The following is a 49660-nucleotide window of genomic DNA, read 5'->3' as shown; positions in this document are numbered from 1 at the left end:
TAAATCCCCAATAAGGCGCCACCATCTTTCGTGGGAATCATTTTCTCCAATTCATCCAATCCTTTACCGCCTAAGATTAATTGGGAAAGCTCTTTCCCGTCTTTATCCAATCGTGTGATAAAGACATCTTTGGAACCGTAACCCTTCGAAGAATTTTGGATATTCCCGGCTACAAAGAATCCTAGATCAGTGGTTTGAATCACCGCGCGGGCCTCTTCATCGGAAGTACTGCCCAAAGTCTTTTGCCATAATTCATCGCCGGATTCATTGATTCTGATCAGCCAGATATCGGAACCTCCTTTCAGATCATCTTTTTTGTCTAAGCCTTTCCCGGAATAGGAAGTACCGGCCAGTAAAAAACCACCCTCCTGGGTGCTGACTGTGGATGATAAATAATCGTGGTTTTGACCGGAAAAGTATTTTTCCCAAACCTGTTCGCCTTGCTGGTTGAGTTTCACCAAATGGAAATCGTAGCCGTTGTTTTGTCGTTTGTTGCTCTGAATTGAGCTTCCGGTGATCAGGTATTGCTGATCAATCGTAGTGGTGACCTGGCTTAAGAAATCCTGGGTACTGGATTTAATGTCTTTTTGCCAAACCACTTCCTGAGCAGACAGTACTGATGCAGCACATAAGAGTAATGCGCTCATGTAGAGTTTTTTCATTCTCAAGTAATTTGTCGAGTTAGTATTAGTTTTCGTTTTCACAAATTTAACTTTTTTTATTACATATCAACCGTCTATTATAATTTACTTTGAATATTACTAACGTTTTACTGCTTTTGATAACAAAAACACAATTACAACAGATCAACAAAAAGACCACTCTTCCGAATGGTCTTTTTGTTGATTGTTAAATAACTTATTTTATTGATAGATGACAACATCATCTTTTTTAATCTGATAGCTTTTTTTATAAGGAACTAAAACGTAAGTTTCTTTGATGTGACTTCCGCTTTTCCAGATTTTAGCCTTCCCTTCCTTATCGAGAATAATACTCTTTGCCATTCCGTCCGGAATGAAAACTTCAGCCCGTTTCATATCTTTACTAAAAATTACCGCTGTCATTGAAGAAGAGCTTTTATCCGGGCTCACTTCTTTTAATTTGATTTTCTGCTCAAAAACTCTCACACAATTATTTCTGATTTGTGAATAGGTATAACCTGCAGAGCCTTTACAGCCATGAACATCTCTATCACCTCCGAGGATAGGAGCAGCCTGTTGGGCAATAGCTAAAGAACCCAGGAACATCGCGCAAAATAAAATTGTTTTTTTCATATTTAAATTATTAAGGTTTTCAGTGGAGTATAAGTATTTTGCAATAAAGATATTAATTTCATTCCTAGTTTACAAAAAACATGACTTTCAGGGAAGCTGAACCTCAAGGCTAGCGTAAGATTTTAAAAATCCCTCATCGCGCACAAAAAAGGCCACTCTTCCGAGTGGCCTCTGTTTTTTTGAAAATTGATATTACTGGTAAATGACTACGTTATCCTTTTTAAGCTGATAGCCGCTTTTTTTTGAAAGGAACCAATACATAACCATCTTTTTTCCATGCCTTAGCTTTTCCTGCTCTGTTTAGAATTACGCTTCCGCCTTCCGCATCTTTCACGAAAACTTCAGCTTTTTTCATGTCTTTGCTGAAGATAACGGCAGCCATATAGTCTCCATTAGTAGCAACTTCTTTTAACTTTATTTTCTGTTCAAAAGTTCTTACACAGTCTTTTTTAATCTGCGAATACGTATACCCTGCTGAACCAATACATCCGTGTGCATCTTTATCACCACCTAATACCGGCGTTTTTTGTGCAAATACTAAAGTCCCAAGGAACATTGCGCTAAGTAAAATTGTTTTTTTCATGTTGTTTTGTATTATTTTAATAACTGCTGATGTATTATTAAAAATCGTGCCAAAGCAACATAAAACACATTCCTGTGAATAACTTTCTTTCAGAATCTACTTTGTCCAGGTGATTTTGGAGTGTTTAACATCATCAGAATTGGTACCGATCATGATATCAAACTCACCTGATTCCCAGTCAAATTTCAAATCTCCATTATAGAATTTTAGGTTTTCAGGCGTAATATCAAAAGTTACTTTTTTAGATTCTCCCTTCTTTAAAAATATTTTCTGGAATCCTTTTAATTCTTTTACGGGTCTTGTAATCGTTCCTACAAGGTCCCTGATATACAACTGTACGACTTCAGCTCCGTCATAGTTCCCGTTATTAGTCAATGTTACCGATGCCTGGATGGTTTGATTTCCTTTTGGATTTGTATTCGAAACCGTCATGTCCGAATAATTGAATTTGGTATAACTCAGTCCATACCCGAATGGATACAACGGTGTATTACACTCATCCATATAATTGGAACGGAATCTCTGGTATTCGCACTTATCTACCAGTTTCTGATCCAGCGGACGGCCTGTATTTTTTGCATTATAATAAATAGGAACCTGTCCAAGGCTTCTTGGGAAAGTCATCGGAAGCTTTCCTGATGGGTTTACTTTTCCAAAGAGAACGTCTGAGATTGCATTTCCGGCTTCAGAACCCGGGAACCAGGCATTTACAATCGCGTCAGGTGTATCTTTCACATTTGTTAATGCTAGCGGACGGCCTGTGAAAAGTACCATAGCTATTGGTTTTCCTGTTTTCTTCAGTTCATTCAGCAAATCAACCTGGGATTGCGGAATGGTAATTTCACTTCTTGAAGAGGATTCTCCGCTCATCTCTGCGGATTCTCCGATTGCCAGAACAATAACGTCAGCTTTATTGGCTACCTCAACGGCTTCTTTTAATAATTCTTCTTTTGAGCGGTTATCTCTATCTGTTTTTTTACCATGGGCAGCGTAGATTTCTTCTAATTTTGCATCATAGTCGATATTGGCTCCTTTTGCAGAGATGAATTTAACTTCTTTACCATAATTAGCCTGTAGTCCTTGCATTAAATTCACAGAAACCGCGTGCTTGGTAGCAACACTCCAGGTTCCGCCCATATTCATTGAATTGTTTACCAAGGGGCCGATTACAGCAACTGTTCCGGATTTTTTTAATGGTAGCACCTGGTTTTCATTTTTCATCAAGACCATAGATTGCGCTGCCACATTTCTGGCTATATTGCGGTTTTCCATATTATAAACCTCTTTGGCAGCCAGCTTTGCATCTCCATGTTTATATGGATTATCAAATAAACCTAAATCATATTTTGCCTCAAGAATTCTTCTTGTCGCCATATCGATTTCAGCTTGCGTAACTTTTCCTTCAGATAAAGATTTTTTTAATGTGGTTAAAAAGCCTTCACCTACCATATCCATATCAATTCCTGCTTTTAAAGCCAATGCAGATACTTGCTGAATATCTCCCATTCCATGGTCAACCATTTCATTGATCCCGGTATAGTCGGTTACCACAAAGCCTTTAAATTTCCACTGATTTCTCAGTACTTCAGTCTGAAGCCATCTGTTTCCTGTTGCAGGAACACCGTCCACTTCGTTAAAAGAAGCCATAACGGAAGCTACTCCTGCATCAACTGCAGCTTTATAAGGGGGAAAATACTCGTTGAACATTCTTATATGACTCATGTCCACGGTATTATAATCTTTCCCGGATTCCCCGGCACCGTATAAGGCAAAATGCTTTACACAAGCCAGAATATTTGTTCCGTTGGCCAAATCTTTCCCCTGGTATCCATACACCATATTTTTAGCGATCTCGCTCCCCAGATACGGGTCTTCACCTGAACCTTCGGAAACTCTTCCCCATCGTGGTTCACGGGAAATATCAACCATCGGCGAGAAAGTCCAGTTGATTCCGTCAGATGCCGCTTCTCTCGCTGCTACTTTTGCTGACTGCTGAACCAGATTCATATCCCACGAAGAGGCTAATCCCAAAGGAATCGGGAAAGTAGTTTCATATCCGTGAATAACATCCATTCCAAAAATCATGGGGATTTTAAGACGGCTTTTTTCAACGGCTACTTTTTGAACGGCTTTGATTTTGTCTGCTCCTTTAATATTGAACAATCCGCCTACCAATCCTTGCTCTACTTTCTTTCCAATATCTGAGCTTTGGGCCATTCCTGTAGTAAAATCTCCGGAAGTCGGCAGGTTGAGCTGTCCGATCTTTTCGTCTAGTGTCATTTTAGATAAAAGATTATCTACAAAAGCTTTCTTTTTTGCCTGATATTGGGCTGTCTGATAAGACTGTACGGGTTTATCTACCATTTCCTGAGCGGAAAATACCGGTGACAGGGCTAAGGCAGCGAGTACGATTAGTTTTTTCATAAATCTAACTTCTTATTGTTCTATTTTAATCAACGCCATAGCGTTATTTATTTCTAATGAGTGTCTATTTGACTTATTTATTATTGTCTCCAAAAAAGACAATATTCAAAAGTAAGGAAAATAATTTTTATTCTTCCACAATTCAGGATATTGATTTTCCGGATTGAAGGACCATTAATTTTTCTTAATGACTATTTCTTTTTCGAAAGCATCCATTCATAAAGCTTAGGATCTGAATATGCAGAATCCCAGGAATTATGGTTATCATTCGGGAAAATAGTCAATTCTGCATCAGGATTAACAGGATGGAGTTTCTGATAAAATTTAAAAGCATTTTCCGGTAATACAATATCATCCATCCCTCCATGGTACATTTTAATATTCAAATTTTTATATTGTTGAATATTAGCGGTCATCACCTGATCGGTTGGTGCACAAACGGATGCTACGGCAGCAAACATTTCCGGATGTTCCATGGCAAGCTTCAAAGTGCCCCAGCCTCCCATGGATAGGCCTGTAAGGTAAATCCTGGAAGCATCAATTTTATATTTTTTCTGAATTTCTTTAATTAAATTATATACAGTAACCGTATCCCACCAGGTTTCTGCAGGGCATTGCGGAGCAAGTATTGCTACGGGTTCTTTTATCAGGCTTTTATAGGTAAAGGGACTGTGTGCTTTTACCAGATCCAGGTTGTTGCCTCGTTCTCCCGACCCGTGCAAAAAAACGATCAAAGGAACATTTGTTTTGGTTTTTTGAGGATAATCGAGAATGTAGGACATTTTTTCGGTCCTTTTTATTTCTTTATTGAGCTCAGCTTTTATTTCCTGTCCATTTAATTGTAATGAAATTGGCAGCAGTAAAAATGAGATATACTTTAATTTAAATTTCATACTGTATTTAGGTTTTGGCTAAAGCCATTGAATATTTTATAATGTAATTAAACGGGCTAAGCCGGTTTCTATTGAATGTGATCTGTTTTTAAAGACTATCCCGACCTTCTATTTGATTCCGTATTTAGAGGATTGGAAACTTAATTTTTTCAATCCCTGCTGAATTTCCGGGGCATTCATAAATAGTTTCCAAAGAAATCCTGTTCTGTAATTTTCAATCATCGGCGCTATGGTTCCCTGATCGATAGCCAGATATCTTGGGGTAAACCAATTGTTGTAATGGATGGAAGTAGCGTCATAAGGTCCCGCAGTGCCTATAAATTCCGGTTTTTGAGTATAGATAAACCGTAAGAAATCCATAGATTCTTTAGGAGTATAAGGGAAACTGCTTAAGGCGGCAGTAGGTGTTATCACTCCGTTATCATTAGCAGGCATGTGAGCTGTATATCCTGTGCTTCCGTCGTTATTTCTGGTATACCCTGCCGTTAATCCCCAGTAATTTTTCCCGTAGCCTTTCCATTGTTTTGGATTTTCAACACAATATTTATAATCGATAAGGGTTTGATTTTTATTGACATCAAAGTAGTTGTTAACCAATTTATCTGAAAGTCCTGTCGGATCAAGTCCGATATATGAATATTGAGCCCAGAATAAGGGTCCTCCATATTCTTCGGCATAATTGTGTTTAACGTATAAAGGCAGTCCGTATTTCTTTTTGTCTGTAAGATAGCTTCCGTTTCTCGTCCATCCTTTATAATAGGTTTCCGCATCGATAGGATATGTTGGTGAGGATGCTGCCATGATATAGGTGATCAAGCATTCGTTGTAGCCTTCAAGCGGAAAATTCATTTCCCACTGGTATTCAGGCGACCAATGCCAGTACAGTACTTTTTCACCACCTTTGGTGTACCAGTTCCATTGAATACCTTTCCATAGCATATCACATTTACTGGCCAATACCTGTTCATCGGGACTTCCATTTTTAAAATATTCACGAACCATGAGAATTCCTGAAGCCAGGAATGCTGTTTCCACCAAATCGCCTCCGTTATCCTTTTTACCAAAGGGGACTGTTTTTCCGGTTTCACCGTTAATCCAGTGTGACCAGGCTCCTTTATACCGATCTGCCTTTGCCAGAAAACTCATGATGTGGGAAAGTCTCCTTACAGCTTCCTCTCTTGAAATAAATCCCCGGTCTACCCCCACAAGAATTGTTGCCAGTCCAAATCCGGAACCTCCGGTAGTGATCACATGTTTATCATTATCGGGATACACATTATCTTCATGATAACGTTCCCGCCCCATAAAAGAGTTTGGCTCAGCATAATCCCAGAAATACTTCAAAGCATCTTTCTGCACTTTGTCCATAAGCTGTTCGTCTGTCATTGAACTTTTAATGGTTGTATTTTGAGCTGTTTCGTGATTGGCTAATTGGTTATTTTTACAGGAATAGGTAAAAAATAAAGCTGTTACGGCGATGGAGAAAAGGGTCTTTTTCATCGGTACAATTGTTTACAGGTTTATAAAAGTAGAGGAGAATTTTCACTCTCCTCTAGCTTACGGTTATATGTTAATATCCTGGGTTTTGTTGGGATAATCCTCCGGCTTCCATGATGAAGTCCTGAGGTAACGGGAACAGTTCATGTTTCCCTACTTTGAAGACTTTCCCACCGTCAGCAGCCATAGCTGCTTCTGCCTGTCCTGTTCTTACCAGATCAAACCATCTGTCATGTTCGAATGCCAGTTCCAGTCTTCTTTCTTTCCAGATTGCTGTTCTTACATCTGCCTGGCTGGTTGCTGTGGTAGCTGGTACTTTGGCTCTCTGTCTTACCTGATTCAGGAAAGGAACAGCTGCAGAAGTTTGCCCCAGCTCATTCATCGCTTCGGCTTTGATGAGCAGAATTTCTGCATATCGCAAATAGCGGATATTTACATCCGTTGAAGCCTGGTCTCTGTAATTAGATGAATAAGCTTTATAGTTGTAAAATTTATTTTCGGTATTAGGGCCGACATAGTATCCGTCGTATAAGGTCATATCTCGGTGGATAATGGTAGCGTCTCTTCTGGTGTCTGTTGCTGAATAGGCATCATACAGGCTTTGAGTTGGAGTCGCAAAGCCCCAGCCCCAACCGGTAGTTCCTCTTGCACCTTGTACCTGGCTGTATTGCTGAATTGCTCTTCCCGCAGTTCCTCCGCTACCATTTATTTCGAATATAGATTCTGCATTATTTTCTCCTGAAACTTTATAAATATCCTGGAAATTTTCTGTCAGGGAATACCCCGTCACCTTATTACATTCATCAATTGCGAGCTGCCATTTCTTCTGGTAAAGATAGACTTTAGCTAATAAAGCATGAGCTGCTCCTACGGAAGCTCTGCCCACATTATTTCCTGTATATGCTGATTTTTCGGGTAATATTTCGATAGCTTCCTTCAGATCTTTTTCAATAAAAGCGTAAATATCTTCTTTTGACCTTCTGGTAAGAGCCATTATTTTATCTGCTTCAACACCTGTTACTGAAACATGATCTACTAAAGGAACTCCTCCAAATGATTTCACCAAAGTAAAATACATGAATGCTCTTAGAAATTTAGCTTCACCGGCGAGTCTTGCACGCAATTCAGGGTTGGCTTTATCCAGCAAGGGAAGATATTTCAATGCCTGATTACATCTGTTGATTCCCTGGTAATTGGAGGCAAATAATTCTTTGAATGAGGGTGTCGCTGCTGTGAAATTCAGAGCGTCCAGAATATCTTTATCTGATCCGGAATCACTTGAGCTTGATCCTTTGTCGGCGTCATCTGAAACAATGGAGGTCACACCAATCCAGGCAAATGTACTCATATTCCAGTCTAAAAACTTAGCATAGATAGCGGTCACTAAACTATTAGCACCTTCATCATTATTATATATTTCACCAAGTGCGGCTTCCGGGATTGCTTCTGTAGGCGACACATCGATGAAGTCATTACTACAACTCTGGTTTACAGCTCCTAAAATCAGGAATGCAGCTGCTATGATATATTTCTTATTCATTTTTTTAAAAGTTTAGATTAACACCAAATACAAAAGATCTTAAGGTAGGATAAGCATCAAGTTCGATACCTGCTCTTTTATACGGATCTCCTTCTGCGGTAGTATCTGTAGGGTTATATCCTGATAATTCTGATGAGTATCCTGAATATTTCTGGAATACAAAAGGATTAATTGCACTTACATAGAGTTTAATCGATTTCATGTAATCCGTTACATTTTTAAATGTATATCCTACTGAAATATTATTAATTCTGAAGAAATCTCCGTCTTCAAGATAGAATGTTGATGCTACCGGAATACTTGAAGGATTTACAGGATTGGCAGCATTTCTGTTGTTTGGTGTCCAGAAATTATTAGCTACCGAAGCTTCCACATTCTCTCCACCGTTTCTCTGAGCCTTTTTACCATTGTATACTTTGAAGCCGAAAGCCCCATACCCATTAAGGGCAAAATCCCAGTTTTTGTATGACATTGAAACGTTTACTCCCAGAGTAGATTTTGGGATATAGGAATCGAAAAAGCGTTTGTCTTTTGCATCTATAGTTCCGTCACCATTTAAATCTTTGAACTTAAGTTCTCCTTTATCATTATAACCATCTGCTTCGTATAAATAGAAACTTCCCAAAGCATACCCTACTGCGGAAGGATTGAATAGTTTTGTATCTATTCCGTTGCCCAGGTTTCCTCCTACTATTTGAGAAACGGGCTTAGAAGTATCCATGCTGGCAAGTTTATTCTTGTTGTATGAATAATTGGCCCCTACGGAATAAGAGAAATCTTCTCCTACTTTATCAGCCCAATTTAAGCCAACTTCAAAACCTTTATTCACAACACTTCCCATGTGAGAGTAGTTTAACTCAGAAATACCTGTAGCCATATAGGGTACAACACCTAAAATAAGATTTTTTGTCTTTCTGTTATAAATGTCAAAAGTACCCGTTAATCTGTTGTTCAGGACACCAAAATCCAGTCCCAAAGAAGATTCTTCCGTAACCTCCCAGCCTAAATCCGGATCATAGCCTTTATTTACAGTAACTCCGTTGCTTACAGGAGAGCTTCCAAATCCATAATTATAAGAAGACCCAAGTGACAATGGTAAATAGTTCAGTGGTACGGTTTGGTTACCAATCTTACCCCATCCTCCTCTAAGCTTCAGCATATCAAAGAATCCGTCCTGCATAAAGCTCTCCTGAGAGATGATCCATCCTGCACCAAATGATGGAAATGTTCCCCATCTCTGTCCGGCGGCAAATTGTGAAGAACCGTCTCGTCTGATTGTTGCGCTTAACAGATAACGGTTCATGAATTTATACTGAAGCCTACCGAAGTAAGAGATCGTAGTATTTCTGTTTCCTTTTATCGATTCAAGGGCCTTTGTATCACCTTCACTGAATAAGTTTCCGTAGTAATCTACTCCGCTAAGATTCCAGTAATCCTCCGAAACAGGAACGTTTTTTCTATTGATAATGAGTGTTTCCAGGCCACTTTTTACAGAGGCTTCTGTACCGGCAACCAATTCAATATCATGCTCTCCTACTTTTTTAGTATATGTCAGGTAGTTATTAAGTAACCAGTTTGAATAATTTTGGCTTTTATTTGTCAACCTTGTGAGTGGAGAGGTTGCAGAATACTGACTTTCTGTTCTCATCGGATCACTATCCAACCAGAATCTTCTTGAATCGACAAAATTATATGATTTATAATTACCATATTCTCCACTAAACTGGGAGGTAAATTTTAAATCTTTAAAAATATCAATATCTAATTTTAAACCTCCTTGTAATAAGAAATTTTTTGCTCTCTGATTGTCATGAGCAAGTTTCATTACAGGATTTCCCACATCATTAAACCTTCCTCCCACATAACCGATATTGCCGGTAGATTTATCAAAAATTGGCTGACCATATTTTCCATTAGGATAATAAACAGGAACTAATGAAGATTGTTTATAAGCACTTGTAAATGCTCCGAATGATTTAGGAGTTTCATTTGTAAATGTGGCACTTAAAGTTTGTGCTAATCTTATTCCCTTGGTAATTCTGAACTCGTTATTGGTTCTTATCGTAGTTCTGTTATAGTTTGTTCCTTTGAGGATCGACTGCTCATCATAATTTCCCAAACTTAAAAAGTATTTTGCTGATTCTGAAGAACCGGAAATGGATAGATTATGTTGGTTATAAATACCTGTTCTGGTAATTTCTTTAAACCAGTCGGTATTGTATGGCTGATCCGGGTTCAGGTAGTCACTTTTAGCCCCTGCATTATTATAATTGGCAAACTCAGAACCACTGGCCATTTTTATCGTTTTCAGAGGATTTCTTATTCCAACCAGACCATCATAGGAAACGCTTAATTTTCCTCTTCCTGATTTAGTCGTAATGATGATTACCCCATTGGCAGCTCTGTTACCATAGATCGCCAATGCTGCAGCATCTTTCAGTACATCATAGGTCAGGATATCATTTGAGTTAATATTGTTTATGTTATCCGTAAACATTCCGTCAACAACATATAATGGAGTTCTTCCTCCCAATACCGTACCCAGACCTCTGATCATTACTGTAGGGGTAGAACCTGGCGCATCCGATGCAATTACCTGCACCCCTGCCGCTTTCCCCTGAATAGCTTGTGAAGCATTTAATACTTTTGTTTTCGTTACTTCTTCTGCGCTGATAGAGCTGATAGAAGTGGTATTATCTACTTTCTTGCGACTCCCGTATCCGATCATGACCACTTCGTCAATTTTCTGAACTTTAGCTGAGTCTGACGTAACCTGCGCATCCACGTTCATCCCGAAGTACAATACGGCGATGAGACAAGAATACTTTAAATTACTTTGTTTCATATAGTTTCAATTTTATTCGTACAATCAAATTCGGTCAATGCCCTGTTTAAGACAAAATCAATTTCTCAAAAAAAGACATTAGCCAAAAATATAAAAAATATTGAACCATGTTAAAACATCATAAAAATTTAAAAAAATTCACATTTAAACATACAAAACATGAAAACAAACTAAATTTTATGATTTTATATTAAAAATTATTATCAATTTACCATCATATCAGTAACGTTAAAATAGCGTTTTATTAAAAAAAAATCACCAAATACAGCCTTTGAATTAATATTTTGTTAAATAAAGAATAGTATTTACCTTTGGTGCAGTTTTTGAAAAAAGCAATTAAAAGATCAATGAAAAAATATATCGTTGCAGCCGCTCTTATTATCGGAACCGGTGCAGTAATCACCACCACCGTACAGTCATGTACTACTATTGCCACTTCGGACATGGGGCTATCTATCATCAAGAGAATGCTGCTCAACGGTATTGATAAAGGCGTAGGCGTCTACACCAATAAAGAGGCTTTTCTTCAAAATAATATGGTAGACAGGGCACTTCCTAAGCAATTGAGAGAAATCAATTCTATGCTGGAAAAGGTCGCACCATCGATTGTTGCCAAAGAAAGAGATTATATTGCTCAGGCAGCAGCGTATACTGTCAATACGTCAAAACCAATCCTGCAGGGCGCTGTGAACAGCTTAAATGCACAGGATGTTACAAGGATCATCCAGGGAACCACTGCCACACAGATTTTAAAAGAAAAAACATCCGGGCAACTGATCGCAGCTATTGCGCCAAAGGTAGATGAGAAACTGAATGAATTTGGAATCGTAAAGACGATCAATACGGCTTTATCCGGAAGTAATTTTCTGGGGAATCTTCTGGGTGGGAATACCAACACGGTCAACGCAGGCGGACTGAGCCAATTGGCTTCTGAACAGCTTGTTGCCGGCCTTTTCAATATTATCGAAGATTATGAACAGCAGAACTCCAAAGCACTGCTTGGCCCATTTGGAAAATAGGAAAATTTTCGTTATATTTATATTATATTAATAATTGCAGATGGATATATTACAAGGAAATCAACACGCAAATCCAGAAGATTTTTATAAGTCTTTGAGCGAGAAACTGGAAGATCATCATGATTTTCCTGAGGATTATTTATTCAAGTTTATCATTCCTACCGACGAGACAAAACTTACTGAAATTTACAAAGTTTTTGATGGTGTCAAATTTACATTAGGAAACCGCGAAAGCAAAAATGGAAAATACACAGCCTGCAATATCAGTGCATTCGTTTTAGATGCCAATCAGGTGGTGAATATTTATAAAGAAGTAGCAAAAATAGAAGGCGTTATTCTATTGTAAAAAACTAAAGGCTGTCAGCAATGGCAGTCTTTTATTTTGCGCTGTACTTGTTGAAACTGACAGACTAAAATTCATACCTTTTGTCATCGAACAAGTTTCAGATAAAAAATCAATCGACCGGTTCAGGAACTGAACCGGTCGATTGATTTGTATATTATTTTTCAATAAAGAACTTTACATTTTCAATGGGTCTTCCCAGCATGGCTACTGAACCTTTTACAATAATCGGCCTCTGTATCAGCGAAGGGTTTTCAGATAAAATTTTTATCCATTCTTCCTCGGAATAATTTTTATCCGCATAATTTTCCAGGTACAGTTTATCGGTCTTCCGGATGATATGAAAAACGCTTTGATTGAGCTTTTTCAGAACTGTTTTAATTTCGAGTATACTAAGCGGATCTTCAATAATATTGATGATTTCAAAAGTCACCCCGTTCTCATCCAGATACTCAAGCACGGCATTTGATTTCGAACAGTTTCCGTTATGTAAAACCTTAACTACCATTTTTATTATTTAAAAATTAAACTTGTATAAGACAAATGTACCAAGAAATTGACTGATCTTGTCTTAATCTTCTGATAAATCTTTGTTAAAACAAACCATGCAATTCTGCTTCAATCTTCTCCAGGATAAGACCGAAATCTTCGGGTTTTTCAACAAAGTCAAGATCGTCAACTTCGATAACAAGAAGTTTTCCTTCTGTATAATTTGAGATCCATTTCTCGTATTTCTGGTTCAGCTTTGAAAGGTACTCAATACTGATAGACGCTTCGTATTCACGACCTCTTTTATAGATTTTCTTTACAAGATTCGGAACGTCTGATTTCAGGTAAATCAATAAGTCCGGTGCTGAAACAAAAGACTTCATCAAATTAAAAACCGATGAATAATTGTTGAAATCTCTGTCAGAAAGGAGATTCATATCATTTAAGTTTTCTGCAAAAATATGGGCATCTTCATAAATAGTACGATCCTGAATAATATTTTTACCGCTTTCTCTGATCTCCTTCACCTGACGGAATCTGCTTCCCAGGAAATATACCTGCAGGGCAAAACTCCATTTGCTCATATCTGAATAAAAGTCTTCCAGATAAGGGTTATGATCTACGTCCTCAAATTGTGCATCCCATCCGTAATGCTTGGAAAGCATCGTCGTTAAAGTTGTTTTTCCCGCCCCGATGTTTCCTGTAACCGCAATGTGCATATTCTTTTCCTTGTATTTACTGATTATTTGATCAATTTTTCTACAGCTTCAGTCTGAACTTCAGAAACATCTTCTATCAATTTTCCTAAGGTATTTTCTGAAGATGGCCCTTTCACCTCTGTCTCAACGGTTTTTTCTACTGCTTTATCCAAAGGTTTTTCTGTAGATTGCTGCGGAGTTTCCGGTTGAGGTGCCGGTTCATTTGACTGTTTGTGTTTCTTTACTTTTTCAAGGCTGTAAAGATAGAGTTTGTTACCCTTGATTTCAAAATAAGAAAGGATGTTTTTATCCACAATTTGCGCATCCTCATCTTCAAAAAGACTTGTCATTCCTTTTTCAGGAATATATTGCAAAATCGAATTTCCGGTGATCACAAGAATGGTATCATTTTCTCTCCGGAAACGTTTCCCATTGCTAACCGGGGTTTCAAAGAGCTTTTCGAATTTAAGATTATAGATTCTGATATGGTTTCTGGTGAGAATGTAGACTTTATTTTCATACACGAGAAGATCCGTCAAATCTTCAAAACTGATATCAAAAGGATACGAGTTGATCGTGGTATCATTTCTGAAATTATATTGTATGAGTCTCTTTGTACTGTCGTCCAGCAGCCATAACTGCTGTAAATCTTCCACATACGCCATTCTTATAAATCCAAATTTCTGTTTAAAATCGATTCTCTGGATTTCATTCATATTCTGATCTACAAATTTCATTTCCTGGGCATTTTCAGAAAACAAAGGAACGTTCAACGGATTTTGTACTGTCTGAACTTTATAAGGGACGGTAAGCATCATTTTCCCGATTTGTTTGCCTAGAGAATCATATTTGGTAAAACTGAAATCTTTATTCTTATAGATGTACAGGCTTCCATAGTCATCGGCTAGCATATCTTTGGCTTCCTTTAATTTAAGGGTATCCAAAGGGAGTACTTTCTGCGCTGAAAACGGGCAGAAAATAAAAAAACATAGTAAATATAATAATCTCAAATTGTCTGTTGTTAGATAAAAATATTCTGTGAGAACTCTCAGCAATTTACATACTTTTATTTGAAAAATAGCGCTCCCATGGAACGCTATTTTTATCTGTAAATTATGATGATCATTATTTTATCTGAACTTCATAGATCTTTGGCCAGTTCTTCCCTGTTACCAGCATATTTTCACCTTTAAAAGCAATTCCGTTCAGGACATCATCGCTTCCTTTGGTATTTTGTTTTGCTATTTCTGTAAAATCAAAAGTTCCTACCACTTCCCCGTTTTCCGGATTGATCTTCAGGATGATCGGTTTTTGCCATACATTGGCATAGATGAATCCGTTGTGATATTCCAGTTCGTTCAGCTGATCGTAAGCCTGTGAGCTTCCTGCAACGGCTATATATTTGATCAGTTTTGAAGGGTTATTTACATCCAGGAAATATAATAACTTACTTCCGTCGGAGGCAATCAGGTTTTTCCCGTCATAAGTCAAGCCCCAGCCTTCACCCAGCACATTTGGATATGCAAATTCTGAAAGCAGTTTTAGGGAGCTTTTATCATAAATATATCCTTTTTTACTTTGCCATGTCAGCTGATATACTTTATCACCAACGATGGTACTTCCCTCGGAAAAATCTTCCGGTGCCTGCTTGGTGGAAGCTAACGGAGTTGTAGTACCCAATGTGTATTTTAGGACCTGGGAAGATCCGTTCTGGCCATCACTTTCATAAATAGTATTTCCTTCTATCTGAAAGCCCTGCACGAAATTTTTAGGGTCATGCGGATATTCAGCTACAATCTGGTAAGCCAGATTTTTTTCAGGATTTTTTGCAAATACATTGATGGTAGCATCCTGATTAAGCACTTCACCTCCCTTCGTCTTGATATTGAATGTTACTGCGTTATCTCCCAATGTAAAAAATTTGGGATCAATCGTTAAATCCGTTGTTTCCTTATCTCCAAAGCTGATGGTTACGCTTTCTGCATTTTCCGTTACCTCTTTTGGAAGCTGTAATTTATCTCCAAAATGATATCCTTTTGCTTCCATTGAATTATTATAAGTATTCAATGTATTAAGAATTTCTTTATCCTTATTACAAGATGCCAGTAATAAAATCGCTGCGAAACCTGCTATTATACTTTTTTTCATTGACTTTCTAAATATTTCCCCAAAAATAGCAAATTTTATTCCGTATTGCCAACATTATCCACAGGTTGGCCAAATTGCAGGATATATCCGTTGTTATCATAGATGGCAAATTCTCTCATTTTCCATTCAAAAGTTTCAATTTCGTAGCAGATTCTAGCTTTTGTTTTAAGGTCTTCCCACAAATCATCTACCTGGTCTACATTAAAATAAAACGAACCTGTAAACCCACTCTCCCGGAAATCTTCTTCTTTATCAGGTTGTGATACCATAATATACACGTCATCTTTACGAAGTGAAGCCCATTGCCACTCATCATTTCTGGCTAACAACTCAAAGCCGAGAACAAGCATGTAAAAACTTATGGTTTCATCAAGATTTTCTGTCCAAAGTAATGGACGAAGTCCTGTAAATTTCATGATTGCTGCAATTCAAAAGTTTTCCGCCGGATTTTCATATTCAATGAAACCCATGTTTCCTTGCCAATCTTCGCTTCACTCTTAACGTTGGGATCGAAAGTGAAACCTACCTTTTTATAGCATTCAATAGCACCGGTATTCCAGTCGTATACGTTAAGCTCTGCTGTCTCTTTATCAAAATGCGAGAAGCCATAGTTCAGAAGTTCCTGCATTATTTTCTTTCCATACCCTTTTCCTCTGTTGTTTTCATCCCAGATCAGAATTCTTCCCAGCAGGAATGTTTCTTCTTTTAAAAACATCTGGGCATGACCAATGGTATTACCGTTTGTTTTATCGATGATTTTAAACAATCTTCTCTTTTCATTCAGTAAATCAGCTTCCAATTGATGATCAGTTAGAGGAAAATGATATGCCGGCCCTGCAAACTGAAGCAGCATCCTTTCATCTTTGATCTTTGAAATCAATGTCTGAGCATCTTCTATCCTAAAAGGTTGTAGCTCTATCATATTTTATTTTTCTAAATATCCTTTTAAATTTTTCCCCAAAATGGTGTTCCACCCTTCAGTAAAGCTTTCTCTTGAAAAATTATCTCCCAATCCTTTAAAATTTTCAATTCCTTCATGAGTCAGCCTGACTAAAGTTTCATCCTTTTCAGGAATAAGCTCCCAGGTCACTGTCGTTTTCACGCTTGAATAATCCGGATAAGACCAGGTATGTTTTAATTTTTGGTTGGGAAGTATGTCCAGAATTTCACCCTGGTGATGGTATTTATTTTCTCCTCCGGGTTCAAAAAAATTAAATATTTGTCCAGCTTCAGCTACAAAATCCGGAATATCAAAATACCAGAATTTCATCTCATTTTTATCGGTAAGAGCTTTCCAGACCTTGTCAACGGGAGCCTCTATTTCATATTGTACGATGATCGGTGTATTCATACTTTAAAGTTTTTAACAGAACGTAGGATTATTTAAATACAAAAATCACAAAAGAAGCTGCTAACAAAGTATTTACCATTAACATTCTTACTGTTTAAAGAACACTTACGTTTGAAAATATTCAATTCTTACTTTGTGATCTTATGCAAGTTAACCTTAATTTCAGACTTAGCCTACATCCTTTTGTGACTTTTATGTTGTATAACGTTTCAGCTATTATCCGTGAGAGAATCCGGTAATCTTCGCTTCGTCAAAATCCAGCTGCATCTCGATAGCCCTCATCACATGATCATCAAATATTTTCTCCCTTTTCATTCTATGCAGCTCGTTTCTCTGAGCCTGGATAATCTGTCTTTGAACATCCTTGTTCTCATTGATAGCAGTTACATAATCTCCGGTGGATGCCATACACTGGGCCTTATCTGCCATCAGCATCATTTCGTTTTCCAGCTTATGTTTTTGATGACGTACCAGACTGTTTCTTTCAGTGAGTTCAGAAAAATCATGATCAAGTTTATGTAAGGCCGTTTCTTTCAGTTTACGCATCAGGATCACTTCCTGTTTTTCTTCCGGCAGCTCACTTCCTGCGTCTTTTATTTTTAACAATTTGAGGATCGGACTTAATAATAATCCCTGACCGACCAGTGTAATCAATATGATAACAAAAGTTACGAATAAAATAATATTTCGGTGCGGAAAAGCCTCTCCATTAGGCAAAAATGCGGGAATTGACAATGCTGCGGCCAAAGAGACCACCCCCCGCATTGCAGCAAAACTAATGACAAAAGGCTCGCGCCAATCGGGCTTAGGAACTTTTAACCTCAGTTCTTTTGAACAAATTCTCGGAAAGTACATCAATGCATAGCTGTATAGTATCCTGGTTCCGATAATAGCTCCTCCAATGACAACACTATAAAAAATACCTTCTGAAATGGTATAATCTTTCATCGCTTCAACGACCACCGGAAGTTCAAGACCGATCAGGATAAAAATGATCGTGTTCATGAGGAAAATCAATACACTCCATACATTTCCGGACTGAATTCTTGAAGTATGGCTCAGATAACAATGTGAGTTGTAAGACATCAGCAATCCGCCTGCTACGACCGCCAATACTCCTGAAAAGTGAAAATGCTCCGCTCCCACATACATAATGTAGGGAACGATCAGGGTAATCACCGTATCTATATTTGAATTGGAAGGTATGATTTTTAATAATGCACCAAAAAGGAAGCCTACAGCAGCGCCCACAGCGACTCCTCCCACAGCCATCATAAAGAAATCCTGTATAGCATCTCTCCAGATAAACTGCCCTGAAATCACTGCTGCCAAAGCAAACTTAAATACAATTAAACTGGAAGCATCATTAATAAGACTTTCTCCTTCTAAAATGCTGGTAATCTTTTTGGGAATTTTCATATGCTTCAATACGGAGGTCGCAGCTACGGCATCGGGAGGAGAATTCACTCCACCTAAAAGAAATCCCATGGCTACGGTAAGCCCCGGAATAATGGAAGATGAAAGGTAGGCAACGACTATTGAAGTGAGAAATACTAGTCCAAAGGCCATAGAAAAAATCTGCTTTCGCCATTTATGAAAGTCCTGCCAGGAAGTAAACCAGGCGGCTTCAAATAAAATAGGAGGTAAAAAAATAAGAAAAACAAGGTCCGGTTCTATTTCTATAGTAGGTATTCCCGGAACAAAGCTTATCAAAAGGCCTGCAATCACAAGAAAAATCGGGTAAGCAACCCGTAATTTCTGTCCGATCATCACTAATATCATCACAGACAGAAGTACTGCAATGGATATTATAACATAGCTGTGAATCATTTTTTATTATTTTTTTTAAGTAATATTTTTAAATACAATTCCCGCAGATGACCGGCACCAACTTTGAATCTACGGGACTGGGGTTAAAGAACGATATTATTCTTAGGTGCAATAGCCGGTGGAAGATCTGATTCATCCAGCATATCCCGCATATCAATTTCGATGGTACGACTGATCTGTGTGATGGGAACATCATTGGGACTTCCTTCAAAAGGGTTTACAGAAGCCTCTCCTACACTGTCTAACGTATGAAAACACCAGGTTACCAATAAAGAAAACGGAATATTAAACCACACCGTCCAGCCTTCAAGGGCCGTTCCGTCGCCCAGTTTATCGAGCTCTTTTATTAATCCGAACGGTACGAAAAGAATAAACAGCAACAAAAGATATGTCGTAATTGAAGAAAAGTTCCTTGGATAAGGAAAGTTTTTGATTCTTTCGGCTTTTCCCTGATCATCCGTGAATTTTACCAGTTGCTGGTTAATTTGTGTCCACTGAAAGTCGTTGATTTCCCCCTTTTTATAAGCTTCAGACAATTCTTTGCTTTGGCATGCCATAAGCTGTGTTGCCCTGTTTTTTTTGCTTATAATATATTGAAGCTCATCTTCCGGCAGATATTTTTTCAATTCGTCTTCTAGCTTGGTAAGCCTTTCCGGAATCTCGTACTTTTTTGAATATTCGTCGAATTGTGCCGTTCCCATATTTTCCCAGGCTCTCGGTTCTCTGAGCTGAAAGCGAAGTGCGGTAAGCCATGCGTAGTGACGCAGAAACATCTCTTTTACTTTCACTGGATTGGTACCCACCAAAGCATCCCTGAGAATATATCCAAAGCTGCGGCTGTCATTGATAATAGAACCGTAAATCTGCCTTGCTTCCCAAAGCCTGCTGTAACTGGCATTATTCTTAAATCCGACGATGAAAGCCACAGCTGTCCCCAGAATAGCAATCGGCTGCCAGGGGATAGATAAAAATTTCCATCCTAGGCAGTACAATATCGTAGGAATTGCCGAAAATACTGTTAAAACGTAAATACTTCGCCTGGTCCATTTCATGAACTCACGCGCCCCAAATCTTTTTCCTGAATGCATATGTGTCTGTTTTTTATTTTTTTGTTATGATTAGTCTCTCATGATACAAAATAACGGTTTTCAATCTCATCAGGGCATTCAGCAGAAACGGTCATTTTAGTTTTTGGTAAATGGGATATTGTTATAGAAGCCAATCTGAATCTGTCCCCTGTTTTTATTTTCCTGTAGTTGATTCATATATCCGGCTTCAATCCTCATATTTTTATTGATAACATAGCCTAAAGCTCCGTAGACCCTGTTTCTGTCGAAAACCGGGCTGTTGAAATGCAGAAAAATCTCATTATATACTGAAGCATACAGGGTTTTAGGCAGCATTTCTTTTTGGGTAATAGGAATAGTCAGTCCCAACATATAACGGAATCTCATTCTAAAATCGTCTTCGAGAAAACGTTCTTCCAACCGGTAGCGATGCTGAAGGTTAAAACGTCCGAATTTCTGTTTGGTAATAAACTGCTGGAAAATCCTGTGCTCAACATTTTCTTTTTTCTCCCCGTTCACATAAGGCTGACTCAATATAAAACCATATCCCAATAAAACATTGTTATTATTTTCTGTCAGGTCATATCCTATCCCGGTACGAATTAACAGCTGCTCCAGATCTCCGACTGCATCAAAATTCCTGTACTGGATTTCGTTATGCCAGTTGAGCTTTTTACTGATCTTATTATTTCCAAAATACATATACCAGGCACCCAGATCACTCTTTTGTGCCCATGCGGATATTGATCCTAAGCTTACGAGTGTAAAAGCCAACTTCGTGAAAATCTTTCTCATGTTCATTTATTACTATTATCTATCGTTTTAAACAAAATTAATATTTTAAATCAATAATAACAAACAATATTTTGTCATGCAACTATCGTAAACGGGAAATTAACTTGTTTCAAATCTGATACTTTTATAAAATCCAGAGGAATATCTTAGATTTCTAAATTCCTTTATGTTTTGGTAAACTGCTTTTTCGTTTTTTTTAAACGCTGTTATTTCAAGGATAAATTTTATCTTTTTATTTCTTTATAAATAATTGCTTAAGGCATGTATTTTAAAGTCTGAATTGTCCAAATCAATTAACAAAAAAAACCAACAGAATAGCTGCGGGTTTTTATATCAATTTTATTTCAGATAGAACACGTTTAGGGATGTTGTTGCATTTTCGCAGGATCATCATAATTTATCATCCAGTTGATCCCGAATTTATCAGAAAACATTCCGAAATAGGCACCCCAGAAAGTATCTGCCATTGGCATGGTAACCTGTCCTCCTTCAGAAAGGCCACGGAACAGTTTATCTGCTTCTTCTTTTGAATCTGCATTCACGGAGATCGAAAAGTTATTTCCCGCTTTAAACTGAGAGGCCCATTCTCCTCCGGTATCGCTTCCCATCAATATAGTTTCTTTGGAAATCGGAAGGGCCACATGCATGATTTTATCTTTATCTTCTTCAGGTGTTTCTTTACCTTCTGCGGGAGGCATTTCTCCAAAAGTTCCGATATAAGGGTACTCGCCACCGAAAACTGATTTATAGAAGTCGAACGCTTCCCTGCAGTTTCCGTTAAATATTAAATAAACGTTTACTGATGCCATGATTGTTTTTATTTAGTTAAAGTTTTAATAAGCTCTTCAGTTCTTTACTATCGATGTTGATCAATTAAGATCATATTACCATCAGGATCCTTCAGATAGATATGTTCAGGACCTGAAGTTGTTTCATCAGCTTCTTTTTCAATCTCAATCCCCCCTTCTTTTAAGCGCTTCTGAATCTCACGTACATCTTCAAACGATTCAAGGTTCTGGGCATTTTCGTCCCATCCGGGATTAAAGGTCAGCATATTACCATCAAACATAGCCTGGAACAGACCTATCACGGTACTGCCATTTTTCATGATCAGATAATTGTGTTCCATATTTCCTCCCATGGCTGAAAAACCAAGTTTTTCATAGAAATCTTTAGATTTTTGAAGGTCTTTCACACTTAAGCTTAATGAGAATACTCCTAGTTTCATATATTGATGTTAAAGTTAAGGTTTTATTGGTTTTTCAGATTTGTTTTAAAATCCATAGTGCCATCATAACTTTTCCAGTCTCCTGTAAATTCGATGTACTGGCCTTCTATTTTTTCGGTTTTCCTGTTCCATTTGAAATTATAGACGAATTTCCCTTTAAAAAGTCCGGAGTGCTTGCCTTTATTTTCCTCTGCCAGCTCATATTCCCCGAATATTGTCCCCTGTCTTTTGGAATCTTTATATTTTGAAATGGTCAGTTTTCCTTCAAATTTTGCATAATTGGTATCCACAAGAGAATATCCTGAAACAAAATACTCCTGATCGTTCTTTTTGTTCTGTTCTGAAGTATTGATTTTAAGTTTCAGTTCCTGGCCGTTTTTTCCGATAGTTCCTGTATAAGGTTTACTGCCGTTAAGCCAGACACTTGAGATATCCGGCATTTGGTTTTGTCCAAAAACAAAATTAGCCGCAAAGAGGAATAGTAATAAAAATTTTTTCATAGGTGTTGTTTTTAAACGCCAAATTGTGACAAATGGTGGTTCAGGTGTTTTGCGAACATATTATTCCATTCCTGAGCATTTAATTTTCCAAAAGAAAACGATTCTTTCCCATCAAAAGCTTCTGCTCCCAACTGCTGAGTTTTTTGGATAAAACCAATGAGCCTGGTTTTTTCTTCTTGAAAATTTTTTCTACCGGTTATCAAAAACTGCGGAGCGGTAGGGGAATCTCTGGGATAAGCCTTCTCACCCACTACTTTAGGTTTTACAAAAGTTTTCAGAATAAATTTAGCAATCGCGCCCGGTTTCTTGTGCTTTTCCGGCTCATACACCATCTCATAAGTTATGCTGCAGTGCGCCAGCATCTGATCAACGGTCATTTTCCCCCACAATCCGTGAGTATCTTCCACTAATTTATTGATTCTATCGATGTAATTCTGAGCATCTTTTGCGTCAAATACATTTTCCATATTATTTCTATTTTACCAGAAACAAATATATCAGTTTTTTCTTTTGATTTGATCAATGATTGAATATTTCGTTGTAAACCGATGCGATAACTTACCGTTACGAATTGTAATCGGGACGGGAGGATTTTGTTGTGGTATTCAGGATGCCAGATCCGGATTCTATTGTTTAAAACTATCGAATATGATTATTCAAGCTCTTTAGGGGAACGCTGCTCTGCAATCTCCCGGGGAACAGCTTTTTTAAAAATGAACCACAGTTTGATCTTTAACGCGATCCATCCTAAAACAGCATAGATGATCAATAGAATACTTAAATGTTTCAGGTAAGGAAAAGTAAGTTCTACAGAACCTTTTTGAATTAATAAAATTTTAAAGGCCTGCAAAAAGGGAGTCAAAGGAATAATATTAGCAATAAACTGTACAAATGCAGGCATTGCACTTAAAGGCCATGTAAAACCACTGATGATAAAGGCCGGCGAAGCAATCACCATCAGGATCTGCGTCGCCTTTAAGGCATCCGGGATCAGTATACTGATGAATACTCCGAGGAATGAAACAGAGCCTACAAAAACGGCGGTCAGCAATATGAAATTGAGTATTCCTTCCGGCATCGGAACCCTGAAAATCATATGCATAAAGTAGTAAATACTTACAATCAAAATCGAGAATACCCAGATAGGAATGACTTTAATCAACATGGTCGGGAAAGCCCACCTCTTCATTTTAAGGTATTCTTTCACAAATGATCCTCTTTCAAATTCTGCAGCAAAACTCACGGCCATAGCCAGTAAAATTACCTGTTGCAGAACGACTGCCAGCATGGCCGGCCACATAAAGATCAGATAGTTTCCGGTAGTATTAAAAAGGGTTATATAATTGGCCTTGAAAGGTTCGTATTGTGTTGCCGCTTTTACTGCCGGCATTCCAGCCTTTTGTAAAGCCTTGATGGAAGCTCCGGCGGAAAAAGTTCCGATGGTAAGCTGAAGGGCTTTCGAAGCAAAATTAGCCGTCAAGACATTTCCTGTATTGATGTAGACATTCAGTTCAGGATATTTTTTCTGAAGCATATCTCCTTCGAAACGGGAAGGAATAATAACAACAGCAGCAGCTTCATGCCTGATCACCTCATCTTTAATACTCAAAGGCTCCTGCAGGTATTTAATAATTTTAATGCTTTTATTATCATCCAGCATTTCTGTCAATTGATTGGACAAGGGCGTATTATCCCGATCCACAACCAGTACAGGTGTATTTTCAACTTTTCCGCTTTTGTAAACGAACCCAAGCAAGGTTGCATAGAAAATAGGGGCCACAAAGAACACAGTCCTTAGGGTAGAATTGCCGATAAAAAGCTTGAATTCGCGGGCCAGAAGGCGGAAAAATTCTTTCATCTGTTTTTTTTATTTCAGGATAACATTAGCATTGACTAAAATACTTTTAGCCTTATTCATATCTTTAGGTTTCACTTTGATCTCGTAGATCGCGTCCTGCAGCTGGTAGTCTGGATATGCAGTGGTAATATCAGCATATTTTGTCAGCTGCTTGATGTAGACAATATTTCCTGTCAGTTCTTCTTTATTGTAAACAATCTGCATGCTGACTTCCTGTCCTTTTTTATATTTTGAAATTGCACTTTCAGGAATGGTAAATCTGAAGTAAGTACTTTCAGGGATATATCCGTTGAATAACGCAAAACCTGCTGTTGCGAGTTCTCCTGTATTTAGACTGATGGTTTCAATTTCCATGTCATTGGTAGCAATGATATATCTTTCAGAATAGGCTACATTAGCTTCCTGTAAGGCTCCTTTAGCCTGTGAAGCCTGCCCTGCTGCCATTTCCACTTTTTCGAAACGGGTTCCTCTTTTCACATCATCCAATTCTGCTACTACGGCATCATACTGCGCTTTTGCCCCCTGAAGTTTTGCGTATACCTCATCATGTGCCTGTGGAGACATCAGACTGTCGCGGAACATATTGTTGGCTCTGCGATAAGATTTCTGGGCAAATTCATACTGCTCTTTCAATCCTTTATATTTGGCATTAAGTTGTCTCAACTGATCTGCCGTGGCTCCGTTTTTAGCCATTTGCTCCTGCGCAGTCGCCGCATTTACAGCTCCCTGAGCCTGTGCTATTTTTGCAGAAACTTCCGGAACGTCGAGCTGTGCAAGAGTATCTCCTTTTTTTACGGTCTGCCCTTCCGAGACATATATTTTCAGAATTCTCCCGGTCACTTTCGGAGCAAAAGAGATCACGTCTTTTTTGGTTTTTCCTTCAGTCTCCCTGAGTTTTTCATTTTTCTGACCGCAGCTTCCCAGCATAAAGAGAACGGCAAAGATTAAAGATATATTTTTATGCATCATTTCAATTTTTAAGGGATTAAATAAAATTTGGTGATATCCAGCTCCTGGGTAGATCTCATCAGTTCTATTCCCGCTCTTCTCTGGTTAAAAATCGCATTCTGGTATTCGAGTTCAACTGCTTCCAGATCATTTTCTGCGTCGATCAACTGTGAAGATTTGCTCATTCCGTATCTGAATTCCTTTTCAGCTTGTACGAGCGCATTTTTTGCCAGTTCTTTTTCTTTAGCTTTCAAGGTAATCTGGGCAGTTGCGATATCATAATTCGTCTGATTGTTGGCAAGGTTCAGCGTTAATTTTTTCAAAGCATCTTCCTTCTGATTCAACAGGACTTCTTTTCCCACTTTAGCTGTTTCCTCTGCATGTTTTCCTTCTTTTCCGTCAAAAATCTCCCATTTAAAACCAACACCAGCGGTAATCAGGGGTAATATATTGACATTATTAGGACTCCAGTCCAGTTTTTTTCCTTCATATCCAAGAAGTGGTACGGCCGGGATGATGTTTTCAGAGCTTTTGATTCTGTTTCCGTACAGTCCGATATAATAGGCAGATGCCAGGAGCTGCACTTTAGGAATCATCCATGTTTTTTCTGCTTTTATTTTGTAATCGGCGGCACTGATCCCGTGTTCGAGTGCTCTGATCTCAGCTCTCTGGTCGATTCCTTTTTCTGCTGCCAATAATTCCACAGGTGATAAGACAGGATCTATCATTCTGAGACGTTCCCTGTTGATTCCGGTTAAAATATAAAGCTGGGTAAGAAGAAGTTCTTTTTTCCCTTCATATTCTACAACTTTTGCGTTCAAAGTAGCCTGAGCCAATTCAATTTTTTTGTGATCATAAGGAGTGATCAAGCCGTATCCCAAGGCTTTGTCGGCTGTCTTCTTGTTGATATCAAGTCTTTTTTTGCTTTCATCAAGCACTTTTTTAGACTGATGAATGAGTGCGAGTTGATCATAGGCTTTAGAAATACTGGCGACTACTTCATCCCTGGTTTTTTCCAGCATGATATCTTCGGATTTTTTCTTTTCTTCAACTGCTTTTTTCAGGTATTTAACTTTCCCTCCGGAATACAGGAGCATTTTGGCATCTGCCTTGGCAACACCGGAAAATCCTGATACATTGAAGTTATTATTAAAAGCGCCTTCAGGGATGTTGATAAAGGGAGCGAGATTAATTTCAGAGGAAGTCAATCTTGCAGTTCCGTTCATGTAGCCTACTTTACCGCTTAATTCCAGGGTAGGAAGGAAAATATCTTTCAGCTTATGTTCGTCAAGATCAGTAAGTTTATTCTGGGTAATCTGCATTTTGAGATTAGAATCTCTAACCATTGCACTATCAAGCAGTTCTTTAAAATCCGGCGCAGACTGAGCCCAGCCCAACACAGGAAAAGCAAAAAAACTAAACGTAAAAATCAATAAATTGTTTTTCATGGTTTATGTTTATAACAAATATAATGCAAAAATGTTTACATTTTCACAGATCAGCAATTGAATTGAATGAATTTAAAATTGGTTTAAAATAAGTTTAACCATAATCCATTATTTATCATTACCGTAGCAAAACTGTTTAGTTTTAATTTAAGGAATGTTTTAAATTAAAAAATTTCAGATTTTGTTTTGATTTATAGCTTCTACCGGCAGCAATTTCTTTTACTTTATCAGAATTTAAAACGAAAAGAACTCCGAGGTATTGTCGGAGTTCTTTATTATTGATATGAAGTATGCTTCTTGTATACTTCTTCATTTAATGGCTACATGCAGGTGATTTTACTTCTGAACGGCTTTTTTCATGGCATTGTCCGGACGTAAAATTCTGTAACGAACTTCAACATCTTTAGGAACGTAAAATACAAGTGGTAATTTGCTATTGTATCCTACAACTTCCGGTTTCAGTGTTACAAACTTCTTTGTTGGTTTCTGTCCCGGGCATCCCATTAAGGTTCCCGCCGTCTCACCGTTAGATTCCACTTCGTAATAGTTGTATCCCCATCCCTGAAGATCCTTGCTTTTCATGATTCCCATTAAGAAATAGTTGTTACAATCTACCGTTTTTTCAATTCCGGCAAAAACCTCGACTTTTAAATCTCTTTCGTTTTTTTCTATCGGAAGCTGAATATATACCTGTTTAAATCCTTCTTTAGCTTTGGGGAACATTTCAATCTGCAGTTTTTCAAACTTTTCAGCTTTCTTTTGAGCGAAAGCATTTACCCCTGCCATTAATATCAATCCTGTAATTAAAGTTTTTGAAAATTTCATTTTATTTGGTTTACAATTTTAATTACTTCCCTATAGCCAAAAATCATTCCAAAATCTGAACACCGCTTCCTTTTGTGTGAGCATTCATCTGTGGTGCATAGTAATTCTGCATAGTGGTAATTCCATTAGAGAATTTCCCTGAGGCATTCGCTACGACATCATACTCAAATACATATTTCCCTTTCGGCATATACTGAATATAGAAATTGGTAGAAGCGTCTTTTGCCGACTGATAATAGCCCAGGTTATTTTTCCATTGATATCCGGATAACGCATCAAGAGGTTCAAATCCTGCCGCACGCATATCTTTAATATGAATAAACTCCATAGGTCTGTCGGTATTCAAAATCATTCTTACCGTTACTTTATCCCCTACTTTCAGTGGTGTTTCCGGTGAAATTTTCTGCAGTTCTTCTCCGTTTACTGTTTTTATTTTTTTGTAAAGCTCTTTGGTTACAGCAATATAATTTTCAGAAGATTTGATTTTATCCAGATCTTCATAATACTGCCAGAACAATCCTCCCTGAACAATACCAGGGCCTGGTTTGGTAACCGTAACAGTTCCCAGGTTCTTGTCTATCACATCAGTTTTCAGAGTAGATTTTACATACCCTGTAGCCTGGGTTTGAGGGGTCAGTTCTTTTCCTCCCCAAACGATAGTTGCTTTATCACTTTCTGCGCCCGTCCATGATTTTCCGGAATTCAGGATCGTAAAGATTACTTCTGAAGTTCCTCTTGAGCTTCCCCATGAATTCACTTCTTTCTGAGTCACCAGCCAGATTTTCATATCTTCTATAAAGTTCTGGTCGTTTGGTTTAAGCTTATTAAATGCTTCCAAAGCTCCTGCATGATTCACTACTTTTGAGCTGAACCATCCCCAGTCATTCAGATTCTGTTTCCAGTATACTCCTTGTGTTTTGGTATCGGTAGAAGTTTCTTTCAGGTAGGCCATCAGTTTATCTGAAACATCTTTTATTCCATAATCGTTCATCAGCAATGCTGCACGATGCAATCCGAAGAATGTAAAATCCGTTATTTTAGCTGTTTTGGCTTTTTGTTTTACCAAGGTTTTCAATGTAGCTCCTTTACCTTTCAAAGGGTATTGTTTTTCCCAATAATTACGGGTATCAAGGAAATCAAGCACCCAATTGTTCCAGATATTTTTATCTTTCACCTCCCAGTATTTGTCAATTTCGTTATCAACATACTGAATAAGTCTGGTTACTAATTCTTTCTGATCTGAACTTTGATACTCTTTCACGTTATCTTTTAACCAGGTGTTTATTTTACCGAGATTCTTAAGGATATATAATGAAGTTCCGTAAGAACTCGGGTATCCAGCATACCATGAGAAACCACCGTCCGGATTCTGCAATTTTTTAAAGTCATCCCAGTCCTGATTGATTGAATTTTTCATCGTGTTGGCATCAAACAATAATGCCAGTTTTTGCATCTGCTCATCCTCGTTCTTACTTTGCAGTATCCAAGGGGTTTCTTCCAGCAATACCTGTTTCAGTTCCTGATTTTTCTCTAGATTTGAATTCAGCAGTCCTTTATTCTGATATTCTTCAAAAATGGTTTTCATTTTTGGATTGGCTTTAAATACTTCCGAAGCGAGTACATCAGCAAACCATTTATTAAAAATGACATCTGCTGAATTGTTCTGGTCATTTTTAAGGCTTGGAAGGGCAAACATGATCTCCCATATCGGATTGGTAGTCAGTTCCAGCGTATTGGAAACATTGGAGGCTGTAGTGGATGTATTATTTTTAAGGTTATCCAGTACAAATGTTTTGGTTTCTCCTTCTTTTACAAAAACAGGCACCGCATCGGTCACCAGCATTCTGTTGGGCAGTATAGCCACCGCCTGTTGTTCTCCGTCAGAAAACGCTCCTGCTTTCGCCACAACTTTCAGAATAACAGATGATACGTTATTCGGAACTTTTAATTTCCAGGTTAAAGCTCCGTTACCGTTTTCATTTACATTGAAATTTTGTGTAGCAGAAGTTAATCCGAATTTTGAGGAAATATCCTCATTAGTGAACGCATCCAGGATTCTAAGTTCTGCAGAACCATTCATTTTTTTATCGGTAAGGTTTGATAGTTTTGACTGTAAATTCAGTTCATCACCTTCTCTTAAAAATCTTGGATAATTTGGTGTTACCGAGAATTCTTTCTGAGTTACAACCTGCTTTTCCAGGGTTGTAGCTCTGGCATCTTTAGTATGCGCGAGGAACATCAGTTTCCATTTTGTCAATGCTTCCGGAGAAGTAAATTCGAAGTTCACATTTCCTTCGGCATCTGTTTTCAGGTCCGGATAGAAGAATGCTGTTTCGTTAAGATTCTGACGTACGGGAACTTTTTCAAGATCCTCTTTTTGTTCTGCCTGATCGGCTACAGCATCAGCCTGCTCTGCCACAACTTCTGATGCTACTTTTGAAACAGCTTTTTTACTTCTGGCGTAGCCTGTCATTACCACTTCCTCAACTCTGCTTTCTCTTGCGATCGCAGACGGAGCCGGCAAGGCTGTATTATAAACAGATACTCCTCTGACACTACCGGCAAGGTTTGAATATATGTCACCGTCAAACCAGTTAAAGTTCGGTACATCTACATAATTTCCATTGAAATACTGTAGCCTTTTCTGATAACTTCTTTGAGTCAGGAAGCTTCTCAGAACATAAGAACTCACGATGTTAAAAGGCACATAAAGTCTGTTCCAGCTATACGTATTTACGGCAAACTGATCCAGAGACATATCATACATATTGGCAAGCACTTCTGCGTTGATCTTTTCTTTTTCATTACCCGTTACTTTTACCGTCCACTTTTCCTTTGAATTCGGCTCAAGCTTATCCCTGAAAGTTACCGTTTCAATTTTTAAAGGCTGTTCTGTATCTTTTATTTTTAAGGTGACAGATTCAGTACTGATATCATTGAAAGCCACCACCTGGAACTGAATGTTCAATTGGGATACACTTTTATCTTTAGGAATATCAGCCGTATACTCCAGAATACCTTTTTTCAACTGATAGGTTTCTGTAAGCGTTTTTCCTGAACCATCCTGAACAAAAACATTCACCAAAGCATCCGGAATAGCAGAATACACATACATTTTCACTTTCTCTCCTCTTGATACTTCCTCTTTTGGTGCAATAACCGTCAGGAATGTTTTTTGGGTCGGTTTCAAGGAGTTTTTATCCCAGACACTGAAATACTGAGCCGATTTGATGGTGTCTTTTCCTTCGATATTGAAAAGCTCCAGCTGATAGTCTCCGGCTTCCAACTTTCCAAGTTCCAGAGCAGCAGAAGGTTGTTGCTGTCTTTCCACAACAACTTTTTCTGTTTTCCAGTTTTTGATTTCATCATTTTTATCAAACAGATCATGCGGAAACTTAGTGATGAATTCTTCTTTTGAATACTTTGGCAGATTCTGAACATCCATTTTAAAGTTGCTTCTGAAGACCCTATCAGGAGCGCTCAGTTTTGAAAGTTTAACCTGATAAGGTTTTTTCAGATCCTGCTCGTTGTAATTCTTGGTTTCAACCTTTAGTTTTACATTTTCATCACTGAAGGTATTGTTGATATCGTCAGCTTTAATATAGTGAGAGACCGAAGCTACTTTCAGTTGCGTATTTCCGGATTGGGTTTCTCCGTTGATGTCTGTAACGGAGGCATTGATCTCATAATTATCAATCTGAATTCCTTCAAGTTTTTCATCTTTCTTAAGATCTAAACGGATGACAAACTCTCCTTTTTCGTTGGTTTTAACTTCTCCCAGAATTGAATTCTCATTATCATCACCCTGTGGGTACCACCAGAAATAACGCCATCTGATATTATGTTTTTTAATTTCATAATTTACGGAGGTATTGCTAAGGGCTACGCCTGAAAACATCATGGCTTTCCCCTTCAGCTCTATGGTCTGTCCATATTTATATTCATCTTTTACAGGATCAAAGGTAACTTCGAATTTAGGTCGTTTGTATTCTTCTACCCTGATATCTTTGTATCCGCTGTTGCTATCTGTTTGAAGGTAAAAAGTACCATTCAGTTTACCTTTGGGAAGGATAAAGCTTCCGTGATAAGAACCGAATTCATTGGTGGTAAAGTTTTGAGAAGAAACTTCCTGATTATTGGCATCTATCAACGTTATTTTTTGTTTTAATCCTGAAAGTACAGATTCTACTTCTTTATTGATTGTGGTATTGACTACCTTAAAGTAGACTGTTTGCCCAGGACGATAAATGGCTCTGTCTGTAAAGATCTGAGAGGTTGAGCGGGCTTCTTTATTAGAATTATAATCTTCTGCATATCCTGACGTTCCGTATACCTGCATGATTTGAAAATCATTGCTTTTAGGCTGCTGAATAAGGAAGGTTCTGTAATACTCGTTGCTCTTACCTGAAGGAAATTTAAACACTCCTTTTTCATTGGTTTTTCCATCAAGTTTAGTTAATGTTTTGTTGCTTACAAACTCATAGAATACTAGATTCTCATTGGTTACCGGCTTTCCGTTTTCGCTATTGACTAATTTGAGTTCGTTTAAAAGGGGATTTCTGTCAGCTTTAGATTGATACACAATTTTATTTCCGGAAACCAGCATATGGAAATTCTGTCGGGAATCATTGTCTTTCGGATCTGATCCTGCTACAGAATATTCTACAACATAAATTCCTGCAGGAAGGGGTTTAATTTCCAGTGAAGTTTTATGAGTCTGATAGTCTTTGGGATCTATAAGCTGGTAGGATTCTTTTCTGACCAGGTTTTTTTTTACCTTTCCGTAGGTATTGCTGTATGAATTCTGAACATACTGCATGAATGACAGATAATCCTCTTTTACTTCATAAATATTCAAAGAAAAGTCACTGACATTTTTGTATTCTGCAACTAAATGGATAGGCAGATTACTCTGAGTCTGCTGTTCATATTTAAGATTCAGCAAAGGATTGGTAATCAAATCTTCTTTGTACTTTATATTTTCTACAAAAGGAGATTTCGGATATTGAGTTTTTACCTGGGCAGCAATAGCAATCGCTTCTTTTTCTTTCTTTTTGGCAATAAGCTCATTCATGATATCTTCCATGATGAGCACTTTATAATCGCCTTCAACATTGGTTTTCAAAAGATCCTGAAGTTGCTCAAGCTTATCTTTACACTGGCTGAAATTGCAATTATCAACCAATTTATCTTTCATAAAATACAACTTTGAATTTCCGGTATTCTGCGCAATCAGTTCATCATAAATACCATTGATTACCTTTCGGTTTTCTGTCAGTTCATTTTTTGTAAATAAATTATTTTCTGAAAAGAAACTTATCTTTTTGATCCCGTACCAATCAAATAAAGACGGGAAATACGCAATGTCTTTGGCATCGGAAAATGCATCTTTATATTTGGCTAAAGAGACTTTTTTCATCTCCGACTTCTGCTGATCGAGTTCCTGGTAATTTTTAATCAGGTAGTTTTTAAAATCAAGCTTACTCCATGTTTCTATCTGGGCAACGTCCTGAGAGTTCACATTGGTTCTTCCATTGATTTTCCATGAATTCTGATTATAATAATCCATGAAGAGGCCATTCAGCAGGACATCATACACCAGTTTTTCTTCGCCTTTAAGTTTTGCCTTTGCGGTCTGAAGCTTGGTGAAGAATTTTGAAGCTGCATCATTCTGATCATCATCTACTGTTTGGTTTATAATACTGAATTCCGCCTTTAAGGTGCGGATCAGCTGAAGGGCGTTGTTTTCTTTCATTGCTTGGTTTTGTATATCTAAAATTATAGGAAGATTAGATTTATAGGCACCTTTTTTACTGTTTTCAGCAATTTTTTTCCATTGGTCGTCGTAATATTTTTGCGCGAAAACCGTTGAAAAGCTCAGCAATAAAAGCAAAAGCATAAAAATCTTGGAAAATCTTTTCATATATATTAATTTTGATAAATGAACATTTTAAAAATACTGAAAAAATCCGTTATAGACAGTCAACTTTATGTATCCTTAACGGGAACTCTTTTTGCAGTATTTTTTATGAAGGAGCAAAACACATTCCGTTTCCCTACCATACTCCTTATTTTCATTACTTATTTCAGTGGGTATCTATATACCAAATATCAATACACAAAACATTTTTTTAAAATCCTGGTTTTAAACGCAGTGGCCGGAATTGTTTGCGCCTTTCTCATCATTCATAACCATAATGAAGTGAGGCTTCTGAAATGGTTTATTATTGTAGTGTTGGGACTGCTTTACAACAGTTTTTTTCTGGATGTCTATATCCGGAAGATCCCTCTTCTTAAAGTCTTTTATGTAGGATTGGTATGGGCTCTGGTCAATTGCTGGCTCACCCTTCCGGAATTCAGCCTTCCTATTTTTCTGATCAGTTTTTTCTTCATCACCGCACTGGTTCTTCCTTTTGACATCCGTGATATGAACGATGATACTGTAAAGACTTTTCCTATGCTGATCGGGGTTCAGAATACCAAATACATTGCTTATGCCTTAGTTTTTATCAGCAGTATAACCGGAATATTTTACCTCAAAACGTTCTATGCAATTTCTTTTTTTCTTTCCAGTATTATCACCTATATTTTAATTTATTTCGCTGATAATAAAAGAGATGATGCTTATTTTTCATTCGGAGTGGAAACTTGTTCTGCACTTCCTTTTTTATTTTTACTAATAATGGAGTATTTTTGACGAATGATTATCAAGAAGCTTTCTCTTTACAATTTCAAAAATCACTCAGAAAAAAAGTTTGAATTCTCTCCACAGATCAACTGTTTTGTAGGCAATAACGGAGTAGGAAAAACCAATATTCTGGATGCCCTTCATTATTTGTCTGTAGGAAAAAGCTTTTTGGGAAATACAGATATCAATAATATCAAAAAGGAAGAAGATTTTTTCATGATTGATTCTGAAATTCAGAATGAAGACAGTGAGGATATCATCAGAATCACCCAACCTAAAGAAGCCAAAAAAGTCATTAAAAAAAATGATAAAAGCTATGACCGGCTGGCAGACCACATCGGCTATCTGCCGAGTGTGATGATTTCACCGTATGATTCCAATTTAATTTCAGATTCCGGAGAAAGCAGAAGGAAGTTTCTGGATGCGATGATTTCCCAGACAGATTCTGAATATCTTTTTGATCTGATACAGTATCAGAAAACGGTACAGCAGAGAAATGCCTTATTAAAATATTTCGCTAAAAACAGAACCTGGGATAAAGATTCTTTAGAGATCTATGATGAGCCGATCACCAGATCCGGAACAAAAATCTTTAATAAAAGAAAAGAATTTGTAGAGCAACTGAATCCTATTGTTCAGAATTTCTATCAAATTATTTCAGGGGGCAAAGAAACGGTATCGGTTATCTATGAATCTCATTTACTGGAAAACTCTTTTGAGGAACTTTTAAAAGAAAGCCTTGAAAGAGACCGCATGCTGACCTATACATCTAAAGGAATTCATAAAGATGATCTTCTTTTCGAGATGGACCAGGTTCTTATCAAAAAAATAGGTTCACAGGGGCAACAGAAGTCTTTCCTTATTTCATTAAAACTCGCTCAGATGAGCCTTGTTAAAGAACTTACCAATAAGACCCCTATCCTGTTGTTAGACGATATTTTTGATAAGCTGGACGACACCAGAGTTTCACAGCTTATCGAACTGGTGAATAAAGAAAGTTTCGGGCAGATTTTCATTACCGACACGCACAGAGAACGCACAGAAAGTGTAGTGAAGAAAATTAATGAGGAAAGTGTCATTTTTGATGTATAAATTTCACAACACAGCTATGAAAAAGAAAAAACGCGAATATCAATCCTCCGAACTGGTAAAATCTTTTGCCAGGATTTATGGATTTGAAGATAAACTGGTGGCATTCGACATCAAAGATTTTCTTGAAGATTATCTTGACGAAAGTCTTTTTAAAGAGATCAGAAGTGTCAATATAGACAACGGATGTATTATGATCAGAATAGATTCCCCTTTGCTGAAACATGATTTTAATATGCGCAAAAGCTTTTATCTGAAAAAGTTTCAGGATAAGTTTGGGGCAGACAAATTCCACGATCTGCAAATCCTATAGTTTTAAAAATTATAAATGCTCCTTACATGGAGCATTTTTAATTATATATTCTAAGAAAATTTTTAATGTTCTTCGGATTTATTAGAGATTGTACTGCTCATTAAATCATCTGCCTGTTTGTCTAAGCCTGATCGTAGAGGCAGGAAAAACTTCAATGGATGTTTTGTAAAATATCGGAAAATTTCTTTATAAATCTCACTCACTTGTCCAAAGTTCATTTTCCTTGATCTGAAAGCGAGGAACATGGATAAACTGAAACTTACGAGGAAGTTAAAGAACCCTATTAAAAACACCGTAAAGAAAGATATCCAGAATGTATAGGAATCTACAGAAAAGTCTTTCCCATATAATCCTAGCGCAAAGTTTCCGGCTGCGAAGGTGATGTGCCTGATGTCCAGATCCAGTCCGAAAAACATCCCTACAGGAGCCGTTGCTCCCAAGAAAACACCAAACCAGAAGTTGGAAACGATTCCCGGCCAGTTTTTAGCATAATATTTTGAAAGTCCCTTGGCAAATTTCTTTCCAAAGAAGCTTCTGATTGACAGGTTTTTTGCAATCCTTTCCGGAATCTGATAAAACACGGAATTGTTCCCGATATTTCCCGATATAATCCCGGAAATGAAGAGGTAAAAACCAGCAATACTGGCATGAAGAATAGCTTTAGATTTGAAAGGATCAAGATCTTTCAATAATTTATCTGAGCGCTCAACCGCCAGATTCTGTGAGAAAAATACATCTAACCCGTAAATAATAGCCAACGCTATCGGGAAAGCCAGCAATACATTCCCTACAAAGGCAATAAACTGACTTCTGAACAGCTTTGATACTAAATGGGCAAACTCTGTATTATTTCTTTTGTTGTTTCCTTCTTCAGACAATACTTTGGTCATTGTTGCAGCAGTCATTGCCGGCTGTTTTGTGGCCAATGTAAATCCCATCAGGTAAATCATCACGAATCCCATCGCATAGTTCATGGAATATAAAAATGCATGGGAAAAATCACTTCCCGGAATATATCCGTACAGCATTTTCAGGACACAGAGAGCGCCTACAATAATCCCACCACCGCTCGCTTTGTAGAACATTGTCATATATTCTTTACGGGTAGAAGTGATATAATGGGCCCCTGCTTCTGCAGTGTGGTTCGTAATAAGATGCGAAATCAGTCTTGTACTGTCATTGATGAGATCTGCAATATTATTCTTATGAGATTTATAACTCAAAATATTAAAAACCAACTGCTTGGATCTAATCAAAATATCTTCATCACTGTCTATCACCAGCAGTTGCACAATCTCGTAAATTCTTTCAGTCTGTTGGCGAATTTTCAGCAATGATTGGTTGATCTTGCCTGAGATACCGTATTTAGCAGAATTTTTGAAGGCGATATTTACAAATTCAAGACATTGCTCGGTATAGATTTTTATTTGCTTGTACCTGCTGTCCTTAGAATGCAACTGTAATTCCGGATCTTTTACAAGATCTTCTGCCAGGGTTTCCAGCTCATTCTGAAGGGCTAAAAACGGGTTATCCAGGTTTCTGTATTGCGGAGCCATTCTCACGACTTCCACTTCCATCGCCATTCCCGTTACCCTCCATGAGAGGATGTTCATCGAGAAGATAAGTTCTTTTTTAACATTGGGTCTGATGATAAAATCAGAAGCACCGATAAGTGTTAAAAACTCATCAATCTCGTTTTCGGGAAGATTATGCAAATATCTCAGATCTTTCTTCGGCCGTAAGCTCACGTTGTCGATCATAAACCATACGGTCTTTTCGTTTTCAACGGGAGGTAAAACCTTGTTCAGGATCCTTTTTTTAAGTTCCGGGAAGAAAGCATTTTCAGAAAGAATATTCGCTTCCGTCAGGGAAAGGTTGAAAGGTCTTCCTCTAAAAATATTATGAATATAGTGCTTAAAGTTTTCTGCAAAATTCGGATTGCTTCTGAGAAAATTGAGCACATCTGTAAAATCTGCTGTTTTTACAGACTCCAAAAACTCTGCAAATGGCTCCAAAGAAAGAGTTTCGTTCTTAAAAGAAAAGTATTTTTTAAGAACTGACTCAAAATTTGTGCTGGAATTAAAGAATTTCATTAGTACAAAGATACTATTTCAAACTCACATTCCTCATCTGTCTCATGATCCAATTGTGTTTCTTTCTCAAATAAGGGGATGGGTTTTTCGGATCGTACTTCTTTGGATTGGGCAATACGGCTGCAATCCAGGCTGCATCTGAAGCACTTAGGTCTTTGGATGATTTTCCAAAATAATATTGAGCTGCAGCTTCTACCCCAAATACTCCCTGCCCCATTTCAATGGAATTCAGGTATCTTTCAAGGATAATATCTTTGCTCCATACTTTTTCAATGATAAAAGTATAGACGGCTTCCAGACCTTTTCTTAGCCAGCTTCTTCCCTGCCAAAGAAAAACATTTTTTGCGGTCTGCTGAGAAATAGTACTCCCGCCTCTTATTTTTTTTCCCTGCTCATTATGCTTCATTGCCTTTTCAATCGCCGTATAATCAAATCCGTCATGGTCGAAAAATTTCTGGTCTTCTGAGGCTATCACTGCCTTTTTCACATTATTTCCCATTTCATCATAAGAAATATAATCTCTATGAAGTTTTCCATATTCAAAAAGACCGCCTATCTGCGTGATGGTAATCGGAGGATTAAAAAAACGTCCCCAGATAATGAATACCACATTCAGCACTAGAATAATGAAAATAAGCTGTTTAATTTTTTTCCACATAATTTTTATAAAAAGGAAAGGCAAAAATAAGCAATAGTCCGAGTTACTGCAACTCTTTCATGTAAGTCAGCTGATAATTCGGCAAAAGCTCAGGGTGAAAGATTTTGATGTAATCTTTAAGGATGAGGTCTGCCCTTACGGCACCACTTTCAAAGAAATCATTAGCCTTTTGTCTCTCCTTCCCTCCCATTGTGTAAATTTTCCCTTTATTGAAGACTTCAAGTTTTCCGTAAAAACCGTTCATTTTCAGCATTTCACTTTTAGAGGTATGATTTCCTGCGTTCACCCAATACTGAACACCTCCCGTTTTTGCATATACTTCCTCAAAGGTCATGGTCAAAGCTTTTTCATCTTTATTATCTTTCAGGATATAAGAGGCATTGGCATCTGCTATATAATGAGCTACCGAAGTATTTCCTCCGGGGAGATACCAGATATCTCCATACATTTCATTGGCTAGAACCACCGGCTTTTCTTTTGCACTTAAAGCCAGTTTTTTCAGCTCGGTATAATTTTTCTCAATTTCCCGATAGCTGCCGGCTGCTTCTTTCTCTTTTCCTAAAAGCTGTCCGAAAAGTTTTATATACGCTGTTTTTTCCAATGGCTGCTGTTCCATATACTCATCCAGAAATACTACATGGATTCCATTATTCTTCAATAATTCGTAGGTATTGTCAAAACTGGCAATATGGTTGGTAAAAACAGCATCCGGTTTCAGAGAGATAATCTTCTCTACATCATATTTCTGATCACTTCCAACATTCTGGATTTTCCCTTCTTTTAAAAGATTCTGAATTTTTTCAGAGTAAATATATTCAGGACTTGACACTCCCACAATCAGGTTTTCTGCTCCCAGCTCTGAAATATACCCTGCCATACTCGCGTTTAAAAGAATAATTTTCTTAAATGGGATCTGGTTTTGCTTAAAACTATAGGTGAAATTTCCCGATTTAAGGTCCATCGCGCCATCATGTTCTTTAAACTGAGTTCGGGATGAGATATTTGTCCAGTCAGCGGACGAAATTTTTGATTCTCTTTTACAGGCAATTAGAGAAAATACCGTAAATAAAAGTAAAATTTTCTGTTTCATCTTTCAAAGAACGGAAAAAAGTGCTATATTTGCAAACCTTTAAACAACAAGGTAACACAAGGCCTCGTGGCGCAACTGAATAGCGCATCTGATTACGGCTCAGAAGGTTACAGGTTTGAATCCTGTCGAGGTCACACACAACAAGAAATCGCTACTTTTTAAGTAGCGATTTTTTTATTATTAACCTTCTTATTCTGAATAGGTATCAGCCATATTCTTTTCTCTCCTTCTTTGAAGTATAAGATGTGCGGCATCCAGCATTTTTATCGTATGAATGTAGGGCATCACGATATTCCTTTCCGGGAGATTTTCATAGACGCCCATTGAGAAATAGACAATTCCGGACATAAAATAATCAAATTCTTTGAGGGTGTATTCTCTGAATGCTTTTTTGAAAACCAGCAGCGGATTCCGGTATTCCTTCTCCGAAAGCAGGCCAAGAACCCAAGGAGAAATCTTTTCAGTCTTGGTATAGACTGCCTGCTCTCCGAAGTCTCCCGACTTCGGATTGAAATAATAATGTTGCTGCTCTTCCTAGGCCGGTTGATGCGCCTGTAATTAATATTGTTTTCATTATTTTTTACTCTTTTTATATGAATCAAATTTAGATACAAACCTTAAGCATTAGGAAACAGATTACGTTTAAAAGGATGCTTTTTACGGTTTCTTCAGGCGTATCTTTTGGTATATAAAAAAGACCATCTCAAAAATATGAGAATGGTCTTTTTTCTAACCTGTTTAACAATTTATACCTGAATCAGGTACCTTGTTTTTCACTACATAACAGGATTTTTATTTCCCGTTATAATCTTCATCTGAAACCGGTTCCATCCAGTTCACCAGTCCTTTTTCGGCATTGATTCCAATCGCTGTATGGATCATTACGCTATCAGGAGAAGCTCCGTGCCAATGCTTAATTCCAGGCAGAATGTTTACAAAGCCTCCTGCTTCTATTTGTTGTACGGGACCACCTTCTTCCTGATAATAACAAACCCCTTCCCGAATCAAAAGAATCTGATTACTTCCATGGGTGTGCCAATTATTACGAGTACCCGGTGCAAACATCACTTCTCCTACGTAAGCATCTGTTTGAGCATCCGGAAACACATAATTTTTCAGCCATGCTTTTCCTGTAAAATATTCTTCAGGTGCAGGTAAAAATCCCATGATTTCAATTTCTTGGTCTGAATACATGATTCTATTTTTTTGACTTTAACAAAACTGTTCTTGTACAAAATATACAAGAACAATGATTAAAACTTTATTTTATTTTTATGCCAGATTTTCCTTAAAGAAAGGGATTGCTTTTTCCAAAGCTTGTCTTACGGGTTCCGGCTGATCGTATAAATCATAATGGGAATATCCTTTTACCACAACCAGTTCTTTCTTTTCAGAGGCTGCACGGCGAACAATTTCATACCCGTCTCTGAATGCTCCGAAACCTCCCGGCTTATCTCCGATCACCACTAAAATAGGTTGTGTTAACAGAGTTTCAGCAAGGTAGAAAGCATCCCAACCCATTCCAACACCCATACGGGAATATACTGCACTGGTGGCTCCGCCTACGGTTTGACCTCTTGAAGTCTTATAATAATCTGTTGCTTCCAATACATCAATATCTTCAATGCCTGCTGATTTACCTGCTTCAACAGATTCAGGAAGCATATTGATGGTTAGCAGATCTCCGCCTTTTGCTTCAGCGCTTCTCTGTGCTGCCACCTGATTCAATACTTCCATAGGGCTTCCGCCGGCAAATCCGTCTCTTAATAATCGTCCAAAGTTTACTCCGGTAATAGAAACGACTGCTTTGATACGTCGCTCCGTCATCGCGATATTCAATGAATAGGCACCACCACCGCAAACGCCAAGGATTCCGATTTTATCAGGGTCTACATAAGGAAGGGTTTCAAGATAATCGATTGCATAACGTACATCATCGGTACGCTGGTAAGGGTTTTCAATATATCTTGGTGTACCACCACTTTCTCCCTGGAAAGAGGCATCAAATGAAAGTACAACAAAACCTGCTTCTGCCAATGCTTTACCATAAACATTTCCCGCAGTTTGTTCTTTACAGCTCCCAATGGGATGCATGGTTACAACGGTCGGATATTTTTTATTTTCATCAAAATCATTTGGAAATTGCAGAATACCGGCATTATCCCATGCTACGTTTTTGAATGTTATTTTTTGTGTGTTCATTTTGTTCTTTTTAAATTTTATTTTGTGAATTGTTGCTATCGTATTGATGAATTTTGCCGAGTCTGTTTAGAATTGCGTTTTGATTTCAGATCATATTAAAGCTTTGTAAAAATGATGTGTTAATCAATATAATTATCAGGTCGCTCCTACGGAGCTCACCGTGGATCATGGATTAAATTCTATGAACAGAGCGCTCCTATGGAGCTTTTTGAAAGATCAAATATCCTAAATAGAGTTAAGGGAAATAAATTTTATTTTGTGAATTGTTGCTGTTGTATTGATGAATTTTGCCGAGTCTGTTTAGAATTGCGTTTTGATTTTCAAATCATATTAAAGCTTTGTAAAAATGATATGTTAATCGATATAATTATCAGGTCGCTCCTACGGAGCTCACCGTGGATCATGGATTAAATTCTATGAACAGAGCGCTCCTATGGAGCTTTTTGAAAAAAGATCAAATATCCTAAATCGGGTTAAGGGAAATAAAATTAAAAGCTGAAAGATGGAAGAAAGAGACTGGAAGTTGATTTCAGTGATCATTACTGACCATCAACGGTATAATTAATTGTACTTTAAAAGAGTATTAAACAGAAGAGTGTTATTCTTTATAGCCTTCATCACTTCCAGCTACCAGCTTCAAATCTGATGAAATCAGAAATCCTTATTCTAAACTGATGTTAAATAGATTAAAAACAAGCTCTTACAATAGCTTCTATATCAATTATAACGATTAGAACGTTATTTTTTAGACTAATTTTTCTTTAAAGAAAGGGACTAACTGCGAAACAGCTTCGTTAACATAATTTTCTCGGTCATATAAAGACATGTGGTTGGCTCCTTCTACGATGTATTTCTTTTTATCCGTAGTGGCTGCAATATTCAACAGGTCATCACTCATCCATGCGCTTCCTGCTACACTTCCTACAATGGCAAGAAGTGGTTGAGTAAAGAAAGCTTCTGCTTTGTTATAGGCATCATAAGAGATGATTTGAGTTAAGCTTCTTGCTGTAGCAAACCCTGGAGCTGTAGGATACTGGCAACGATCAGTGTGATAGTATTCCCATGCTTCTCTTAGTTCTTCGTTAGGAGCATCTTCTTCTTTCATTGGTGCTAAAGGAAGTGTCTGGGTTCCTTCTTTTGCATCGGCTGTTCTTGCGTTTGATCCAGCGATTAAATAAGGAAGTGCATCTGCATCTTTTACATTATTCTCCCATCCGTTACGGAACATTGAACCGATATTGACAGCACTCACCATTCCCACCGCTTTGATTCTATGGTCGTTGATTGCTGCATTGGCAGTATAACCAGCTCCTGCACAGATCCCCATTGCACCGATATTTTCTGTATCTATATAAGGAAGTGTTGTTAAATAATCGATTACTGCACTTACATCTTCTGTTCTTATATAAGGGTTTTCCAACTGACGTGGTTCTCCCGTACTTTCTCCCTGATACGAAGCATCATATGCAATCGTAATCAATCCGTTTTCAGATAGCTTTTTTGCATATAACCCTGCAGTTTGTTCTTTTACTCCTCCACCCGGGTGAGATACTACTACTGATGGGTACTTTTTGTTTTGGTCAAATCCTTCAGGAAAATATATTACTGCTGATAAGGTAATTCCTTGACCATTTCCGTTTTTAATACTGATTTTTTCTTGTGACATGATTTTAAATTTATATTTGTTAATTATTATTTTTCCTTTTTGATAGATCAAAGTTACGAACATGTATTGTTCTGGAACGGAGACATTTTACTCAATAAAAGATACATTTTACTGATTGAAGATTTTTAGTACTTATATTATCTTTAAATGAATTTGATTCTTAAAGCCATACTTTAATCTTAGGTAATGCTGATACTATTTCACCTTCGCTTATGGATAATACTTTTAAGACTTTAGCTCCCTCAGCAAACTCTCTGATCTCATTTACACTTTTCCCGGTACCATACCCTTTGTGTGTATTGAAGGGAGCTATTGTAATCCCACGAAAGTCTTTTTCTCTGAGAAAAGATCTGACTACGGGAGGAAGACGACTATCCCAAACCGGGTAACCCAAAAATACCGTATCATAACTTTGCATATCTATGTTAATCTTTTTGAAATCAGGAAGTATCTTTCCTTTATTCTGTCTTGACATTTCTACTATAGCTGCCTGAAATTCTTTTGGATAAGGCACAACCGCTTCTATATTCACAACCTCAGCAGCTATATATTCATTTACCAGCTCTGCAATCTTTCTGGTATTTCCTGAGTGTGAAAAAAGAATGATTAAGTTTTTATCTGTTTTCATTGATATCAGATTGGTTTCTGAATGTTTTAGGTGACAAACCTGTTTTCTTACGGAAAAAACGGGCAAAATAGTTAGGATAATCGAACCCTAGACTATAGGATATTTCACTTATGGATAGGTCTGTGTTTTTTAACCTGTCCTTTGCCTGTACCACAACATAATCGTGAATATGATCAATGGGAGCTTTTCCCTTAAAGTGCTTAATCAGGTCTCCAAAGTAATTGGGAGAAAGAAAGCTTTTCTGAGCAAAAAAGGCTACAGAAGGTAATCCTTTGAGACTTTCGTTCTCAACGAAATACTCCGTCAAATTTTTATGGAACTCGTCGATTACTTTGTGATAAATATCTTTTCTGGTGTCAAACTGTCGATCATAAAAATGTCTTACATAGGTCATGATCAGGCTTACATAGGAAATAATGATGTTTTTCGAGTAATATTTCTTCTGAAATTCGACATCAGCTTTTTTAAACAGATCCCATAAGATGGCAACCTCGTCTTCTGTAAGGAATAAGGCTTCGTGGTTGTTGTAATGTACAAAATTATAATCCTTTGAAAATTTTTCCAGATAGCCGGCACTTATCATGATAGCATATCCACCCATCGGAGATTTTATATCCCATTCCAACGAATTCTGTGGACAGTCTACGTACATATAAGCAGAGTCTGACATATCCTCCAAATGCGGATTGTTTGCTCTTACTGCATCACTTAAATGAGGTTTAATAGACAGCAGGTAGAAATCAATCGCTACTGTTTCAGATTTCAGTCTTATATTTTCTTTACCTTCAAAATTGACAATATGGAGATCGTCACTTTTCAGATCCCCGACATTGAGGTATTCATTAAATTCTTTGATCCCAAATATTTTCATTGCTTCTTTGTATTTCTTTTTCTAAAACAAAAGTATAAATAAAGAGTTTCACAGACCGGATACAAAATACTTTAATACGGATACATTTTACTGATGTGAAAAAGATGATGAATTTTGTATCCAAATTGGATGAATTACGATTCATTATTTGGTCTTTTTCTTCGGCTGGCAATTAGATTTCGTCCTTGGATAACTCTCAGATACCTTTTGTAAGAGATGAATTTTTCCTTTCCGAAACCATGTTTCAGCAAAAGTACCTATATACTTTTATTATTATCAGTAGATGTTATAAGTATTGTTTGTGTGAAAGTTGAGATATGTCTTTTACCTCCAGAATACGTTTTGAAAAGCCTCCCAGTGATGCATTAATCATCGCTTTTCCTACTTCTTCCAACGTCAGGAAGTAAGTTGTACTGAAAAGTCTTAAAAAGGGATAAATAGCATTAATGAATGTATAGAAACCTTTTACATTCTTTGCTCCGGCTGTTGGCTTCATAAAAGCAGGCCAAAAGTTGTATACGTCTAGTGATAGCTTCATCAAGTCATTTTCTGTCTTTCCTTTTACCCTTACCCACATTTGCTTTCCTTTTTCGCTGTTATCCGTTCCGTCTCCTGAAACATAACAGAAAGTCATCCCCGGATTAACCGTTGCAAGTGTTTTAGCAAATCCCAGGGTGAGATCATAAGTCACTTTTTTATAGTCTTCTTCTTTCATTACCAAAACCTACGAAAAATATACTCAACAGGATTCAAACCATATCAAAAACAACACAAAACACTAACCATCAACAAATTACACTAAAAGAGTTTCTATATCAGCAAAAAAGAGTTTGAAAAACATCCTACCCAGTTAACAAGACCGACATTTGAAGATTTCACTCTTCGCTGTCGGTTTTTTTTATTTCCTAATCCGTTGTTATACTGGCAAATACAAAATGTACTTTTGCCATGTTGCACAATCTTCGTTTATTGGAAGAATTGAGTAGCATTTTGAAATGAAGATATAATGAAGAAAACTGCAAAAATAGATCTTGCAGTTTTTAATTTTATGTTTTTAGAATCGATATTTGATATTACTATTTATTACACAGCAAAATCAATTTTGGAATTTAACAAAATCAAGATAAAAACTTGGGTTTCCCTGATTGAACATTGCAGGAACAATACCATTTGTCTTGCCAGCTAAAACAGTATACGTTCCTGGTGCCGCAAAATATAAAACACGGTTCTGATCTCTCGGAAACATGAATGCAGCAGTATTTGATCCACAGTAGCTTCTCCAAACATCACCAATACCATTAATATAGAAAAAGTAATCATTACAGTCCGAATTAATTGCGACTCCACAACGAAAAAAATACCAGCCTTTCGCAGGAATAGTCACTTGTATGCCTGTTGATAAACCTGACCCTCCTGTACTTCCTGTATACGGATTAATCAGAACACCACTATAGGGAGTCCAGTTATTTGCAAATGCTGTAGTAACAGTGGAAGACCAAGTTGCTAAGCCATTCGAATCACTTGTTAGTACATATCCTAACTGCTGTGTTCCATCCTTAATTTGCAGTGCCCCATTCGTACTTCCATTATCGATTACGAATTTTGCCGGTGCACCTCCAGCGGGAGTTGTTGTCGTACCTACCAGAACTTTCCCCGTTCCTGTAATACTTAAATTGTTTCCAGCCGTAATGATATCAGTAGGCTGCGTGAGAGCTCCGCCTAGTTTCAGATCTGTACCCGATAATGTAATGCCGTTACTCGCTGTCACTTTTGAAAGTATTTCCCATGTCGAAGCAGAACCTGTGAGGCCGGTACTAATAAGTTCTATACTTTGGTTTGCGGAAACAATAACGTTGGGATTTCCATTAATGGTCTCCGGAGACGTGGAATTTACTGTAATGCTGAAGTTTGTATTATTTTTAATTCTGTAAATACGTCCTTTATAATTTCCAATTCCACTTATAGCAGATGGAAGAGTAAAAACAGCATCGGAACTTCCATTATAAGAAACATGGAAGTCTGATGAGGTTAAATTATAAGAGTTTGTATTGATCATGTTATAATTTGCTGCTAACGATCCGGAGATATCCATGGTGGAACCGGGGTTTGCAGTATTAATACCAACATTGCCTGCCTGAGAAAAGACAATAGCAGGGCTTAAAGCTAACATTGCGAAAAATAATTTTGTATACATTTTACCCATTCATTATTGTTTTATATATCTTAATTGATATGGTTATTACAGGAGTAAAGATATCTGAAGATTGATACAGAAATTTTATCAATGTTGTGGAAATACATTGATAAGCTTGTGGAAAAACATCCACAAATACAAATTCGAAGTATGTAACCATAAGAGATAAAATTGTTTTAATTCCGAAATTTATCTTCAAGTATCTTTTCATATATTTTTTATTTTGAAACAAAAGCCATATTTTTATTAATGATGTAAATACATCGGTACATATAGGAGTTTATCTGTTTTAATGTATTGAAGTAATTTTATTGTTCTCTTATTAATATGATCATTAATGGCCAATAATCGCAAATCAATTTACAGTGCACTTGCCGCTAATCTATTGATCGCTCTCACCAAGTTTATTGCAGGAGCATTTACCAATAGTTCTTCCATGATATCTGAGGGAATCCATTCAACAGTAGATACCGCAAATCAGCTGCTTCTTTTGTACGGAATCAAAAGAAGCAGGAAACCTGCAGATGAGTACCATCCATTTGGATACGGCAAGGAGCTCTATTTCTGGTCTTTCGTAGTTTCAATTCTTATATTTGGTCTAGGTGGCACTTTATCCATCTATCAGGGGATTTTACACATCATGGAACCCGAGGTAATGAAAGATCCATTCTGGAATTATATTGTATTGATACTTTCCCTTATTTTCGAGGGTACTTCTTTGTATATCGCTGTAAAAGAATTTAACAAGACCCGAAACGGGTTGAGATGGTGGGATGCGATCATCAAAAGCAAAGATCCGGGAAGCTTTCTTGTGGTTTTTGAAGATGGTGCCGCAGTGGCCGGGCTGCTTGTTGTTATGGTATTAATGGGGATCAGCCATTCGTTCCAAATTCCGGAATTGGATGGGCTGGCATCGATAATTGTAGGATTAATACTTGTTTTTGTATCGCTTATTTTGGCCAGGGAAAGCAGGAGCCTTCTGATGGGCGAAGGAATAGCACCTGAAACAAGAGAAAAAATTGCTAAACTGGCTGAAAAAGATACTGCTGTAGTCAGAACAAAAAGTATACTCTCTACGTACCAGTCACCTGAAGAAGTGGTACTCATGTTGATCATCGATTTCCAAGATCATCTTGATACAGAAGAGATCACTGAAGCCATACATCGTATTCGTAACCATATTAAACATGAATTTCCATTGGTCAGGTTCGTAATAATTCAACCGGAATAATTTAAAATAGTGTGGGATCGTGAGAATTTTCTATCCAAAATTGATCTATTTGTAACGATTTTGTTTTTGATGCTTTTTATAGCCGTTTGAAATATGACTTTTCCCAACGAAGAAAACATCGTATATATCTCCAGAGCAATTCCTCCCAAAATGTCTTTCCTGAAAAATTAATATATCCAACCTTTTCCATTATTAGGATCCAAAAGTGAAATCAATAAAAACTTCCTAAGATCTGATATTCAATAGAGATTAAGTATCTGGTTAATTCCGGCAAACTGAACATTTAATAGAAGCAATCAAAAATGTGGTATGCGTAGTATTCATAGGGGTTTCCAAATAATATTGGCTCACTTTTTGATGTCATTTTCAACAATTTTTTACTAAGAAATTTAATTGTTTAACCAAAATTTCGCAATATGTTAATTAGTGAAGAAATGCTGCTTGCTTATGGTGCAACTTACGAAAATTACAATCCACAGGATATGATTTTCACAGAGGGTTCGATACCGAGATTCTATTTTCAGATTGTAACAGGAACTGTTGAATTAAACAATTATCGTGAAGACGGTAAAGAATTTATTCAGAATATTTTGAGTGACGGCCAGAGTGTCGGCGAGTCCATTCTTTTTGTAAAACAGCCCTATCCTATGAATGCTCAGGCCATATCTCCGTGTACTGTATTAAGGCTTCCTGAAACTGATTTTTTATCACTGTTAGAGAATAATACGGAAGTGGTACGTCAAATATTTGAATTGCTTTCGGAAAGACTTTATTATAAATATACGATGCTCTTTGGTGTGTCTTCCAATGATCCTTCTATTAAAATTAAAAGTCTTTTAGACTATCTAAAGCTAACAAAAGGATCAAAAGAAAACTCATTTGTAGTTCCTTATACCCGTCAACAGATAGCCAATCTTACCGGTCTAAGAGTTGAAACCGTTATACGAACTATTAAGAAAATGCAGGAAGAAAATATAGTGAGAATTCAAAATCGTAAAATAATATATTAATTACTTTATAATTGCGATCATAAAAATTTGTGGTATCAACATATACCTTTGCCTCACCATAATAGTTGTACAATCTCTATGTACAATTGACCCTCTGATACGTTGGAGGGTTTTTCAGGAAATAAAAGCTAAGATCTTTATCTAAAAAAGCCTCCCGAAGGAGGCAAATTGTTAATTTATTATAGCTTGAATAATGCTCTGTGGACATACAGAGAGCATTAAATCTTAGTTGTAATGCGAATAAAACACATGGCTGATCGTAGCGCTTACAGAAGCTCCGGCTGCTCCTACAGCTACTCCCACGGGACCACCTAAGATTCCTCC

At 37.4% G+C, this 49660-nt stretch carries 44 protein-coding genes, 1 tRNA gene and 1 pseudogene; 8 read left to right on the top strand and 38 right to left on the bottom strand.

The annotated features are described in order from the left end of the window. The 8 genes and pseudogenes from M030_RS0113960 to M030_RS0113925 all read right to left on the bottom strand — a co-directional run. Window positions 1-662: pseudogene (locus M030_RS0113960) on the bottom strand (T9SS C-terminal target domain-containing protein); the annotation flags it as partial. A 201-nt stretch (window positions 663-863) separates the two neighbouring features. After that, on the bottom strand, window positions 864-1274 hold the full coding sequence (locus tag M030_RS0113955) for a hypothetical protein (RefSeq protein WP_027374071.1): 411 nt from the start codon (window positions 1272-1274) through the stop codon (window positions 864-866). A gap of 220 nt (window positions 1275-1494) precedes the next feature. Continuing rightward, window positions 1495-1857 carry a hypothetical protein gene (locus M030_RS24985; protein WP_228375244.1) on the bottom strand — a complete coding sequence of 121 codons (363 nt, stop codon included), beginning with the start codon at window positions 1855-1857 and terminating at the stop codon, window positions 1495-1497. Window positions 1858-1953: 96 nt separating this feature from the next. Beyond that, entirely contained in the window at window positions 1954-4281 is a 2328-nt protein-coding gene (bglX, locus tag M030_RS0113945) for a beta-glucosidase BglX (RefSeq protein ID WP_027374070.1), read from the bottom strand. A gap of 191 nt (window positions 4282-4472) precedes the next feature. After that, on the bottom strand, window positions 4473-5174 hold the full coding sequence (locus M030_RS0113940; protein WP_027374069.1) for a prolyl oligopeptidase family serine peptidase: 702 nt from the start codon (window positions 5172-5174) through the stop codon (window positions 4473-4475). A 108-nt stretch (window positions 5175-5282) separates the two neighbouring features. Continuing rightward, window positions 5283-6674, bottom strand: coding sequence for a glucoamylase family protein (locus M030_RS0113935; RefSeq protein WP_027374068.1), 1392 nt, complete (start codon window positions 6672-6674; stop codon window positions 5283-5285). 70 nt (window positions 6675-6744) lie between these two features. After that, window positions 6745-8211 carry a RagB/SusD family nutrient uptake outer membrane protein gene (locus tag M030_RS0113930; protein WP_027374067.1) on the bottom strand — a complete coding sequence of 489 codons (1467 nt, stop codon included), beginning with the start codon at window positions 8209-8211 and terminating at the stop codon, window positions 6745-6747. A 4-nt stretch (window positions 8212-8215) separates the two neighbouring features. Then, window positions 8216-11056, bottom strand: a complete 2841-nt coding sequence (locus M030_RS0113925; RefSeq protein WP_027374066.1) for a SusC/RagA family TonB-linked outer membrane protein — start codon at window positions 11054-11056, stop codon at window positions 8216-8218. 347 nt (window positions 11057-11403) lie between these two features. On the opposite strand from M030_RS0113925, the gene M030_RS0113920 reads away from it, so the two are divergent. Further along, window positions 11404-12075, top strand: coding sequence for a DUF4197 family protein (locus tag M030_RS0113920; protein WP_027374065.1), 672 nt, complete (start codon window positions 11404-11406; stop codon window positions 12073-12075). 40 nt (window positions 12076-12115) lie between these two features. Further along, the gene (locus M030_RS0113915) at window positions 12116-12421 is read left to right on the top strand and encodes a DUF493 family protein (RefSeq protein ID WP_034722634.1); all 306 of its coding nucleotides are present in this window, start codon (window positions 12116-12118) and stop codon (window positions 12419-12421) included. A 154-nt stretch (window positions 12422-12575) separates the two neighbouring features. On the opposite strand, the gene M030_RS0113910 is transcribed toward M030_RS0113915, so the two are convergent. The 19 genes from M030_RS0113910 to M030_RS0113815 all read right to left on the bottom strand — a co-directional run bounded on the left by M030_RS0113910 (window position 12576) and on the right by M030_RS0113815 (window position 33526). Next, window positions 12576-12926, bottom strand: a complete 351-nt coding sequence (locus M030_RS0113910) for an ArsC/Spx/MgsR family protein (RefSeq protein WP_027374063.1) — start codon at window positions 12924-12926, stop codon at window positions 12576-12578. Between the two features lie 85 nt (window positions 12927-13011). Then, window positions 13012-13626: a deoxynucleoside kinase gene (locus tag M030_RS0113905; RefSeq protein WP_027374062.1), complete on the bottom strand. Its 615-nt coding sequence runs from the start codon at window positions 13624-13626 to the stop codon at window positions 13012-13014. Between the two features lie 23 nt (window positions 13627-13649). Continuing rightward, entirely contained in the window at window positions 13650-14549 is a 900-nt protein-coding gene (locus M030_RS0113900; protein ID WP_228375242.1) for a hypothetical protein, read from the bottom strand. Window positions 14550-14730: 181 nt separating this feature from the next. Continuing rightward, window positions 14731-15753 (bottom strand): glutaminyl-peptide cyclotransferase, encoded by a 1023-nt coding sequence (locus M030_RS0113895; RefSeq protein WP_027374060.1) that lies wholly within the window; start codon window positions 15751-15753, stop codon window positions 14731-14733. Between the two features lie 35 nt (window positions 15754-15788). Then, entirely contained in the window at window positions 15789-16169 is a 381-nt protein-coding gene (locus M030_RS0113890) for a VOC family protein (protein ID WP_034722632.1), read from the bottom strand. Beyond that, window positions 16166-16675 carry a GNAT family N-acetyltransferase gene (locus tag M030_RS0113885; protein ID WP_027374058.1) on the bottom strand — a complete coding sequence of 170 codons (510 nt, stop codon included), beginning with the start codon at window positions 16673-16675 and terminating at the stop codon, window positions 16166-16168. The genes M030_RS0113890 and M030_RS0113885 overlap by 4 nt, the downstream gene beginning before the upstream one ends. A gap of 3 nt (window positions 16676-16678) precedes the next feature. Then, window positions 16679-17104 (bottom strand): SRPBCC family protein, encoded by a 426-nt coding sequence (locus M030_RS0113880; protein ID WP_027374057.1) that lies wholly within the window; start codon window positions 17102-17104, stop codon window positions 16679-16681. 216 nt (window positions 17105-17320) lie between these two features. Continuing rightward, on the bottom strand, window positions 17321-18934 hold the full coding sequence (locus M030_RS0113875; protein ID WP_027374056.1) for a Na+/H+ antiporter: 1614 nt from the start codon (window positions 18932-18934) through the stop codon (window positions 17321-17323). Between the two features lie 83 nt (window positions 18935-19017). Beyond that, window positions 19018-20022: a bestrophin family protein gene (locus tag M030_RS0113870; RefSeq protein WP_027374055.1), complete on the bottom strand. Its 1005-nt coding sequence runs from the start codon at window positions 20020-20022 to the stop codon at window positions 19018-19020. Window positions 20023-20118: 96 nt separating this feature from the next. Further along, complete coding sequence (locus M030_RS0113865) at window positions 20119-20796, bottom strand: DUF2490 domain-containing protein (protein ID WP_027374054.1); 678 nt, start codon at window positions 20794-20796, stop codon at window positions 20119-20121. Between the two features lie 359 nt (window positions 20797-21155). Further along, window positions 21156-21605 carry a VOC family protein gene (locus tag M030_RS0113860; RefSeq protein ID WP_027374053.1) on the bottom strand — a complete coding sequence of 150 codons (450 nt, stop codon included), beginning with the start codon at window positions 21603-21605 and terminating at the stop codon, window positions 21156-21158. Between the two features lie 47 nt (window positions 21606-21652). Next, entirely contained in the window at window positions 21653-22024 is a 372-nt protein-coding gene (locus M030_RS0113855; protein ID WP_027374052.1) for a VOC family protein, read from the bottom strand. A 23-nt stretch (window positions 22025-22047) separates the two neighbouring features. Then, window positions 22048-22524, bottom strand: coding sequence for a hypothetical protein (locus M030_RS0113850; protein WP_027374051.1), 477 nt, complete (start codon window positions 22522-22524; stop codon window positions 22048-22050). Window positions 22525-22535: 11 nt separating this feature from the next. Continuing rightward, a complete protein-coding gene (locus M030_RS0113845) occupies window positions 22536-22991 on the bottom strand; it encodes a DUF1569 domain-containing protein (protein WP_027374050.1) in 456 nt (151 codons plus the stop codon). A gap of 185 nt (window positions 22992-23176) precedes the next feature. Continuing rightward, window positions 23177-24382 carry an ABC transporter permease gene (locus M030_RS0113840; protein WP_027374049.1) on the bottom strand — a complete coding sequence of 402 codons (1206 nt, stop codon included), beginning with the start codon at window positions 24380-24382 and terminating at the stop codon, window positions 23177-23179. A gap of 9 nt (window positions 24383-24391) precedes the next feature. Next, window positions 24392-25348, bottom strand: a complete 957-nt coding sequence (locus M030_RS0113835) for an HlyD family secretion protein (RefSeq protein WP_027374048.1) — start codon at window positions 25346-25348, stop codon at window positions 24392-24394. Between the two features lie 11 nt (window positions 25349-25359). Beyond that, window positions 25360-26778 (bottom strand): TolC family protein, encoded by a 1419-nt coding sequence (locus M030_RS0113830; protein ID WP_027374047.1) that lies wholly within the window; start codon window positions 26776-26778, stop codon window positions 25360-25362. Between the two features lie 336 nt (window positions 26779-27114). Beyond that, window positions 27115-27603, bottom strand: a complete 489-nt coding sequence (locus tag M030_RS0113820; RefSeq protein WP_027374046.1) for an ecotin — start codon at window positions 27601-27603, stop codon at window positions 27115-27117. A gap of 43 nt (window positions 27604-27646) precedes the next feature. Further along, window positions 27647-33526 (bottom strand): alpha-2-macroglobulin family protein, encoded by a 5880-nt coding sequence (locus M030_RS0113815; RefSeq protein ID WP_027374045.1) that lies wholly within the window; start codon window positions 33524-33526, stop codon window positions 27647-27649. Between the two features lie 18 nt (window positions 33527-33544). Between M030_RS0113815 and M030_RS0113810 the strand changes: the two genes are divergently transcribed. Genes M030_RS0113810 through M030_RS0113800 form a run of 3 tightly spaced genes read left to right on the top strand, consistent with a single transcriptional unit; the run spans window position 33545 to window position 35693 of the window. After that, a complete protein-coding gene (locus tag M030_RS0113810) occupies window positions 33545-34300 on the top strand; it encodes a hypothetical protein (protein WP_027374044.1) in 756 nt (251 codons plus the stop codon). A gap of 3 nt (window positions 34301-34303) precedes the next feature. Further along, window positions 34304-35383 (top strand): DNA replication/repair protein RecF, encoded by a 1080-nt coding sequence (gene recF, locus M030_RS0113805; RefSeq protein WP_027374043.1) that lies wholly within the window; start codon window positions 34304-34306, stop codon window positions 35381-35383. 16 nt (window positions 35384-35399) lie between these two features. Further along, window positions 35400-35693, top strand: coding sequence for a hypothetical protein (locus M030_RS0113800; RefSeq protein WP_027374042.1), 294 nt, complete (start codon window positions 35400-35402; stop codon window positions 35691-35693). Window positions 35694-35755: 62 nt separating this feature from the next. Here M030_RS0113800 and M030_RS0113795 read toward each other — a convergent pair whose 3' ends face one another. The 3 genes from M030_RS0113795 to M030_RS0113785 are packed head-to-tail and all read right to left on the bottom strand — an operon-like array spanning window position 35756 to window position 39534. Then, entirely contained in the window at window positions 35756-37786 is a 2031-nt protein-coding gene (locus M030_RS0113795) for a recombinase (RefSeq protein WP_027374041.1), read from the bottom strand. 13 nt (window positions 37787-37799) lie between these two features. Continuing rightward, window positions 37800-38444 carry a monofunctional biosynthetic peptidoglycan transglycosylase gene (gene mtgA / locus M030_RS0113790; protein ID WP_027374040.1) on the bottom strand — a complete coding sequence of 215 codons (645 nt, stop codon included), beginning with the start codon at window positions 38442-38444 and terminating at the stop codon, window positions 37800-37802. Window positions 38445-38487: 43 nt separating this feature from the next. Then, window positions 38488-39534, bottom strand: coding sequence for an ABC transporter substrate-binding protein (locus M030_RS0113785; RefSeq protein ID WP_027374039.1), 1047 nt, complete (start codon window positions 39532-39534; stop codon window positions 38488-38490). Between the two features lie 60 nt (window positions 39535-39594). Between M030_RS0113785 and M030_RS0113780 the strand changes: the two genes are divergently transcribed. Further along, window positions 39595-39668, top strand: a tRNA-Arg gene (locus M030_RS0113780). Window positions 39669-39723: 55 nt separating this feature from the next. Here the strand turns inward: M030_RS0113780 and M030_RS25560 are convergent. From M030_RS25560 to M030_RS0113735, 8 genes are all read right to left on the bottom strand, one after another. Beyond that, the gene (locus tag M030_RS25560; RefSeq protein ID WP_155860254.1) at window positions 39724-39882 is read right to left on the bottom strand and encodes a hypothetical protein; all 159 of its coding nucleotides are present in this window, start codon (window positions 39880-39882) and stop codon (window positions 39724-39726) included. A 444-nt stretch (window positions 39883-40326) separates the two neighbouring features. Continuing rightward, entirely contained in the window at window positions 40327-40728 is a 402-nt protein-coding gene (locus M030_RS0113770; protein WP_034722628.1) for a cupin domain-containing protein, read from the bottom strand. Between the two features lie 78 nt (window positions 40729-40806). Continuing rightward, window positions 40807-41736, bottom strand: coding sequence for an alpha/beta hydrolase (locus M030_RS0113765; protein WP_027374037.1), 930 nt, complete (start codon window positions 41734-41736; stop codon window positions 40807-40809). Window positions 41737-42481: 745 nt separating this feature from the next. Continuing rightward, a complete protein-coding gene (locus tag M030_RS0113760) occupies window positions 42482-43402 on the bottom strand; it encodes an alpha/beta hydrolase (protein ID WP_027374036.1) in 921 nt (306 codons plus the stop codon). Between the two features lie 160 nt (window positions 43403-43562). Next, complete coding sequence (locus tag M030_RS0113755; protein ID WP_027374035.1) at window positions 43563-44030, bottom strand: flavodoxin family protein; 468 nt, start codon at window positions 44028-44030, stop codon at window positions 43563-43565. Then, on the bottom strand, window positions 44017-44901 hold the full coding sequence (locus tag M030_RS0113750) for a helix-turn-helix domain-containing protein (RefSeq protein WP_027374034.1): 885 nt from the start codon (window positions 44899-44901) through the stop codon (window positions 44017-44019). The genes M030_RS0113755 and M030_RS0113750 overlap by 14 nt, the downstream gene beginning before the upstream one ends. Window positions 44902-45187: 286 nt before the next feature. Next, window positions 45188-45616 carry a hypothetical protein gene (locus M030_RS24155; protein WP_228375240.1) on the bottom strand — a complete coding sequence of 143 codons (429 nt, stop codon included), beginning with the start codon at window positions 45614-45616 and terminating at the stop codon, window positions 45188-45190. A 381-nt stretch (window positions 45617-45997) separates the two neighbouring features. After that, a complete protein-coding gene (locus M030_RS0113735; protein ID WP_027374033.1) occupies window positions 45998-47104 on the bottom strand; it encodes a hypothetical protein in 1107 nt (368 codons plus the stop codon). Window positions 47105-47432: 328 nt separating this feature from the next. Between M030_RS0113735 and M030_RS0113725 the strand changes: the two genes are divergently transcribed. Both M030_RS0113725 and M030_RS0113720 read left to right on the top strand, forming a co-directional pair. Continuing rightward, complete coding sequence (locus M030_RS0113725; RefSeq protein WP_027374031.1) at window positions 47433-48326, top strand: cation diffusion facilitator family transporter; 894 nt, start codon at window positions 47433-47435, stop codon at window positions 48324-48326. A 416-nt stretch (window positions 48327-48742) separates the two neighbouring features. Then, window positions 48743-49336 carry a Crp/Fnr family transcriptional regulator gene (locus tag M030_RS0113720; protein WP_027374030.1) on the top strand — a complete coding sequence of 198 codons (594 nt, stop codon included), beginning with the start codon at window positions 48743-48745 and terminating at the stop codon, window positions 49334-49336. Window positions 49337-49660: the final 324 nt, after the last annotated feature.

The organism is Chryseobacterium sp. UNC8MFCol, from assembly GCF_000482305.1.
Lineage (GTDB): Bacteria > Bacteroidota > Bacteroidia > Flavobacteriales > Weeksellaceae > Chryseobacterium > Chryseobacterium indologenes.
Note: the sequence above shows the minus strand (reverse complement) of the source record. Positions and strands in the feature narration are given on the sequence as shown.

Excerpts from the sequence above, each read along its gene's own strand:
- M030_RS24985 (WP_228375244.1), bottom strand. The coding sequence starts at position 1,857 with ATGAAAAAAACAATTTTACTTAGCGCAATGTTCCTTGGGACTTTAGTA.
- M030_RS0113720 (WP_027374030.1), top strand. The coding sequence starts at position 48,743 with ATGTTAATTAGTGAAGAAATGCTGCTTGCTTATGGTGCAACTTACGAA.
- M030_RS0113820 (WP_027374046.1), bottom strand. The coding sequence starts at position 27,603 with ATGAAATTTTCAAAAACTTTAATTACAGGATTGATATTAATGGCAGGG.
- M030_RS0113895 (WP_027374060.1), bottom strand. The coding sequence starts at position 15,753 with ATGAAAAAAAGTATAATAGCAGGTTTCGCAGCGATTTTATTACTGGCA.
- M030_RS0113770 (WP_034722628.1), bottom strand. The coding sequence starts at position 40,728 with ATGTATTCAGACCAAGAAATTGAAATCATGGGATTTTTACCTGCACCT.
- M030_RS0113735 (WP_027374033.1), bottom strand. The coding sequence starts at position 47,104 with ATGGGTAAAATGTATACAAAATTATTTTTCGCAATGTTAGCTTTAAGC.
- M030_RS0113955 (WP_027374071.1), bottom strand. The coding sequence starts at position 1,274 with ATGAAAAAAACAATTTTATTTTGCGCGATGTTCCTGGGTTCTTTAGCT.
- M030_RS0113880 (WP_027374057.1), bottom strand. The coding sequence starts at position 17,104 with ATGAATACACCGATCATCGTACAATATGAAATAGAGGCTCCCGTTGAC.
- M030_RS0113765 (WP_027374037.1), bottom strand. The coding sequence starts at position 41,736 with ATGAACACACAAAAAATAACATTCAAAAACGTAGCATGGGATAATGCC.
- M030_RS0113915 (WP_034722634.1), top strand. The coding sequence starts at position 12,116 with ATGGATATATTACAAGGAAATCAACACGCAAATCCAGAAGATTTTTAT.
- M030_RS0113925 (WP_027374066.1), bottom strand. The coding sequence starts at position 11,056 with ATGAAACAAAGTAATTTAAAGTATTCTTGTCTCATCGCCGTATTGTAC.
- M030_RS0113760 (WP_027374036.1), bottom strand. The coding sequence starts at position 43,402 with ATGTCACAAGAAAAAATCAGTATTAAAAACGGAAATGGTCAAGGAATT.
- M030_RS0113810 (WP_027374044.1), top strand. The coding sequence starts at position 33,545 with ATGAACATTTTAAAAATACTGAAAAAATCCGTTATAGACAGTCAACTT.
- M030_RS0113890 (WP_034722632.1), bottom strand. The coding sequence starts at position 16,169 with ATGAAATTTACAGGACTTCGTCCATTACTTTGGACAGAAAATCTTGAT.
- M030_RS0113755 (WP_027374035.1), bottom strand. The coding sequence starts at position 44,030 with ATGAAAACAGATAAAAACTTAATCATTCTTTTTTCACACTCAGGAAAT.
- M030_RS0113920 (WP_027374065.1), top strand. The coding sequence starts at position 11,404 with ATGAAAAAATATATCGTTGCAGCCGCTCTTATTATCGGAACCGGTGCA.
- M030_RS0113750 (WP_027374034.1), bottom strand. The coding sequence starts at position 44,901 with ATGAAAATATTTGGGATCAAAGAATTTAATGAATACCTCAATGTCGGG.
- mtgA (WP_027374040.1), bottom strand. The coding sequence starts at position 38,444 with ATGTGGAAAAAAATTAAACAGCTTATTTTCATTATTCTAGTGCTGAAT.
- M030_RS0113850 (WP_027374051.1), bottom strand. The coding sequence starts at position 22,524 with ATGAAAAAATTTTTATTACTATTCCTCTTTGCGGCTAATTTTGTTTTT.
- M030_RS0113830 (WP_027374047.1), bottom strand. The coding sequence starts at position 26,778 with ATGAAAAACAATTTATTGATTTTTACGTTTAGTTTTTTTGCTTTTCCT.
- M030_RS0113870 (WP_027374055.1), bottom strand. The coding sequence starts at position 20,022 with ATGCATTCAGGAAAAAGATTTGGGGCGCGTGAGTTCATGAAATGGACC.
- bglX (WP_027374070.1), bottom strand. The coding sequence starts at position 4,281 with ATGAAAAAACTAATCGTACTCGCTGCCTTAGCCCTGTCACCGGTATTT.
- M030_RS0113840 (WP_027374049.1), bottom strand. The coding sequence starts at position 24,382 with ATGAAAGAATTTTTCCGCCTTCTGGCCCGCGAATTCAAGCTTTTTATC.
- M030_RS0113860 (WP_027374053.1), bottom strand. The coding sequence starts at position 21,605 with ATGGCATCAGTAAACGTTTATTTAATATTTAACGGAAACTGCAGGGAA.
- M030_RS0113845 (WP_027374050.1), bottom strand. The coding sequence starts at position 22,991 with ATGGAAAATGTATTTGACGCAAAAGATGCTCAGAATTACATCGATAGA.
- M030_RS0113725 (WP_027374031.1), top strand. The coding sequence starts at position 47,433 with ATGGCCAATAATCGCAAATCAATTTACAGTGCACTTGCCGCTAATCTA.
- M030_RS0113865 (WP_027374054.1), bottom strand. The coding sequence starts at position 20,796 with ATGAGAAAGATTTTCACGAAGTTGGCTTTTACACTCGTAAGCTTAGGA.
- M030_RS0113905 (WP_027374062.1), bottom strand. The coding sequence starts at position 13,626 with ATGCACATTGCGGTTACAGGAAACATCGGGGCGGGAAAAACAACTTTA.
- M030_RS0113940 (WP_027374069.1), bottom strand. The coding sequence starts at position 5,174 with ATGAAATTTAAATTAAAGTATATCTCATTTTTACTGCTGCCAATTTCA.
- M030_RS0113885 (WP_027374058.1), bottom strand. The coding sequence starts at position 16,675 with ATGATAGAGCTACAACCTTTTAGGATAGAAGATGCTCAGACATTGATT.
- M030_RS0113935 (WP_027374068.1), bottom strand. The coding sequence starts at position 6,674 with ATGAAAAAGACCCTTTTCTCCATCGCCGTAACAGCTTTATTTTTTACC.
- M030_RS0113930 (WP_027374067.1), bottom strand. The coding sequence starts at position 8,211 with ATGAATAAGAAATATATCATAGCAGCTGCATTCCTGATTTTAGGAGCT.
- M030_RS0113815 (WP_027374045.1), bottom strand. The coding sequence starts at position 33,526 with ATGAAAAGATTTTCCAAGATTTTTATGCTTTTGCTTTTATTGCTGAGC.
- M030_RS0113855 (WP_027374052.1), bottom strand. The coding sequence starts at position 22,024 with ATGAAACTAGGAGTATTCTCATTAAGCTTAAGTGTGAAAGACCTTCAA.
- recF (WP_027374043.1), top strand. The coding sequence starts at position 34,304 with ATGATTATCAAGAAGCTTTCTCTTTACAATTTCAAAAATCACTCAGAA.
- M030_RS0113795 (WP_027374041.1), bottom strand. The coding sequence starts at position 37,786 with ATGAAATTCTTTAATTCCAGCACAAATTTTGAGTCAGTTCTTAAAAAA.
- M030_RS0113875 (WP_027374056.1), bottom strand. The coding sequence starts at position 18,934 with ATGATTCACAGCTATGTTATAATATCCATTGCAGTACTTCTGTCTGTG.
- M030_RS25560 (WP_155860254.1), bottom strand. The coding sequence starts at position 39,882 with ATGTCCGGAATTGTCTATTTCTCAATGGGCGTCTATGAAAATCTCCCG.
- M030_RS0113910 (WP_027374063.1), bottom strand. The coding sequence starts at position 12,926 with ATGGTAGTTAAGGTTTTACATAACGGAAACTGTTCGAAATCAAATGCC.
- M030_RS24155 (WP_228375240.1), bottom strand. The coding sequence starts at position 45,616 with ATGAAAGAAGAAGACTATAAAAAAGTGACTTATGATCTCACCCTGGGA.
- M030_RS0113835 (WP_027374048.1), bottom strand. The coding sequence starts at position 25,348 with ATGCATAAAAATATATCTTTAATCTTTGCCGTTCTCTTTATGCTGGGA.
- M030_RS0113785 (WP_027374039.1), bottom strand. The coding sequence starts at position 39,534 with ATGAAACAGAAAATTTTACTTTTATTTACGGTATTTTCTCTAATTGCC.
- M030_RS0113800 (WP_027374042.1), top strand. The coding sequence starts at position 35,400 with ATGAAAAAGAAAAAACGCGAATATCAATCCTCCGAACTGGTAAAATCT.